The 57671-nt window shown below is 54.4% G+C and carries 47 protein-coding genes, 1 tRNA gene and 2 pseudogenes (1 of these 50 running past the window's edge); 28 read left to right on the top strand and 22 right to left on the bottom strand.

Translation table 11 applies throughout. The features are described from left to right. Window positions 1–892: the 5' portion of a tRNA preQ1(34) S-adenosylmethionine ribosyltransferase-isomerase QueA gene (queA, locus tag BK667_RS32570; RefSeq protein ID WP_123509354.1), read on the bottom strand. It extends 173 nt beyond the left edge of the window; 892 of the gene's 1065 nt are visible here — the first part of the coding sequence; its start codon is at window positions 890–892; its stop codon lies beyond the left edge, outside the window. Window positions 893–999: 107 nt separating this feature from the next. On the opposite strand from queA, the gene BK667_RS32565 reads away from it, so the two are divergent. Further along, a tRNA-Leu gene (locus BK667_RS32565) sits at window positions 1000–1084 on the top strand. Window positions 1085–1247: 163 nt separating this feature from the next. Continuing rightward, window positions 1248–2432 (top strand): tyrosine-type recombinase/integrase, encoded by a 1185-nt coding sequence (locus tag BK667_RS32560; protein ID WP_123600067.1) that lies wholly within the window; start codon window positions 1248–1250, stop codon window positions 2430–2432. A gap of 378 nt (window positions 2433–2810) precedes the next feature. On the opposite strand, the gene BK667_RS32555 is transcribed toward BK667_RS32560, so the two are convergent. Further along, window positions 2811–3080, bottom strand: coding sequence for a hypothetical protein (locus tag BK667_RS32555; RefSeq protein ID WP_123600066.1), 270 nt, complete (start codon window positions 3078–3080; stop codon window positions 2811–2813). A gap of 520 nt (window positions 3081–3600) precedes the next feature. Beyond that, window positions 3601–4728 carry a GGDEF domain-containing protein gene (locus tag BK667_RS32550; protein WP_123600065.1) on the bottom strand — a complete coding sequence of 376 codons (1128 nt, stop codon included), beginning with the start codon at window positions 4726–4728 and terminating at the stop codon, window positions 3601–3603. Between the two features lie 813 nt (window positions 4729–5541). Here BK667_RS32550 and BK667_RS32545 point away from each other — a divergent pair. The 3 genes and pseudogenes from BK667_RS32545 to BK667_RS32535 all read left to right on the top strand — a co-directional run bounded on the left by BK667_RS32545 (window position 5542) and on the right by BK667_RS32535 (window position 10925). Beyond that, window positions 5542–5988, top strand: a complete 447-nt coding sequence (locus tag BK667_RS32545) for a DUF4124 domain-containing protein (RefSeq protein WP_123600064.1) — start codon at window positions 5542–5544, stop codon at window positions 5986–5988. 424 nt (window positions 5989–6412) lie between these two features. Then, on the top strand, window positions 6413–9721 hold the full coding sequence (locus BK667_RS32540; protein WP_123600063.1) for a VPA1262 family protein: 3309 nt from the start codon (window positions 6413–6415) through the stop codon (window positions 9719–9721). Window positions 9722–9893: 172 nt separating this feature from the next. After that, window positions 9894–10925, top strand: a pseudogene (locus BK667_RS32535) (IS110 family RNA-guided transposase). Window positions 10926–12176: 1251 nt separating this feature from the next. Here BK667_RS32535 and BK667_RS33880 read toward each other — a convergent pair. The 3 genes and pseudogenes from BK667_RS33880 to drt4 all read right to left on the bottom strand — a co-directional run bounded on the left by BK667_RS33880 (window position 12177) and on the right by drt4 (window position 14809). Beyond that, window positions 12177–12388 (bottom strand): annotated as a pseudogene (locus tag BK667_RS33880) (hypothetical protein). A gap of 8 nt (window positions 12389–12396) precedes the next feature. Continuing rightward, window positions 12397–12828: a helix-turn-helix domain-containing protein gene (locus tag BK667_RS32515; protein WP_123600060.1), complete on the bottom strand. Its 432-nt coding sequence runs from the start codon at window positions 12826–12828 to the stop codon at window positions 12397–12399. 340 nt (window positions 12829–13168) lie between these two features. Continuing rightward, on the bottom strand, window positions 13169–14809 hold the full coding sequence (gene drt4, locus BK667_RS32510) for an antiviral reverse transcriptase Drt4 (protein WP_123600059.1): 1641 nt from the start codon (window positions 14807–14809) through the stop codon (window positions 13169–13171). A gap of 679 nt (window positions 14810–15488) precedes the next feature. Between drt4 and BK667_RS32505 the strand changes: the two genes are divergently transcribed. The 4 genes from BK667_RS32505 to BK667_RS32490 all read left to right on the top strand — a co-directional run bounded on the left by BK667_RS32505 (window position 15489) and on the right by BK667_RS32490 (window position 22114). Next, window positions 15489–17849 carry a type VI secretion system Vgr family protein gene (locus BK667_RS32505; RefSeq protein WP_123600058.1) on the top strand — a complete coding sequence of 787 codons (2361 nt, stop codon included), beginning with the start codon at window positions 15489–15491 and terminating at the stop codon, window positions 17847–17849. A 17-nt stretch (window positions 17850–17866) separates the two neighbouring features. Further along, window positions 17867–20056: a phospholipase D-like domain-containing protein gene (locus BK667_RS32500; RefSeq protein ID WP_123600057.1), complete on the top strand. Its 2190-nt coding sequence runs from the start codon at window positions 17867–17869 to the stop codon at window positions 20054–20056. Continuing rightward, complete coding sequence (locus BK667_RS32495; RefSeq protein WP_123600056.1) at window positions 20037–20948, top strand: tetratricopeptide repeat protein; 912 nt, start codon at window positions 20037–20039, stop codon at window positions 20946–20948. Before BK667_RS32500 ends, BK667_RS32495 begins: the two co-directional genes overlap by 20 nt. A gap of 551 nt (window positions 20949–21499) precedes the next feature. Then, window positions 21500–22114: a hypothetical protein gene (locus tag BK667_RS32490; RefSeq protein WP_123600055.1), complete on the top strand. Its 615-nt coding sequence runs from the start codon at window positions 21500–21502 to the stop codon at window positions 22112–22114. Window positions 22115–22497: 383 nt separating this feature from the next. Here BK667_RS32490 and BK667_RS32485 read toward each other — a convergent pair whose 3' ends face one another. The 9 genes from BK667_RS32485 to BK667_RS32440 all read right to left on the bottom strand — a co-directional run bounded on the left by BK667_RS32485 (window position 22498) and on the right by BK667_RS32440 (window position 31821). Then, window positions 22498–22989 carry a class I SAM-dependent methyltransferase gene (locus BK667_RS32485; protein WP_185058307.1) on the bottom strand — a complete coding sequence of 164 codons (492 nt, stop codon included), beginning with the start codon at window positions 22987–22989 and terminating at the stop codon, window positions 22498–22500. Window positions 22990–23117: 128 nt separating this feature from the next. Then, window positions 23118–24284, bottom strand: coding sequence for a His-Xaa-Ser system radical SAM maturase HxsC (hxsC, locus tag BK667_RS32480; RefSeq protein ID WP_123600053.1), 1167 nt, complete (start codon window positions 24282–24284; stop codon window positions 23118–23120). Next, on the bottom strand, window positions 24278–25735 hold the full coding sequence (hxsB, locus tag BK667_RS32475) for a His-Xaa-Ser system radical SAM maturase HxsB (RefSeq protein ID WP_123600052.1): 1458 nt from the start codon (window positions 25733–25735) through the stop codon (window positions 24278–24280). Before hxsB ends, hxsC begins: the two co-directional genes overlap by 7 nt. Beyond that, window positions 25728–26030: a His-Xaa-Ser system protein HxsD gene (gene hxsD, locus BK667_RS32470; protein ID WP_123600051.1), complete on the bottom strand. Its 303-nt coding sequence runs from the start codon at window positions 26028–26030 to the stop codon at window positions 25728–25730. Before hxsD ends, hxsB begins: the two co-directional genes overlap by 8 nt. Further along, window positions 26030–26314, bottom strand: coding sequence for a His-Xaa-Ser repeat protein HxsA2 (gene hxsA2 / locus BK667_RS32465; protein WP_123600050.1), 285 nt, complete (start codon window positions 26312–26314; stop codon window positions 26030–26032). Before hxsA2 ends, hxsD begins: the two co-directional genes overlap by 1 nt. 720 nt (window positions 26315–27034) lie before the next feature. Beyond that, a complete protein-coding gene (locus tag BK667_RS32460; protein ID WP_123600049.1) occupies window positions 27035–29242 on the bottom strand; it encodes a DUF5906 domain-containing protein in 2208 nt (735 codons plus the stop codon). Window positions 29243–29626: 384 nt separating this feature from the next. Then, window positions 29627–29839: a helix-turn-helix transcriptional regulator gene (locus tag BK667_RS32450; protein WP_123600047.1), complete on the bottom strand. Its 213-nt coding sequence runs from the start codon at window positions 29837–29839 to the stop codon at window positions 29627–29629. An 86-nt stretch (window positions 29840–29925) separates the two neighbouring features. Then, a complete protein-coding gene (locus tag BK667_RS32445; RefSeq protein WP_123600046.1) occupies window positions 29926–30567 on the bottom strand; it encodes a hypothetical protein in 642 nt (213 codons plus the stop codon). A 339-nt stretch (window positions 30568–30906) separates the two neighbouring features. After that, the gene (locus BK667_RS32440; RefSeq protein ID WP_123410220.1) at window positions 30907–31821 is read right to left on the bottom strand and encodes a LysR substrate-binding domain-containing protein; all 915 of its coding nucleotides are present in this window, start codon (window positions 31819–31821) and stop codon (window positions 30907–30909) included. Between the two features lie 121 nt (window positions 31822–31942). Here BK667_RS32440 and BK667_RS32435 point away from each other — a divergent pair, with 121 nt between their 5' ends. After that, window positions 31943–33160: a cation:dicarboxylate symporter family transporter gene (locus tag BK667_RS32435; protein ID WP_123600045.1), complete on the top strand. Its 1218-nt coding sequence runs from the start codon at window positions 31943–31945 to the stop codon at window positions 33158–33160. Window positions 33161–33191: 31 nt separating this feature from the next. Here BK667_RS32435 and BK667_RS32430 read toward each other — a convergent pair whose 3' ends face one another. Beyond that, on the bottom strand, window positions 33192–34802 hold the full coding sequence (locus BK667_RS32430; protein ID WP_123600044.1) for an argininosuccinate lyase: 1611 nt from the start codon (window positions 34800–34802) through the stop codon (window positions 33192–33194). A gap of 27 nt (window positions 34803–34829) precedes the next feature. Next, on the bottom strand, window positions 34830–36077 hold the full coding sequence (locus BK667_RS32425; protein ID WP_123600043.1) for an OprD family porin: 1248 nt from the start codon (window positions 36075–36077) through the stop codon (window positions 34830–34832). A gap of 416 nt (window positions 36078–36493) precedes the next feature. On the opposite strand from BK667_RS32425, the gene BK667_RS32420 reads away from it, so the two are divergent. The 5 genes from BK667_RS32420 (at window position 36494) to BK667_RS32400 (ending at window position 40894) form a co-directional block, all read left to right on the top strand. After that, window positions 36494–36823: a hypothetical protein gene (locus BK667_RS32420; RefSeq protein ID WP_123600042.1), complete on the top strand. Its 330-nt coding sequence runs from the start codon at window positions 36494–36496 to the stop codon at window positions 36821–36823. 146 nt (window positions 36824–36969) lie between these two features. Next, complete coding sequence (locus BK667_RS32415) at window positions 36970–37470, top strand: DUF3916 domain-containing protein (protein WP_123600041.1); 501 nt, start codon at window positions 36970–36972, stop codon at window positions 37468–37470. A 276-nt stretch (window positions 37471–37746) separates the two neighbouring features. Next, window positions 37747–39024, top strand: a complete 1278-nt coding sequence (locus BK667_RS32410; protein ID WP_123600040.1) for a hypothetical protein — start codon at window positions 37747–37749, stop codon at window positions 39022–39024. Window position 39025: 1 nt separating this feature from the next. After that, window positions 39026–40156 (top strand): hypothetical protein, encoded by a 1131-nt coding sequence (locus BK667_RS33190; protein WP_148060185.1) that lies wholly within the window; start codon window positions 39026–39028, stop codon window positions 40154–40156. Between the two features lie 426 nt (window positions 40157–40582). Continuing rightward, complete coding sequence (locus tag BK667_RS32400) at window positions 40583–40894, top strand: DUF3077 domain-containing protein (protein ID WP_123600039.1); 312 nt, start codon at window positions 40583–40585, stop codon at window positions 40892–40894. A 221-nt stretch (window positions 40895–41115) separates the two neighbouring features. Here the strand turns inward: BK667_RS32400 and BK667_RS32395 are convergent, their stop codons facing one another. Next, complete coding sequence (locus tag BK667_RS32395; RefSeq protein WP_123600038.1) at window positions 41116–41484, bottom strand: PH domain-containing protein; 369 nt, start codon at window positions 41482–41484, stop codon at window positions 41116–41118. Then, window positions 41481–41735: a hypothetical protein gene (locus BK667_RS32390; RefSeq protein ID WP_123600037.1), complete on the bottom strand. Its 255-nt coding sequence runs from the start codon at window positions 41733–41735 to the stop codon at window positions 41481–41483. The genes BK667_RS32395 and BK667_RS32390 overlap by 4 nt, the downstream gene beginning before the upstream one ends. Window positions 41736–42112: 377 nt before the next feature. On the opposite strand from BK667_RS32390, the gene BK667_RS32385 reads away from it, so the two are divergent. The 6 genes from BK667_RS32385 to BK667_RS32360 all read left to right on the top strand — a co-directional run bounded on the left by BK667_RS32385 (window position 42113) and on the right by BK667_RS32360 (window position 48505). Next, a complete protein-coding gene (locus BK667_RS32385; protein WP_123600036.1) occupies window positions 42113–42592 on the top strand; it encodes a formate dehydrogenase subunit gamma in 480 nt (159 codons plus the stop codon). Next, complete coding sequence (locus tag BK667_RS32380; RefSeq protein WP_123600035.1) at window positions 42589–44121, top strand: formate dehydrogenase beta subunit; 1533 nt, start codon at window positions 42589–42591, stop codon at window positions 44119–44121. Before BK667_RS32385 ends, BK667_RS32380 begins: the two co-directional genes overlap by 4 nt. Then, on the top strand, window positions 44118–47000 hold the full coding sequence (gene fdhF, locus BK667_RS32375) for a formate dehydrogenase subunit alpha (protein WP_123600034.1): 2883 nt from the start codon (window positions 44118–44120) through the stop codon (window positions 46998–47000). Before BK667_RS32380 ends, fdhF begins: the two co-directional genes overlap by 4 nt. Next, the gene (locus tag BK667_RS32370; protein WP_123509291.1) at window positions 46997–47218 is read left to right on the top strand and encodes a formate dehydrogenase subunit delta; all 222 of its coding nucleotides are present in this window, start codon (window positions 46997–46999) and stop codon (window positions 47216–47218) included. The genes fdhF and BK667_RS32370 overlap by 4 nt, the downstream gene beginning before the upstream one ends. 182 nt (window positions 47219–47400) lie before the next feature. Further along, on the top strand, window positions 47401–47751 hold the full coding sequence (locus BK667_RS32365; RefSeq protein ID WP_123600033.1) for a hypothetical protein: 351 nt from the start codon (window positions 47401–47403) through the stop codon (window positions 47749–47751). A 40-nt stretch (window positions 47752–47791) separates the two neighbouring features. Then, on the top strand, window positions 47792–48505 hold the full coding sequence (locus tag BK667_RS32360) for a hypothetical protein (RefSeq protein ID WP_123600032.1): 714 nt from the start codon (window positions 47792–47794) through the stop codon (window positions 48503–48505). 52 nt (window positions 48506–48557) lie between these two features. On the opposite strand, the gene BK667_RS32355 is transcribed toward BK667_RS32360, so the two are convergent. After that, window positions 48558–49916, bottom strand: a complete 1359-nt coding sequence (locus BK667_RS32355; protein ID WP_123600031.1) for an ATP-binding protein — start codon at window positions 49914–49916, stop codon at window positions 48558–48560. Next, complete coding sequence (locus BK667_RS32350; protein WP_123600030.1) at window positions 49913–50623, bottom strand: response regulator; 711 nt, start codon at window positions 50621–50623, stop codon at window positions 49913–49915. The genes BK667_RS32355 and BK667_RS32350 overlap by 4 nt, the downstream gene beginning before the upstream one ends. A gap of 166 nt (window positions 50624–50789) precedes the next feature. On the opposite strand from BK667_RS32350, the gene BK667_RS32345 reads away from it, so the two are divergent. The 7 genes from BK667_RS32345 to BK667_RS32315 all read left to right on the top strand — a co-directional run bounded on the left by BK667_RS32345 (window position 50790) and on the right by BK667_RS32315 (window position 56675). Further along, a complete protein-coding gene (locus BK667_RS32345) occupies window positions 50790–51581 on the top strand; it encodes an MlaA family lipoprotein (RefSeq protein WP_123600029.1) in 792 nt (263 codons plus the stop codon). Beyond that, complete coding sequence (locus BK667_RS32340; protein ID WP_123600028.1) at window positions 51571–51837, top strand: hypothetical protein; 267 nt, start codon at window positions 51571–51573, stop codon at window positions 51835–51837. Before BK667_RS32345 ends, BK667_RS32340 begins: the two co-directional genes overlap by 11 nt. A 209-nt stretch (window positions 51838–52046) precedes the next feature. Further along, window positions 52047–53948: an alkaline phosphatase D family protein gene (locus tag BK667_RS32335; protein ID WP_123600027.1), complete on the top strand. Its 1902-nt coding sequence runs from the start codon at window positions 52047–52049 to the stop codon at window positions 53946–53948. Between the two features lie 219 nt (window positions 53949–54167). Then, complete coding sequence (locus tag BK667_RS32330) at window positions 54168–54686, top strand: P-loop NTPase family protein (RefSeq protein WP_259698298.1); 519 nt, start codon at window positions 54168–54170, stop codon at window positions 54684–54686. Between the two features lie 13 nt (window positions 54687–54699). Next, window positions 54700–55131 (top strand): bleomycin resistance protein, encoded by a 432-nt coding sequence (locus BK667_RS32325; protein ID WP_123600026.1) that lies wholly within the window; start codon window positions 54700–54702, stop codon window positions 55129–55131. Then, window positions 55116–55700 (top strand): DedA family protein, encoded by a 585-nt coding sequence (locus tag BK667_RS32320; RefSeq protein ID WP_123509284.1) that lies wholly within the window; start codon window positions 55116–55118, stop codon window positions 55698–55700. Before BK667_RS32325 ends, BK667_RS32320 begins: the two co-directional genes overlap by 16 nt. Before the next feature lie 63 nt (window positions 55701–55763). Continuing rightward, the gene (locus BK667_RS32315) at window positions 55764–56675 is read left to right on the top strand and encodes a LysR substrate-binding domain-containing protein (protein WP_123600025.1); all 912 of its coding nucleotides are present in this window, start codon (window positions 55764–55766) and stop codon (window positions 56673–56675) included. A 54-nt stretch (window positions 56676–56729) separates the two neighbouring features. Here the strand turns inward: BK667_RS32315 and BK667_RS32310 are convergent, their stop codons facing one another. Beyond that, window positions 56730–57476, bottom strand: coding sequence for an SDR family oxidoreductase (locus tag BK667_RS32310; protein WP_123600024.1), 747 nt, complete (start codon window positions 57474–57476; stop codon window positions 56730–56732). Between the last annotated feature and the right edge of the window lie 195 nt (window positions 57477–57671).

The following is a 57671-nucleotide window of genomic DNA, read 5'->3' as shown; positions in this document are numbered from 1 at the left end:
ATTCGGGCAAATGGAAGTTAGTGACCAAGGCATCGACCACATGAAACGGCCGGCCCGGAAAGATAAAGATGTCGGTGTCGCCACTGAACGGCTTGAGCACGCCATCGCGGGCGGCGCTTTCCAGGGAACGCACGCTGGTGGTCCCCACCGCCACCACCCGACCGCCCCGCGCACGGCAAGCGGCGACTGCATCCACCACGTCCTGGCCGACTTCCAGCCATTCGCTGTGCATGTGGTGATCTTCAAGCTTCTCGACCCGCACCGGCTGGAACGTGCCCGCACCGACGTGCAAGGTCACGAACGCGGTCTCGACGCCCTTGGCCGCAATGGCCTCCATCAGCGGCTGATCGAAATGCAGCCCCGCCGTCGGCGCCGCCACCGCGCCCAGGCGCTCGGCGTACACGGTCTGATAACGCTCGCGGTCCGAACCTTCGTCCGGGCGATCTATATAGGGAGGCAACGGCATGTGCCCGACGCGATCCAGCAGCGGCAACACCTCTTCGGCGAAGCCCAGCTCGAACAACGTATCGTGCCGCGCCAGCATTTCTGCCTCGCCGCCGCCGTCGATCAGGATCTTCGAACCGGGCTTGGGCGACTTGCTGGAACGCACATGGGCCAGCACGCGATGACTGTCGAGCACCCGCTCCACCAGAATTTCCAGCTTGCCGCCGGAAGCCTTCTGGCCAAACAGCCGCGCCGGAATCACCCGAGTATTGTTGAACACCATCAAATCGCCCGGGCGCAAATGCTCGAGCAAATCAGTGAATTGACGGTGTGCCAGGGCGCCGCTGACCCCATCCAGGGTCAACAGGCGACTACCGCGACGCTCGGCCAAAGGGTGGCGAGCAATCAGCGAATCAGGGAGTTCGAAAGTAAAGTCAGCAACGCGCATGATGGGGTTCGTCTAGCAGGGGCCGGAAGTCTAGCCGAAATAGTGAAAATTCTCTATGTACCTGATTGACCGACGGTAATCTCATCTCTATACTTCGCCGCCATTGAGCCCTGATGGCGGAATTGGTAGACGCGGCGGATTCAAAATCCGTTTTCGAAAGGAGTGGGAGTTCGAGTCTCCCTCGGGGCACCATCTAGAAATCCAAGGCGATCCTACGTGACCTTTGGTACCAAGCAAAAGGCCCGCTGCTAGCGGGCCTTTTGCTTTTCCACGTCCGAACACGGCCATTGCAATCCTAAAGCTAGTGAGTACATTTGTAGGTGACCCCGAGTTAGGCCACCGAAGGTGTACTCAAATGCCGCTCACCGTACTGCAAATTCAGAACGCAAAGCCTCAGATCAAACCGTATGGACTACCTGATGGCGGTGGGCTATCGCTTTGGATTAAGCCAGACGGCGGCAAGTATTGGCACTTCCGGTATAGGATCAACGGAAAACAGCCTCGTATTTCATTCGGCGTCTATCCCGTTGTCTCTCTTCAACTCGCCCGTGAACGCGCCGCCGAAGCACGAACGATGGTTGCTAAAGGCATTGATCTCAGCGAGAAGCGGAAAACTGACAAGCGCGCAGATGCAACGTCGCGCAGCAATACGTTCGAGTCGATAGCCAACGAATGGCATGCCCACCGCGCGGGAAGATGGGCATCCGCATCTGCTCTGAAAGCGCGAGCCTATCTTGATAAAGATCTGATACCTACACTCCGCAACAAACCTATAGATGCAATCCAAAGAACTGAGCTCGTCGCCACAATCTCGAAAATCGAGAAACGGGGCGCGCTGAATGTCGCCAAAAAATGCCGTCAGTGGCTTAACCAGATTTTTCGATACGCGCTAGCGAAGGGGTTATTAAATTATAATCCCGCCACGGACCTGGACGTTGTGGCTGCGCATGCACCAGCAACCAAGCATCACCCCTTTATTCCCTTTACCGAACTACCCAACCTACTCAGAAAACTGGATGAGAGCACTGCTGCCAACCTCTTGACCAAGTCTGCAATCCATTTACTACTCCTTACTGCAGCCCGCCCGGGCGAGCTCAGAGCGGCACCTTGGGGAGAGTTTGACTTGGATAGAGGCGTATGGACGATCCCAGCCAAACGCATGAAAATGCGCCGCGCTCATGCCATCCCTCTCCCAACCCAAGCGGTTTCTATTCTGAGAGTTCTTCAAGGGCTTACTGGATGCAACGAGCTGGTTTTTGCTGGGCGCAATGACCCAGATCGTCCAATGAGCGAGAACACGGTTAACAAATGTCTCTCGGATCTTGGGTTCAAGGGCCAACAAACAGGCCACGGATTTCGGCACCTTGTCAGTACCGAACTGAATAATCGAGGCTTCAATAGAGACTGGATTGAGCGCCAACTAGCTCACGGAGATGCTAACGAGATACGAGATACCTATAACCATGCCACATACCTAGATCAGCGTAGAAGCATGATGCAGGAGTGGGCCGACCTCGCATATCCTGTTGCATACGACTAATTTCGAGTTACAAAAAGAATTACTAAGTTCAGCCGCCACCTCGGCAGGGGGAATACGGTATTCAACAAAACTGTTTTGCCTATAGCTCATAAGAAGCGATGAAAATTTTTCACCTCGAATTTTGACCCTCTAACAGCATCTTCATTGTGTCTCGAGCGAACGCCCCTAAAAAATTAGTTAACGATATAGAAATTTCAAATCTATTAACTTCATCCTGATCAGAACGAATCCATTGCCAGAAAAAGTATGGGCCATCAAACGACCCCTCTCCACGAGCAGCAGATTTATTTAATCTTACCTACCTATCGTAATCTGCTGTGCGCACCTTTACTGAAAAAGGCAAGATCGAAGACACTTTGAAATAGAGTGCATGATGGCTCAGCCAATATCGAACGGCGAAATGACGAAAAGTTGATGAATACTGATATCAACGGGAGTTATCCAAGGACTCTGCTTGTTTTCAGCTCGCATCGCTAAGTAAGCCCTGGTGCTTGCAATATGCAGTTTTTGTTTTTGCTTCAACATCTGCTCAATCATTTGTTTTGGAATGCCGTAGTACCCGCAAGCTGGACAATCTACTTCCACAAAGTGGCTAGGCGAAATTAACTGTAACTCTATCGCCATAGATCCACAGATGAGACACGCCATTGTCGAGCACTCCCTGTAAATGACCTTTCAACTGTAGCTGATCACTAGCAGAGTGAATGCATTCCGACAGAAAAAACACGAACTTTTGGTTCCGGTCCAGCGTGAACGCTGGGAATGCCAATTACCTAGGGGCTATAGCATCTCACGCTGATCATGTCTCGTACGCTGGCTTCTTACGCTTGGCAGCTACAAATAATTGCTCGCCCGCTGCCTGCCGTGCTGATGAAAACAACATCATCTGAGTCTTAGTTGCGTCAAACTCGTCAATAGGTAGTAAGGCTGGAAACCAAAATCGCTCTACCTACCGCACACACCCCAAAGCCGACTTTGCAGTTCGAGCTTGGAAGGACGGTGTTGTTTGTAAAAAAGGATTGATACAATTACTCCAGCAGACGGTAAATAAGATGCATTTCTGCTTTTAAGTGAACCCATTTGTCATTAGTTGACGCTTCGCATCTGACCATCTGCTTTGGCTCAAAAGCCGCCTGCTACGGATGAAGGTTTCGGCCAGAAGCCAAATCTACTGAGCAACAGCGACTTGATTACGCCCTAGCGCCTTAGCTCGATACAGTGCTTTATCAGCATTGTTCATCAAGCTGTGCAGATCTTTATTACCGGCATCCGTTGACGCTACGCCGAGGCTGGCTGTTATGCAGTGAACAGGCTCGATCATCAATCCAGCAATTGTCTGGATGAGCTGTTCTGCAATCTTAACGGCGACCTCAATGGAGGTGTCCGGGAGCAGAACTGCGAATTCTTCTCCACCTAACCGGCCGTGGATATCCATTGCACGAAAGGATGAACTGATGACCACACCCATTTGGCGCAAAACCTGATCCCCAACCTGATGGCCGTAGGTGTCGTTGATATGCTTGAAGTGATCCATGTCCAACATTACGGCGCACAACCCTAACCGGTTGGTTTTACATTCGTTGTAGAGCTGCTGAGCATGCTCGAAAAAAGCTCGTCGACTCTTCAGGCCGGTCAGTTCATCGGTTTGTGCTGCACGGGTTGAAATTCTGTTCGCCTGTTCCATTTCACGGGTTAGACGAAAGGCGGTTTCCATTGCCTCGGACATTTTTCGTGTCGCGCGGGCAACAAATGACGCGAACACCAAAACCGAGAGTGCCATGCCGACTTGAATCGTGGACGATTGAAACAGCAGCCAGGCGGTGCACGGCAACAGAACCAGGCCAACGGACACTAGTGTCATATAGCGGTAGGCCGAGTAGCAGGACACCGCGCTGACAGACATCCCGACAGTAAAGAGCATGACCAACGCCTGCGACAAAAGATCGTCTGCTGGCATGACAACGAATGCGCCTCCCCCCCAGATGCTGGCGGATAACACGAGCGTGCTCCAGTATTTTCGCTCCCAGCGTTGAGGCGTACATTCACTTTCGTTGCTGCGAAAATAGGCAACAAACATCGAGATGCGCAACAGCGTCGATCCGGTCAGTATGACCAACCACCAAAGAACAACGCTGTGTTCAAAACGATCCCAACACAGCCAACACAGCATGATGGCAGCGAGGTAACTACCAAAAACCGCAGAAACTGATTGGCGAAATAGTTGATGCAATCGGTCAGTTCGCACCTGCTCAGCTATGAAAAAATCTTGGTCATTCCGAGATCCTGGGCCATCCATGTGATCCACCTGATCATGACGCAACTAAAAAACCATTGTGGCACCCTGCCACCAAAGCAAACAACCAAATTACGCTCGTGACCGTCCGCAAAGCTCTTGGAGAATTGCCCCGACTCGTAGCCAAGCCCGAACGCCAACCAGTTCAATGAGCTGCGCTCCTGTCGACCCATGAAGAGCGACCATCATGGGGCGAACATGGCCTGTCGCCACAAAAGATGTAGATGACTTCACTTCTAGAGTAATGGGCTCCGAATACTCCATACCCTTGCGCACGAGCGTCTGGAACCTCCTCTACGCGGGGCAATCAACCTAGTATGAATCTGAAGAACTGGGACGTTGATCTATGACGACGAACGATGATCTGATTGATTGGAATGGCCGCTGGCGAATCTCTAACAGCGTGGTGTCTTGCAGAACCTGCCAAGCACTGCAGCAAGAGATTGATCGTAGTGCAGCGTTTGTGCATTCGCCCGGCTGTGGGTACGCAGGACAACTACGTAACCCGTGGGATGACTTGGACGCCATCTGCAAAAAATTTGGTCACACCACCTAGACCACCCGTCCAAAAAAACTTTCATTCCAGATCTGCAATGTCCCCTATGGGGAGATTGCAGCCCACTGACAAACAGCTTCCAGCCAAGGGGGCCTTCTTCGAAAGCCTTCTCTCCCTTTCCGATAAAAAGCACACGTCCGGCAGCAATGTTGACCATTACGGCTATCATCAATACCACTGTACTTTTTTACGATTAAGTTCAGAGAGGGGAAGCGTCACAGCGGTTTGCGGTGTCGTCCAGCCTTCTTGGGGGTTGCATTATGAAATGGACTTTGTACTTGGCACTCGCGGCCCTTTGCATCACCATTGTCCAAGCTGCGGATGTGTACAAATGCACCACCTCAGATGGTCGTGTGATTTTCTCGAACTCCGGGTGCGGGACCGCAAGCGGAAGCGCAGAACTACAAGAGCTGAAAATCAACAACATGGGCCAGCCCATAAAACCATCATCATTTGGACAACCGAAAACCCAAGGCGCGGATCGGGATTCGCCTCATAACTCGCCGACTGTAGTCCGGGACTCCGCCAATGAAAATACAGCGGATGCTCATATCAAGCGGCGCCTAAGGGCGCAGGAGGAGTACCTCGACAGCCTGAAACCGAAAATCCCAGGCGTGACGGTGATCAAAGACGAGGGAAGCGAAACCAATCACGAAAAATCGATGCGATTGAGAGATGAGGCTCAAGAGCTTTACTACCAACACTAATTGTTTTGAGTGACTAGTTTAATTGATAGTCCCGCGCGACCGAACTTTGCGCGCTTCTCTAGCGTTTATCTAGTGGACAATTAATACGGTCGTTTCGCTCCAAGGTACGAAGCCGCTCTTCGTCGCAGTCAGTAGTCGGCAGTCAGCAACCGGCCAGAAGCAAACAATCGAGAATGTTGGGTTTGACCCAAAGCCGACTCTCACTAGTGACTATCTCGGCCAACGAATCTTCGCAGTCCGTGCTTCCGATCTCTATTTGCCTTATTCACTATGCTGGTGGAAGGTACTCCCGCTTCCGCAATTTCGTATGCGCTCTAGCCTAGCGGTATCTACCCTCCACCTTATAAATCTGCTCAACGCTCAGTTCTTAGCTCCGATGAAGGCTGGCCGGTGGCTACCTTGCCTCTCACTAAAAGGAAGTAAGATGACTATCAACTTCGAGTCCTTAGCATCTGACTTTAGGCTACACGATCTCTTCGGAGACACCGACATTCTCAGCGCCACTCAACTGTGGGTACTGGAGGTCGAGCGCGAGAACACGACCGAGGTCAAATTTCTATACGGACGCTCTCTGCCAGGTACCTTCTGTACAGATAAATGGACGGGTACGACCAGCAGCAGGACCCCTCTTGGCGCGAATAGCACCGTAAAAACTCACGCACTGACGCTACATACGTCGGCCGACAAGCTAAAGGCTTTCGTCCGAAGCTTCCTCGATGGTGCTTCTCTTCGGGAAGCGAGTCTCCGGGCGGATATCGAGCTAGATGCGAAACTGGTTGGACACGTCCTAGACGTCAACTTTGGCGGCAAACCCACTGCTCGGCCAGTGATGCATTTTCCATCACATGACTTGTATTTTTACCACATCAAACGGTTGAGTCCGACGAGCCTTGCTAGTGCCAATACTGGCGCTGTCTCATCGCCGAGCAAACCATTGCTTTTTGCTGCCGCTGAAGAGTTTGAGACTAAGCTTGCCAGGGCCGCGTGTGACGCGCTGGACGCCGATACGGGCATGGAGTTCGGTACCTTGGACGCTTGGCGTCTTGGGGATTTCGAGTTCGTCTGTGTGCCCGGTCTGACCAAGAACGAACGTCTGAAATTCAAGCTGGAGCTCAAAGGGAAAAACTCTTCGCTGAAACTGTTCGAGCCGCTAACGCGGGATCCTGCGGAGCTTTTGGTGGTAGTGAACTCCTACAGCGACGGTGCCTCGCAAATGTCGTACATCACTCGCCTGCCTAGGGATGTTGAGTATCCCGTAGACCATATCTTTGCCATCGATACCTTCAAGAACCAAGTAGCTACCGCGTACAGCCTGGAAATTTACGCCGTCGGTGCTGACGGCGGGGAATCGAACCTAGTGCTACAGACTGGCTCCTATTTCATTCGCAGCGTGAACATGAATATGCACGTCGTCGAATCCATTCACTCAACCGGTCGTATGGATTGGCTCGCGAAGCAGGTACCACACAAGGAGAAAACCAAGCTTGAAGCAGCGGGCCGTATTGGCCGAGCTCACCGGCCCAACCGCTCCGAAATCGGCGGGCACGCCGATGATCCTTGGGTCACTCAGAATCGGCTGATCGAGGACAATGTAGGTTCGCTGTTGCCTAAGCCCTCCAACGGACGCTTTTTCCAGACACTGTCGGTGAGTGGCGGAACGAGCCGCCTGCAGTTGACCGATTGGCTGCGAAAGATCTTGGAGCAGCACCATGACGCTCAGGTTGCTTGGATCGATCCGTACATGGAAAACGCGGGCATCGACCTGCTCAACACGCTTGGCACTGCGACCAGCGAGTATCTCATCATCACGACCGAAAAACTGTCCACTGAAGACTCCAAGGCTGCTCCAGGTGAGCCAAACCGCATCCAGAAGTTGCTGGCGAGCTGTGCTGCTTGGGGTAAGGGCTACTACGGTAACGTCCAGCTGAGGGTACTTGCTGTACCGGAAAGTAAACTTCACGACCGGATGATCCTAATCCGAGCGGCTAATGGAAGACCTATTGCCGGCTACCACTTGTCCAACTCTATACAGCGAGCCAACATTGAACATCCGCTTCTGGCCACCCCAATCCCGCTTGACGTGTTACCGAACGTCTTCGTATTAGCGGACCGTATCATCCAAAGCACTCTGCACACGGACGGCAAGAAAGCGCCCACTGCAAAGCTCATTTTTGATTCCAGCACTGAAAGCCCGAAGGAAGAAAACGATCCAATACTGCTAAGTCACCGCTCGTCCTTCACGGATCACAAACGGTCAGGAGATGTCCTTGCATGGTGGTTGGACGATCCAGAGCTGGCCGGTCGCTCAGGATCAGAATTGCACGATCTGATGCAAGCCAAGGGGAACCTAGAAGAAGGCAAGCTCGCCCCAAAACGTTTCGAGGACATTCCAACGAAATTCTGGAGCGATGGTTTTTTGCTCCCAGACGTCCACTCAGCATGGGACGCCGCAGGCTTTGTATTGGCTCATTCACATGCCGGTCACCTTTACAACGATGGCCAGACGTCACTGCCGGATCCACTGACGAGCGACCTTCTCGCGCACCTGAGCTCAACGCGGCAAGACGCGTTGGCGCCAAAGGTCAAAAAAAGCTATTTGGACATTGATTACTATCAACGCAAAAACCTCAAAGAACTATTACTCTCCAACGACCATCCGGAACGAGTGTTTGGACATTCAACCACCGATATCGCTTGGAGCGATTACTACGCCATCAAGATCCTGTGGTGGAAGGCGCCCCAAGCACTTGTCAATTGGCTGGATCAGGAATGCTCCAGTCCAATGAATGAAAACCTTCGCAGGCGTGCGTTAGTCGACCAGGCTCTGCGGCTCATTTGCCTGTCGCTTGAATTCGATAAGGATCCGTCGCAAATCAGTGCACTCTTGAGATGTAAAGCAAATATCCCGGTCTGGGTAGGCGTCCATGCTTTCAAGGGTGCGCTCAACGCCAGCACCTTCACGGTCGATGCCCTTGGTATGCTCGACATGCTCCAATCCGGGGATCGGCAATCCACGTTATGCTGGCTGATCAATGAGGCCAACTATGTCGATTCCTCTGCCAAGCTTCATTTAGTTAACAGGCTGACTGCCTCGATCGAGAGTCCGCTCAGCGACGTACAGCTGAAAGACATCCTCCAACCTGTACGTGGTCGCCTCGGAAGGCTCCATCACTTCACGCCCTGGATCCTGGAGTCAATTCTGATCCCGATGCTTGGGCTAAAGGTCGTCGACGTTGCACAAGTGTCACGCGAGTGGCTGGGGGACCTCACCACCCAGTGGAAATCTGCGCTCAAAGGCGGTTCGCTTTACTTCAAGTTTGATGGGGATGGAGCCTTCACCGACGAGCTCGCTACGTTGAGCGCACACCTTGCGCCAGCAGATCGGCAGTACCTCGTAGGTGAGCTCTCCAAGATCTTTAATAATCTTGCTCGGACTATTCGCCAGCCGCTGAGCGCGCAGGTCGATTGGACATCGTTCATCCGTGCGCATGAGGTCAACCTCTGGCTCTATGCCCTCGCCCGCCGAATCGCGGCTCTTATCCACACCGATGAAAGTCAACCGCTGAAGAAGCTTCTGGAGGACAGTGAGTCGCTGATTGAGCGAATCTCGGTTTCGGAGTGGGAAACGCTACCAAGCCAGGAACTCCTGAAGTATCTAATGGACGATCCTGACCAGATCAAATCTCATCCGCTACTGGATACCATCGCTTCTGCTATAGACAGCAGTCTTTGACTTAAGGAAAAGTCTGAACTACAAAACACCCGCTGAAAGATTTAGCCAATCTGTCGCATCGACCGGTTGAATCCACAGCCAAAAGCAATGGGATGGACTCCTCCTCACTTCGGCATCTTGAGTGCCAGACTGAAAGTGCGAACCACAGTCAACGGTGAGAAGGAGTCCACACATGAAGCTTATGCGAATTGGGGTCGACCTGGCCAAGAACGTGTTTCAGATCCACGGCGTGGATTGTCATGAGCTACCCGTCTGGCGGCAGCGCCTACCGCGTGATCGCTGGCTGCAAACGGTGTTGGAAAAGATCGAACCTGGCTGTGAGATCGGGATGGAGAGTTGTGGCGGTGCGCATCACTGGGCTCGGCAGCTACAAGCCCACGGATTTCGAGTCAAGCTGGTCGCGCCGCAGTTCGTCAAACCGTACGTCAAGAGCAACAAGAACGACGCGAACGATGCCGAGGCGATCTGTGAAGCGATGAGCCGTCCCAGCATGCGCTTCGTCGCCATCAAGACCATCGAACAACAGGATATCCAGGCGACGCATCGCATCCGGGCCGGCTTAATCGAACAGCGGACGGCCAAAGCCAATCAGATCCGCGGGCTGGTCGCCGAGTACGGTCTCGTTGCACCGAAGGAATTGCTGATGCTGCGTCGTGCAATACCGTGCTGGCTAGGGGATGCGGATAACGGTTTGACGGCACGCTTTCGTCGTCTGCTGGATGGTTTGTGGGACGACCTTCGTGCGCTGGATGGGCGTGTTTGACAGCTCGACGGCGAGATCACTGCGATCGCGACAAACGAGCCGTCCGCCGTTCGCCTTCAGCAGCTGCGCGGTGTCGGCCCAATGATCGCCACAGCACTCGTCGTCGCTCTCGGTGATGCCCGTCAGTTTGCCAATGGCCGACAGTTTGCCGCCTCGCTGGGACTGACACCGAGGCAACACAGTTCTGGTGGTAAGGATCGACTACTCGGTATCAGCAAGCGCGGTGATACGTATCTGCGAACATTGATGGTGCATGGCGCACGCTCGGCGCTACGCACAGCCAAATCCAAAGAGGATCGGCTCAGCCAGTGGGCCGTTCGTTTAGCCGAACGATCGCATCCCAATGTGGCCGCTATTGCGCTGGCCAACAAAACTGCACGCATGGCTTGGGCGATGCTGCGTCACGGCACTGATTACCAACCGAATCAGGCAGCGGCCTGATCTATTTACCCGACGTGTTCTACAAGAGAAACAACTCTTAACCACGATTGCGAAGCAACCTGAACGATGGCAAACCGGTCGAACCGGCGTCGGCAAAACCCTCGAATGTCCAAGTGCGAAAAGCACGAAAAAGCGATCGGGAGCCGGCGCGCGAATAGCCCATCATGGCCCTGCATCGAAACGATGCCGTATTTAGAGGCCGAATATACGTGTGCAGTCGGCACGGGCGCCAGAGCAACGGGGCTTGCAATGAGGGGGAGTCCATATACGGACGTTCGATCCAAGTGCTGCTTCTAGCCAATAGCTGACGTTGGTGCAGGAGAGGAGGTTTTCCATACCGTCAGCGAAATGAGCCACAGCAAACGTCATGTCTTCCAGAGCAAAAATACGAACCACATCGGTAGCAGGAGCACCACGGGGAGCACGATCAGAAGAACGAGGCCCTGAACGACATACCTCCAGCGGTAGAGTCGGGTCCCTTCAGTAGCGTCCCTGGCGTCCTTCCACACATCCCAGAGTTCGAAAATTCTGAGCAATTCAAGAAGGTCTAGAATATTAATAAGCACTTCTGGTCCTTCTTCAAGAATGATGACAGTGGTAGCGTGCGGGGCAACTATCGGTTAATCGCAACTACTGGTGAACGACCGATTTCGCCCCAGAGCTGCCCTTCGCGGAAGGCAGCCCACGGCCAAGAGCGGCCCGTAGACACTATAATGGCGAAATAGTAGCCTATATCACTAGTGGGCAAGAGAAAATCATCAGCGGATCACTTTGGATGATGTCGAGAGATGGGACCCGAAACTGAAGACCTGATCTTCATTCTTGGGGGCATCATGCTGCTGTTCGATCGGCTTCATCTGGCGTTCACTTATCTGCACGTAGAACTGTCTGTCCCTCGCAACCAACGAAAAACTAAATCGCCAAGGAAGTCACATGCCAGTCACATGCCCAAGTTGTGGTTCTGATAAAACACAAAAAAGAAATATTGGGACGAAAGTCGCAGGAGGGGTTGGAGCAGTAGCAGGTGGGATAGGAGCAGTAGCAGGCGGGGGCGAAGGCGCCGCTGCTGGTGCCGCGATAGGAAGCGCACTGTTTCCTGGGGTTGGGACGCTCGTTGGCGGTGTAATCGGTTTTTTAGGTGGCTTGGCAGTAGGTGCTACTGCGGGAGCAGTGGCAGGGAAAGCCGTAGATGAATACATCTTAGACAATTACAAATGCAACGCATGCGAACATACATTTAGTACAAGCTGATTACAGCTCGACGGCAAAGCGGCCGACCGCAGAGAGACTCGCCCAGGTGCGCAGTGCCTCGCGGCGCGAGCGCACTGGCGGCCAGCGGCTACCGACGACACTCAGGCGGACGGACGAAGTCTACTTTCAGCCTCCTGGCTGGCCAGCACCTCGCGCACAGCGCCACCTTCGAGCATGGCGCGCAGCGTCTCCTCGTGAATTCCAGCCCGCATACCGCGCCCTAGATCAGGTGACGAAAAGTAGGTTCGATGTTGCGGCTATGCAGCAACTTCACAATGTCTTCCAGAGAAGCATCCTTAAGCATCAGCTCAGCCGCTACCTCCTGGCCAGCTTCCGCTTGCGGGTCCTCCCACTGGTTATTCGAGTCCAGAGGACCGCTTTCAAATAATCCGGAGCTGTAGATCGATTCGGTCTTGCTAATGAAGTCATCAATATCCGTAGGAATCTGAAAACCCAACGCACGATTTAGCGCTAGCCAAGTGCTGTCCGGGCGTGGACGGGCGAACTCACCACAATCGGGTTCTTCATAACGACGGGGCATGACCTCATGAACACCTGCGGCACGGGCTAACGCAGCGCGGCTCATGCCGCGCAGCTCGCGACGGGCTTTCAATGCGGCAGGGAAATCAGGGTCACGAGGATAAGGGAGCATAAAGTCACCAAAAGTTTGTTTAAGGAGCCTAAAAGCGGGCCCGCCACCACTATACGCAGCTTTTTAAAACTATCAACCCCATAAAAAACACTTATCCAACTTTTAATATTTCATAATCTGCGTTGTGCTTAGTCTCGTTTGCTTACCTTGACTCGGCTCCGCAGTGGGTCAGCACCGGCTAAGGGCCCGAATCAATGTGGCAGGTCTGTCGGATACGACCGGCCGCTATGGGTCGGTGGCTGCCCTTCGTGACAGACAGCAACCGGACAAAAGAAGACGATCAGCCATGGCCTGTAGCTGCCAATATCAATCTGTCACGGCTTCAAAAAATTCAATAATTTTAGGCAGGACGCCGTTGTACGAATTCTTCGAATGTATATGGCCCATGCTCTGGCTCAAACGCATCTGCAAATTCCAGATGGGTGCAATACGATTCAGCTAGGCTTTCATTTCCTTCTGGTGGCATGAAGTCAACCTCCATTTCTTTCATGATTTCGAATACGGGCGATTTGTAGGGGTTGGGTATGTACCCCTTGATAAAAGCTTGATAAAGAAACACCCACTGCCGATCTTTTTGATAAACATCAAGTTCGCTTAGGGTTTCGAATACTCGTTGTAGGTTCTCTGTCCAGCCGGTTATTTTCATCAATATACACATTGACAGGCAGTCTTGAGAATTGATAACCGCCGCTTCTGCTAATGTGTTGAGGGCCAGTCCATGCTTGCCGATGAAGTGTAGAGGCCAGCACATTCCATCCGAGCGCCCATTTTTGGAGTTCTCGATTATGATTTGGTTTAGCCTTTCCTCGTAGTCAGAGTGTTGAACTTCATGCTTTTCAAAAATTATCCCCAAGTAGGGCAGTAATAGCGGGTAATGCCAGCTCAAGTTTGTCACATAGTCAGTGACAACTCTGATCCAATCATCATTAAGCAAGTGGATTAGTTGCTGCATAGCGTATTTTAATACGCTGCCATCCGGTGTTTGATTGTTGAGTGAAATCGCATATTCTAAAAAGTGTATCGTATCATCCGTGTCATACTTCTTGCCTTCGCCAACTTTTTGAGGAAGTGCGGCATGAAGTTTTGCCACCCAGTCCGTTTGTATTGCAGCGGGCAATGGTTCGACTTTGGTTTTCGATAAGTTTAATGAGAACTTGAACTTTTTCAATTCGCTGGCAAGCTTTTGCAAAAAGCGTTCGGCCTCCGATGAATCTGCGCAATAACATACATAATCATCAACATATCGCACAAATTCATATTCTTCTTCACGTAGTCTCTCGTCCACTACGCCAAGTATAAGTTCTACGATGACTGTCGATGTCGCTGGTCCGATTGTAATGCCCTGAGTTTCAAGACGTCGTGTATTCCTTTGCCACTTATCCAATTCTTTAGACCAGTGCTTGTTGCTGTTGTCCTTTACCCCAAGCTGTCTCTTGGCTTCTTCCTCACCCATTCCCGCCCATTCAATAGCATGCGTATAAACAGAGTTAAAGCAACTTGCAACGTCCGTATTCACCAAGTAACGCTTGCCGAATGATGTCCGGCTTTTCTCCAGAACTTTCTCTCGAAAGCTGTCGTAGTTCATCACTACCAATCGTTTGTCAGCATGGAAGTATGGTTTGATTTTACTACTTTCGTTATCGCAGATTCCCCGCATGTGCTCCCAATTTTCAGAGATACATTTTGCAAGCCGCCCGTATGCCTGCGGATGGGGAATTCCTAGAAGTCTGGGCACGTTGTTATACCGAGTGGACGCATATTCAACAAAATCAAAGCCCTTCGAAGGCCTTCCTGCCTTATTGCTCTCTGGGTCCTTTGCACGTTCATCGCATGCGTCTGGCTCCTGGATGATTCGAAGAACTACTTCGGGTGTGAATCGTCTGGAATCGAAGATCGGTGGAATCTCGCCAACGCCCTGCTTTTGATTAGGGAAGTAGTTGAATCGGGTAAGCGCTTCAAACACAAATCGTTCGTCGTCCATTTTGTAACCTGTCCTATTAAATGAAGTAACTTGTCTGGATCCATGCTTGTTTGTGTGCTGAAGGCACCGTACCCAGGTCGATATCTGGGTTTACCTTTCAGGTGAGTAGGGTAGTCGAAGATGTTGTTACTGGCAGCGTTGCCGACATTGAACGCCCGGGGGTTTGGATACTGCTTGATCGTAAGCAAGCAGGTGATGTTCCCATCGTGACGAAACTCGCTAGGTTGAAGGTCTGCTTTTGGCCGTTTTCCGCCTGTCATGACCGGCTGAAAACGGCCGAGGCTGTGTAAAAACGTTTTAGAGCAGGTATGACGGTCAGAACCAGAACGAAAATCGCGTTCCTACGCAAATTTCAGGTCTGCCGACTTGCCAAGCGCTGACAGATTTTACGTAGCAACGCAGACTTCTAAACGGTGTCTGCGTTTTTACACACTCTGGGCCAGAAACGGACGTTCGACGGATGAGTGCGTGGTAGTTAACGAAACCAAGAAATATTTTGTTTCAATTCTTTGAATCTCCCACGTGCTGGTTCTCTCCGGGCAACTGCGCAACTTCTTGCGCAGTTCAAGCAGGTTATCATTGCGCGCCTCATAAACTGCCGCTCGCACTGAGTCCACATACCTCACAGGCAGCTTGGGTTTTTACGGAAGAACTACACCACATCAAGGAGCACCAAGAGATGTTCAGTCCTGCCAACCAAGCTCATTTCAGCCTGACCATCGATAATCTTGAGCACGATCTTCAAGTGCTTTCGTTTACCGGCACCGAAGGTATCAGCCAAACCTACGCATTCGATGTGGAGTTGGTCAGTGAAAATCCCGACCTGGACTTGGAGACCTTGCTGCACAAACAGGCGTTCCTGGCTCTTGACGCGGCCGGCAGCGGCATCCACGGCCAGATCTACCGCATCGCCCAAGGCGATGCCGGCAAACGCCTGACCCGCTACCGCCTGACGCTGGTGCCGCAACTGAGCTACTTGAAGCACCGCACCAACCAGCGCATCTACCAGCAGATGTCGGTGCCGAAGATCATCGCGCTGATCCTCGACGAGCACGGCATTAAGGGCAACGCCTACAACTTCCAGTTGAGCGTGCCGTGCCCGGATCGCGACTATTGCGTGCAGTACGACGAAACCGACCTGCATTTCGTCCAGCGGTTGTGCGAGGAAGAAGGCATTCACTACCACTTCCAGCACACGCCCAAGGGCCACTTGCTGGTGTTCGGCGACGACCAGACCGTGTTCCCGAAACTCGGCCAGCCGACCGCTTATGTGCAAGGCAGCGGCTTGGTCGCTGATGAGCCGGTGATCAAGGGCTTCAAGTTGCGACTGGAAACCCGCACCGGTCGTGTTACTCGGCGCGACTACGACTTTGAAAAACCACGCCTGCAACTGGAGTCCGCCTACAAACCTGACGGCGAAAGCACCGAGCCGGATCTGGAGGATTACGACTATCCGGGCCGCTTCATCGACCGTGCGCGGGGCAAGTTCCTTAGCCAACGCACCCTCGAACGTCACCGCGCGGATTATCAACAAGCCGAAGGCCACGGCGACCAGACCACGTTGGTTAGCGGCCACTTCCTGGAACTCTCCGACCACCCGCGCACCGAGTGGAACGACCTCTGGTTGCTCACGGAAATCTTCCACGAAGGCAAACAACCGCAAGTCCTCGAAGAGTCGGTGACCAGCGACACCACCGACAACAAAGACGACTTCCACCAAGGCTACCGCAACCGCTTCCTCGCCACCCCGTGGGCCGTGTTCTACCGCCCGGCGCTGCAACACCCGAAACCCCGGGTCCTCGGCAGCCAAACGGCGATGGTCACCGGCCCCAAAGGCGAAGAAATCCACTGCGACCAGTACGGCCGCATCAAGGTGCAATTCCACTGGGACCGGGAAGGCCAGGCCGACGACAAAACCAGCTGCTGGATGCGTGTCTCCAGTAGTTGGGCCGGCGACCGCTACGGCGCCATCGCCATCCCACGCATCGGCATGGAAGTCCTCGTCACCTTCCTCGAAGGCGACCCCGATCAGCCACTGGTGACCGGGTGCCTGTACCACAAGGAAAACCAGGTTCCCTACGAGCTCCCGGCCAACAAAACCCGCACCGTGTTCAAAACCCTGAGCTCACCGGGCGGCGGCGGGTACAACGAACTGCGGATTGAAGACAAGAAAGGTGCGGAACAAATCTACCTGCATGCCCAGCGGGATTGGGATGAAAATGTTGAGCATGATCAGAAGATTCGGGTGGGCAATGAGCGGCACGATACGGTGGAGAAGAACACTTACACCGAGCTCAAGGCTGAAGAACATCGCACCACGGTTGCGGACCGCAAAGTGGAGGTGAAAGCTGACGATCACTTGGTGGTCGGCCAAAACCAGCACATCAAACTGGGTACCGCGCAATTGATGGCGGCGGGCAAGGAAATCCATCTCAAGGCCGGGCAAAAGATGGTCATCGAAGCAGGTATGGAACTCACCGTGAAAGCCGGCGGGAGTTTCATCAAGCTGGATGCGGGAGGCATAACCGTGGTGGGGCCGGTCATCAAATTGAATGCCGGAGGGGCGCCGGGTGTCGGGACCGGAAACGCCGCGCTCTTGCCGCTGGTGCCCCTGCCCGCCGCTTCTGACAAGGCAGGCGAAGTCCCCGAGCGTGGCGAGTCACAACCGGCGCCGGAAGTCATTCACAAACTCAGCGCAACCATCAGTGCGGTGCCCGGTCATCCCGGGTACGAAGATGAACCCTATACGCTGTTCGCCGATGGCGCCGTGATTCAGGAAGGCCTGACCGGCGAAGACGGCGTGATCAAGTTTGATCACGTCCCAGGCACCCAGACTTATGCAGTTGAACTGGTGAACGGTCATCGCTTCGAGATCGAGCCTAAGGAAGTCAGCGGCGAAGCAGGTTCACAAAATCAGCAATTGGCGCGCCAGGGGTATCGCGACTACCACGCGCAAGCCGATCAACTTGAACCTTTGGGCTCAACGGATGATTATCGCGGCGCCGCCCTGAACCCGGCAAACAAGCCGACGAGCCTTTGAGTGCAGGAAGCAATCGAATGACGACTGATTACAGCAAAGAAGTGATCCAGCTGACGCCGAAAGAGCACAAGTCCACTGCCTTGACCATGGACTGGTTCGCGGCCAAAGCCATGTACCCACCGCGAGCCGGCATCAAGATCACCCCGTTGATCAACGGTGATAAGGCGTTTGGTGCTGTCTACGATGCCATTCAGGCCGCGACTAAGAGTGTCGAAATCATCAGCTGGGGATTCGACCCGGCGATGCGTTTCAAGCCCGGCAGCGATCGCATCGGTGAGCTACTGGATGTTCGAGGTCGCAATGGCGTAAAGACCCGTGTTCTGATCTGGAAGAACCCGCTGGCCAACTTTGTTGAAAACACCATCATTGGCGATGGTCTGGCGGGCTCGGGAGGCACTGCTGCGGGGTCGGGTATGGCTAGAGGGAGCGCAGCGTCTGATAGCTCTGTGCAGGCTCGCCAGCAACTGGAGTATCGCCGCACAATTCACCAACATGAATTGACCAAACTTCGCGCCGGGCAAATCCCTGAGTACGGCACCAGCGGCTATCGCTACGATAAGCGCGAAAAGGAGCTGCAGGACATTCTGACCGACATCGAAGCACAACTGAACGGGCAAGGAGGCTACAACAAACTCAAAGGATCGGGGGCGCCAAAATATTCCCCGCAGGAGGAGGAATATACGCGGGAGTGGTTCAGCCGCGTCCACGATGGGCGGATGCAGAACGTCGAGTTCCGCACCCGAGACTTTTCCACTGAAATACCCCTGAATGCCGCCATACGCGGACCGCAGATGCGCAATGAAAAAGGACGCCTAGCGACCCTTTATCGATTGATGAAAGGGGAAGCACCCGATACCAACTTTGCGCATATGTTGCTGTTGACCCTGTTTGCCAGCCACCACCAGAAGATGGTGTTAGTGGACTATGAAGACACTGCGAACGCGGTTGGCTTCGTCATGGGGCACAACATGCATCGCAATTATTGGGATACCAGCGCGCACCTGTATGACGACAAAGCCGCTCGGCGTAGCCCAGGCTTCGGTCCATGGCAGGATTTGTCCATGAAAGTACAGGGCCCTGCCCTGCATGACCTGAACCACAACTTCAGCACCGCCTGGGATCGGGAAACCTTTTGGGTCAAGAAATGGTTTGCCGATGGCCTGCGCGATCAACGCCAGGCCATCAAACCGGACAATTTCAAAGCCGCCGGTTCAACCATGGCGCAGATTTGCCGTACGCAACCGCAAGAAGGTGCAGAGACCTCGATTCTGGAGCTGTACCACAAGGCTTTAGGCAACGTGCGCAACTACGCCTATTTTGAAAACCAGTATTTTCGTTACCCTCCGTTTGCCAAACAGTTGCGCGAGCTGGCGGCTGCTTATATCGCAAAAGGCAGAGACAAAGATTTGTACTTGTTCGTGGTCACCAACAACCCGAACGACAAGGGCTTTTCCAGCACCACCTATGCCACCTTGCAGGAACTGGGGCAGGAGCAACTGATGCCTCAGGCTCAGCGCACGCTGGTGGAGGAAATGTTGCAAAAACGCAGCCGTTTAGCTTTTCTAAACGAGAACCTGAGTCCCAATCCCGGCGTGCAGAGGAATCAGCTCAAACAAATCGGATGGCTGAAAAACGATATTACCGAGCTAGAGAAAAAAGGGGTCACGCCTGAGTTAGAAGAGCGCCTGGGCGGCCTCAAACCAAAAGATATTCCTGAACTCAGCAAGCCGAAATCGGATGACAGTGACGATCCAAAACCTTACACCCTCAAGGATTTACCGGGTCTCAAGGTCGTCATCGCGACGCTAACGGCGTGTAGCCCCGAGCCGGGCAGCACGTTGTCCGAAGGGGAGCAGGCGTTTTTCCGTGGAATCTACGTACACTCAAAACTGTTGGTGGTGGACGATGTCTTTAGTCTGCTCAGTTCGGCGAATATCAACACGCGCAGTCTGCATACCGACTCTGAATTAGGACTGGCTGCACCGGATGCTGAGCTGGCCAAGCATTGGCGGGAGGAGTTGTGGAAGTTGCATGTCGGTAAGTCGTTTAACGATGACAAGGGGCGCTGTGATGCAACTAAAAACTTCAAAAAATGGAACGATGTGATGGATAAAAACTGGGAAAATAAAAACAAAAATGAGCCATTGATAGCCCATCTAACGCGTTTTTGGGACGTGGAGACGCCTTATGCCAAAGCCATTGACTAAAGCCATCTATTTTTGTGCCCTCATTTTTTCACTTTTGTTGAGCGGAGCTCCGGCCATGGCCTATCCAACCTTTACCTGCGCCTACGAAAAAGACCACAACCCGCCGCTGGATGCTGAAGCTGAACGCTGGTTTCAACAAGCCCGCGCCTTGGAGAAAGTACGAGGAGTCAAAGACTGGAAAACCATCGTCGGACTCTACGAAAAAGCCATCGCCAAAGATCATTGGAAGGCGATGCACAACCTAGCTGGACTCTATCGCACGGGCTGGCCAGGACAACCCGGCGTTGAGCAAGACACCAATAAAATGCTCGATCTCTACGAGCGTATGGTGAAGCTCAAAGTCCCGCTGGGTTATTACAACTGGGCCGTGGTTTCCGAAAATGGTCAAGGGGTTTTGAAGTCGGACCGGATGGCCAGTTCTTATATGTTCCAGGCAGCGCAATTAGGCAGTCCATTGGCCCAGGTTCAAATCGGCCAATACTTCGCTTTTGCTCTCCCCAGGGATAAGCAGGACGATGACATGGCTGAGCGCTATTACCGATGTGCTGGCGCTCAGGATAATCCCGACGCCATAGAAAAAACCGCAAGTTTTTATGATACAGCTAGAAAAAACAAACCACGTGCGCTGTTCTATTATCAGCGTGCCGCATCGTTAGGTAGTTCCACTGGGTTTAGCTATCTCAGCGGAGTATTTGAGTCTGAACCTGAACCCATAAATAACTTTGGATATCAGCCAGATCCTAAGCTTCATGAGCTGTATGCCGGCCTATGGAAGCAACTGGATGCTAACCCTAATTTACGCTTCCCCAATCTCATGAAAGACCACCCGCTTCCAGCCCATCCCAAACAAGGCTTTGACGCGGAGCATCCGGACCGCCGACCGGAAATATGAGTAATTCCAATCAGTAACAAGATTTCTGTGTGCACCACCAATAGATTATTTCCAGATCTATCGGTGGTGATATAAACGCATGTTGGGTTAAAAGGGGCTACGTTGATTTTTTACTCCATTGCTCCCTAAGATCGCTATCTTTGACCCGTGAAATTGTAAAGTCAGCCTAGGGAAATCCTGAAAAAAAACTCCCGTTTCTGATGGAATATAAATTGCAAGTTCTTGCGAGCGTGGCCGCATGGATCGCCCTGGTTCCGCAGATACTTCTCAAGTACAGCAATTGGCCCAGGCTGTGTAAAAATTCAGGCTCAGTTTTAATGTCTGCTAGTGATTTGCAGCTCAGCGGATCTGAAATTTGCGTAGGGACGCGATTTTCGTTTCGACTCTGAACGTCAAAATTTCTCTAACCCGTTCTTACACAAACTCGGCCGATAGCTTCCGGTAAATACGGGGCATAATAGTCGAACTTAATAGAGGACTTTTGTAGGTCGAGAGTCTTGCCCTGCTATCTAAAATAATAATACCCCGCCAATTTCAACAGTGAGACACAAATGTCAGATAGTTCACTCAGCAAAATCGAAAAAGTCCATCTCGGAGTTCAGATCCTCGCCCAAGCTACTACGGTCATCGCTGCGATCGTCGTCGCGGTGTGGGGCTATTACTCCACCGTGTATGTGAAAAAGGAAAAGGAGGTCACAGAATACACACTTAAGGAACTGGACCAGAAGACCACGCAGAAACCGCATATCCAAGCAAAGGTCGAATCGACGGTTCAGCCACTCGCGGATGGGCAGAACTTGCTTCAGGTCAAGGTGATTCTTTCCAACCTTGGCAACAAGGAAAGTAAGGTTACCCTGGACAATGATGCTTTGACGCTGGTACCCGTCACCTTCGCTGAGGGGAAGCCGATCTACCAGAAACCGATCAATCTCCTTTCGGGTCGCTATGCGGGAACCCTTAATCGCGCACCACTAAGATTCGTGAATGTTGGAGCAGGTGAGAGCTACGAGATCACGTTCGTACAGAACCTCGAAAATCCGGGTATTTACCTCATACACTTTCTCGCCCTTAACGGTATAGATCCGCCGGCGAAGGAATTTCTAATTACAGGTGGCGTGCCATACAAGTATTCCGTTGGCGTAGACCAATACCTGGTTGTGGAATAGCCAACCTCGTCCCTCAACGAGCGTCTGCTGTTGGCCGATTACTGTCTGTGGTGAGGGGGCTGCGCTAATTGACAACTGACCCACCCTGCCGATTGCAATTTGATCTAAGGTGGGTTGCTGAAAGAAAATTTTATGTGCCCCGTGTCCTCTTGTTCCAAAGCTGAATTAAAGCAGTTGAGCACTTGGGTCAGTTTTCGGTCAGTAGCTACATTTTTCACACAGCCCGGGCCAATTGGAGTCATTCGTAACAGACCACAATCTGCCCAGAGTGTGTAACAACGTCAAATTGGGTTTTCTACATCGACGCCAGGAGCCCGTGCTCACATTTCGCAACCTTCGGCGTTTTCACACAGCCTGAACCCGAAGCCGACGATCAGAAGCGCCTATAAAGCTGCGAGCGATTCAGGTTTTTTCTTTTGGGCAACCACTTTCACAGTGGCATTTTTTTTATCAGGGCCTACAGATCGCTCTAAGTAATACTTAATAATGAACTGCTTTTCCAAAAGCCTTTTTACTTCTCCGGAAAGACTCAGCTCTCGCCAGTTTTCGCCATTGCCAGCAATGCTTTCATAAACAAAAAAACCGCCCGGCTGGATTACATCAATCAAGTTGACAATTAAATCTTCATAATATAAATGCACGACTATGACAGCTGAGAATGTATTGTTTAAAAACGGGAGTAATTTCCCGCAATCAAGGATCACCGGGTGTATATTTTCACAATCTAAATACCATAAGTCGCTGAAACTTTTACAAGAAACATCAGCGGCTATTACATTCGCGAAGTGCCTTGATAATAGTGCGGAATTACGACCATAGCCGCACCCCAAATCAAGGGCAAGAGACCCTTCAGGTAAATTCAGCCCTGATATCACTCTCGCCAAAAAACTTGACGGATCATTGGATATTGGCTTTTTATGTCGACTGTATTTTTCTATAATTTAAACTGACTCCACTGCGCAACAATTCACAGAATAATCTTGATGCCGACCTTTAACGTAGATCAACAAAAAGGTATTAGACTCTTGCTGTAGCCATGCTTGATCCCTGACGAAAAAAATCCTCCGCAGTCCGACTTGCGAGTACATGCCTCGCACTCGACGGCATATTCATTCTTCCAGTCACTGATTGACTTGCGGTAGTAGGGATAAATATCTGAGTTCACCAGGCAGAGTTGATGGTTGTAGACCGAGATATTCATTCCGTATTTGGCGAGGATGCCAACGGATTTGCTGAGTATGTCTTTGTATTCGATTGGGTCGATCCACAGCCCATCAAGATTGGCCCTAGTAAAGCCCATCATCTCAAGGCCCATCAGCGCCACATGGTCAACAAACAGTAGGTTGCGTGCGATGAACTCACACAGCTCTGGCAAGCGTTGCACCGACAGCTTGTGAATGACCACTCGGATCTCAACCTTCTGACCCAAGCGCTTCAGATTGAGAATGCCCTGTATGGTTTCATCGAATGCGCCTCGGGCCTGGACGATGTAGTCATGTAGTGTCGGATCTTCTGAATAGACAGGGATTCCGATCATCGCGTCAGACAATTCAATCTGCGCATACCGTTCAGCGAACGCTGGGTCTTTGAAACTGCGCCCATTCGAGAGAATGTGGATTGCGGTTCTTGGCAGGTAACTTTTTGTGAGGCTGATGATCTTAAGGAAGCGCTCCCGATTGGTCGTAGGCTCGCCCCCAGTAAACACCAGCTCGCGGGTATCTTTTGGAATCAGCGGAATCAGGCTCTCGATTTCGTCGAGTATCCATGAGTCATCAGCTGCTTTCGGCGGTTGGGAACACATGAGGCAGTAATGATTACACTGCTCTGTGACCAGGATACTGTTGTGCGGCGACGATGCGCGAAACAACACTCGTATGCTCTCACGATCCGCTGAAAGCCGGATAACATCGCCATCACCAATATAGCTGTAGTCCTCCGGTAGAATTGAGAAGTCGGAATTGGAAGGGAGCGCATCAACCAGATGCCGATGTTTATCAGCAAGCAGATAGTGCGCGAATCCGTGGGGTATCTGGTCATCGGAAACCAGGTAAGCCATTTCTCGTCGCAAAACTCCAGGCAGATTCCGACTGGTCGATACTTTGGCCAGGGTGATAGCTTTTTCAACGTCAACAGCATGTATACGGATAATCTTTCCGCCGAGTTTCAGCATCGGTTGGCCCACCCCATAAAAATCCGTTTCGTTTGCTCATCGCCTCCCATCAATTCAATGAGGTGTTTGAAGATCGACATATTCCGCTTGCAGAAAGCCGACTCAGGTTTTCTTGCCACCACATCCTTGTGTATTGCGTGATGGTAGACAGGTTCGGCACCACAGTAGGGTTCGAATGCGCAGTCAGAACACATGGGGGCACTTAAAGTGAAGGAGTTTTCCAGTGCATCCAGAAGCTGATCCGAGAGGATGATCTCCTCATATGAATGCTCAAGAATGCTGCCCAGCCGGAACGTATGATCACCCATTTCGGCAAGCATACGGCTTTCATCTGAGGCGTATACCGATCCGTCGTAGTTGAACACGATGGCTGCGATACCAGCACCGGCAGGGTTCATTAAATCAACAAACCCGGGGTCCCCTGATGTCAGCATTTTTGTCAGCACGATCGCAGAATACTGCTCTACAAATCGTATGCCCGACTTGTTTAGCTCAATGATGTACTCAAGACCTTCCTTGTAAAATTCCAGCCAGCGCTCCGTGTCATACGACATGAATTTTTTGGTCTTGATTGCAAAACCGTAAGGGGAAAGCGTGCGCAGGAAGATGCCATCAAAGCCCAAGCGCAAGTACTCATCAATGATGTCACGTGCTCGTGGCAGGCTCTTATCTGTGGTTGTCATCAAGGCTGACACTTGGTCATAGCCGAGGGCCGCACGGGCTTTCTTCAAGCCCTCCTCAAAACGCTGGTGGCTATCTCGGCCTGGCCGTGGGCGATTTTCATTATGCAAATCCATTGGCCCATCGAGAGAAGATGAAAGCACAATGCTGTGCTGCTTACAGAAATCGAGCATGTCATTGGTCAGTAGCGATAGTGTGGTCGCAATGACGAACCGCAGATCACGCCCTTCCTTGAGGTTACGTTTTTTTGCCTCAAGAACGACGTGCTTCACCATCTCAAAGTTCAGCAGCGGCTCGCCACCCTGAAACTCAATTTTGATGGCTGGATTCGGAGACCTGAAAACGAAATCCAACGACTTGTCTGCCATTTCCGTGGTCATGTCGAATTCGCCTTTGCTCTCCGACTGCCTCGACACCTGACAATATGGGCAGCTATGATCGCAGCGAAGGGTCACCACAAAGATATGCAGATTGGTGAACTGGGCCAGCCTGGATAGCCGCGTGCGAATCTTGAGTGCCAGAAGCTGAAGTGGCGCCTCCTCGTTGGTGAAGCGAATGAACTGTTTGGACCGCAGCTTAGCGATCAGTTCTGATGAGAGCGCGAGCGTCTTGCTTATGATCGGCTCAAGCATCGGCGCCGGTATGACGTGAAACTCACCGGCCATGTTGGTGATGACGTACTCATCGTCATTCAGGCGGTCAAATTTGAAGGGCAGCAACTCATAGGTGTGTTGCTGCGCGTAGAACTCCAGCTTCTGGAATTTACTCACTAGTCAGCCCGGTTTTTGAAAAAGCCAGCCCAAGGATCAGGTTCTTGATCGGCTGCGTCTCTGCGTTCAGCCGGTGGCGTAGCTGGTAGTCAAGTACGTCCTTCTTGAACTCTTGGATAGCAAACAGAAAGGAAGGCTCGTCAACACCAATATTCGAGGATAAGGCGCAGATAAATTGCCCCCCTGTTGATGTGATATCAACCGTCAGTGAATTGATTGAACGATAAGCGGCTTTTTGCAGAACCTGCACGTCATAAAGCCGCTCGTCAAAGACGAGCGTATCTGAAAGCGCCATTAGGAGCCCGAGGTATGGGAGGCATGAGAAACGTGAGAGGCATGAGAACTGTGAGAACTGTGGTAAGCCATCATCTGACCTTGGTCCCCGCGTTTGAGAACAAAGGCGAATTGTTCATTGCCACTGCGTACCAAAAGGTCTTCGACTTGGGCATCGGCCTGGAACGTGTTCGTGGCGTCGGTACTGGGCTCGACAACCTCATGGGTAGCTATCGCTGAAGCTTGTTCTGTGGCTATGGCTGCGGCCAGAGTAGCCAGAGGAACCAGAAAAGAACGCTTTTTCATTACGAGATATCCTTATCATTTTGGGGGTTATTTTTGAGTTTCGGCGCGCGCCCCCCGTGATGTCAATGTGCAATCGGTCACTGCGGCCTTTTTCCGATATCCGGTACCCCAAAAGCTGTCGTCCGAAGCGCAGGGATCGACGTTAGACAGCCTCTGTCATTGTGAAAAAACCTTATGGGTGTCCGGTTTCATTAGACCACTACACAAGCCTTGATAGGCGTGTACATTGGAGGAACCCAGTAGCGATGGTAGCTCCCCTGCGAATCCCACTTTCGTTTCCTTGACCACCCTAGCTGGATCAGTACTGGACTGATGAACCGTCCTTGGCTCGCAGTAACCTGCTCCAGCTCCTTCATTGAAAAAGGCCTGATACGCAAAAACTCTGAAAGGCTTGAGTGCCAACAAAAAATCCGCTCTGCTAGGCTTACAGGCGCAACAACTGCTGGTTTCTGAAGCTCAACTTTCCGCTGTAGATCCCGGATATAAGCATCGGCCACAGGTTTCATCCTCAAATCGCTGGTGGTTAGGGGCGGTTGTCCAACCGGTATCTATCTGAGATTACTAGTTGGACACGCAAGAGCACTGAAATCATTAAGCTGGTCCAACCTGTCCAACCTGTCTAACTTATTAATCTTTCACCCTGTAATGACTTACCACACTTGGTGATCTGGTTAACATTCGTCAAAAAGGTCAGGCAGCATGGGCAAAGATAATTGAACGTTAATGCCCAGATAGATATTTATCAAACTGCTGGCGGCATTCATCCAAAACCGGAAACTGCCAGCACCATTCGCGACGACCGTTAATTGTCGGTCTCGCATCCAATAGCTTTTCGCGCAGGATTTTTTTGAGCGCAACCCCCAGCCTTGTCGATGTAGCATGTGCGTTGAAACGATCCCGGCCTACCTGACGACAAAAATCTGTAAAATCATTTACCAAATGTTGCTTAACTTGTTGGGAAACCCATTCCATATCGCAAGCACGCAAACGCCCCTCCCTCAGTCGCTCGAATAACCACTGTGCAGGCAAATCAAGAGAAACAAGCTTCTGATCATATAAACTTCGAGTTACGGGTGGTCGACGGATATCGAAGTCGGTCAGGTCATAACAAAGCAAATCGAATAGCATCGCCTCGTAACCACCAGTCTCGAGCTGTTGATTTAAGGCGGCGAAATAACTTATATCTTGGCGCCTAATATCTAGCACATCCAACAAGAAAAACCGACGTTCGTCGTGGGAAACAGGTACAGCCCAATCTGCATTCGACGCCATCAATACATGCAAACAATTTTTTGCCTGCACCGCGTCGCGACCTTTAGCCTCAACCATCAAACTAGGCTCAGTAATCAACCCCTTCAATACAGCCTCACCTTTACGGTCGCCGGCATAAAATGCTTCGTCGGCAAAAAGAAACACACAATTACGCAGGTGCTGATTGAAATGCCCAGTTAGATGTTGGCCATTGGTGATGTGCAATCCATGACGGCCAAATAGTCGAAGCAGGGCATTTCCAAAGGTTCCTTTGCCTGTCCCCTTCCCTCCTCGTAAAACAACCGAGACCCCGGCAGGTTCGCCCGGACGCTGCACCGCAAAGGCCAACCAACCCTCAAGGTAGCGCCCATATTCAGCGACGCCACCACAGATCACCTCTCGAATGTGATCTCGCAAGAGCGACCAACTTCCCTCAACGGGGCGGACCGCAAACCCCTTCCAAAGGTTATAAGTGTCCTTCGGCGCGGCACTGCCAGGGGCAAAGATAATGTCTCTGTACTCGCGCCGCTGAGGGTGATGCAGCCAAAGACGAGCAGCTTGACGTGGTTCCTTATCCTGACCTGACGTTACAAACTCATTCGCATGCAGCAAGATGAACTCCCGCTCGCTGAGCGCATCAAGGTGGTCACGCTGGAGAATGGAGTCGTAGCGTTCTCGAAAAACACTGACCCGCCCTCCGAACGCAGCCACAAAATACTCCGCATTGAAATCATCAACATATTTCTGATTTACAGGCTCTGACCAGCCATTTTGTTTTGCCAAATGGAAGAGCGACCCCAACGTCAGAGTCGGCCCCTCTGGGAGGCTAAAACTGCTCCATTTCTGATGCTGCACAGATAGATCGTATTTTTTACTTCTCTTGCTCCATTCATCCCACATGTCTTTAGCCGACAACCAGTGAGTGCTATGAAGTGACATTCCTACATGTAGCCAGTTTTCATAGGTATCGCAGGTAACCGCCTCAAGTGCAGAATACACGCGAGCAAGAGCCGATGGGCTATCGATCTCGTTTCTAGTTGGGATTGTTCTGACATCTGTAATCGCGGAGCTCAGCAAACTGGATGGAAGACTTATCCGATTATTATTCACAGGCACGTCGCCTTGCTTACCGCTAAACGATCTGTAGAACCAATCCAATCCCGCTTGATTCTCAGCAACGAAGAGTGGCGCTTGAGGAATTCGTCGCCCTGTCACTGCTACAAACCGCCCGTGCGAATAGGCCTCTGTACCGTTTTCTCGGCTTTTGTTCCAAGAAGACTGTACGGTACCTTTTACAAAAAAGTGAGCCCCTTTGCCACTTTGGGAAAACTCCCCCCACGTTCCTAATCGCCTCGCTATTTCAAGAGCAGTTAATTTTCGGTCTTCACTTTCATTTACGTTATCCAAATCGACAAAGGTCAGGTGGTCCTCAGGCATCAGCACAAATCCCAAGCCATCACAAAGCGCTCTATCAATATATAATGCATGTGCAACTTCAAATGTCAGTTGACTTGTAGGACTTTGCCATCTGGAGCCTTTACCGGTCCTAGGGTCGATTGGAATTTTGTCAGTCTTACCGCCCGGCCGATGAATCAGATTAAAGCCTATCCATCGAGGCAGCGACATCAAATACTCTGGCAATAAACTGTAGTCAAACAATGGCGTTGAGGCCCTCATGAGCTCCTTCCCCCAGTAAATGCGGGAGAGTCAAGGTTCAGTGCGAAATAAGCACGCTTTAGCCCATCCAATGAAGCTTCAACCGTAAACGATTGTAATGATTTACCCTGGAGTGCAAGTTTATAGAGGAAACTGATGAGGCGTCCCTCAGGTGTCTGATCATCGTATTCGAAAGCGAGTATTAATTTGCCGTCCGGTCTTAACTCAGCCCCCTGTGTTACTAGCCGAAGCCCATCGTATCCGACTGTAATTATCGCCTCCGCTATCTCAATCAACCGGTCACTGCCATATACGTCGTCGCAATTGAGTGCCGTTTGGATCTGCCCAACACGATTAAGTAAAAAAGTTTCCGAACTGCGTTCGCTCTTATTCATGACCCGGCCCTCAGCTGTCTTGCCGGCTATTGGCAACTTGAGAAGAAAGCCATTCATCAAGTTCGCTTTCAATCCATCCAACTGCTCGTGCCCCGAGGCAAATTGGTTTGGGAAAAGTCCCCTGGGAAATGCGGGCGTAGATTGTCGATCGTGAAAGACCGGTGCGAGCCTGGACCTGATTTCGACGAATAATAGTCAGCGGCGTTTGAGTAGGCTTGATCATGCTGCGCTCCTAGGAAAGCCCGGGGCCTCCCGGGGTGGCTCTTACTTTCCTGTAAGCACATCAAGGCTGCATCAGCGATAGCCCCCCTATTTTTTGGGTGGCTGCGACTGAATACGGGTGGTATTTGCTTCAGTGATAATGTCGCGCCAAGTGGTCTCGGCACGCACGAGGCGAATGTCAGCTCCAATTGCTTCGAGAATCGTTATAACGAGACTCGGGGCTCCCGGGAGTGAGTTCACGCGAGTAGCAGTCGAAACATCATAATTTTCAAGAATGTTGAGAACTCTCGCAGCCATCTCGACAAGTGCACTATGTTGCACCTGCGCATGACGAAGTCCTTTAGGAAATTCTTCAGGATTCACAGCGCTGATGAAACCAAGCATCTCCTCAATTTTTTCTGCACACCCTAACGGATCAGCCTCTGCATCCAGGAAATTTTCGACCATAGGGGAAAGGGTCCGGAGCTTACTAGACGCGTCCTTTAACACCTCGCTGACCTTCCGAAGCTCCGCATAAGCTTCAGATTTGGAAACGTCGAATTTATGCCAAAATATATCTTCGGGGCCAACTCTTGCCGCAGAAAGCAATTCGTCGGCAAATTGATCAGCTGCGCCGCCGAACTCCAGCCTGTGAAGCTTCGCCAATGTGCGCTTCAGTCTGCGAGAAAACTCCTGAGGGCTGCCTGGATGACTTCCATACCCGTTGAACTTTGCTTTTGCAGTAGGCATGCTGAGCTCCTGGAACGACCGGCTATCCGATAGGAGCCCACAGAGTACGCTACTGCCCTGCGCGAGATTTCGAATCCTTAGGTTCTTTCTCCGCTCGTTTCCCCCGAGGATTACCTTCCAGCAGACCTGAATTGAGTACCCTTTTGAGTACACACTAATCAAACGTAAAAATTAATAGCCCTTTAAATCAACAAGATAGCTGCTTAATTCGAAGCCCCCTCGGGGCACCATATACAAAGATCCAGTGGTCCTTACCAGCCACTGGAAAACAAATAAACCGGCACTTAGCCGGTTTTTTTGTGCCTGCGATTCCTGCGCACTCCCCCTTCCCAAACTCGTTCATGCCTTTCGATAAACCCCGGCCAGCTCCCGCGCCAAACCAATAAAATTCTGCAACGGCGCCGAGGGATTGAATGCGCGCTGCACCAGCGTGATGGGCGCCAGCAACCTCGGCTGCGCGTCGCGGATGCGGCAATACACCACGGATTCGCGGTGTACGTCGCGCATCGACGCGGGCACCACCGAGATGCCTTCACCGGCGGCAACCAGGCTGACGTTGGTCAGCATCCGCTCCACTTCAAAGGCAATATTCGGCTCGAAACCGGCGTTCTGGCAGGCCTTGATCAGGTTGGCGTACATGCCCGGTGCGCCGGGGCGGCGGACGAGGATGAAGCGTTCGTCCTTGAGGTCGATCATGCTGATCTTGGGTTCGGCCCCTTTGAGCAACGGGTGCCCGACCGGCAGGGCCAGGAGCATTTCCTCGTTGAGCAGGCGGTGGAAGGTCAGGCTTTCGGGGGCGCTGACCGGTGCGCGAAGGATGCCGATGTCGATGCGTTTTTCGGTGGTGTCTTCGGTGACTTCACGGGCGCTGCCTTCCTTGATCGATAGTTCTACGCCGGGATATTGCTCGCGGTAGGCGCGAATGATCCGAGGGATCAGCGGGTGCGCGGCGGCAGAACTGGTGAAGCCAATCACCAACGTACCTTCAATCCCTTGTGCTGCGCGGGAGGCCTTGAGGGAACCTTGCTCGACCCGCGCCAGAATCGCCCGCGCTTCATCGAGGAACACCAACCCGCCTGCGGTCAGGTCGACGCCCTTGGGATGACGTTTGAACAACTCGAAACCCAACTCTCGTTCCAATGCACGTATCTGTTGGCTGAGGGGCGGCTGCTGCATATTCAGGCGCTCGGCGGCGCGGGTGATATGTCGCTCTTCGGCCACTATGATGAAATAACGTAAATGGCGAAGTTCCATGGTGGTATATCCCGTAACAAGGCCTTATTATTTGCGGCCTGAGTGAGTCTTCAGGCTGACCAATATGCCGAACATGGCCAGTCACGACAATAACAAATAATAAAAATCGCCTGGAGTACGGATGCCGTTCATTCATGCCAAAAATGGAACCCTGCCTATATTGATTGCCATTGCGTGTGGCATGACGCTGGGTCTGGTTTATCCAGAAGTGGCAATGGATATGAAACTACTCAGTGACACCTTCATAAAAACCCTCGGTTTATTGATGCCGTTCCTGCTATTTGTCTTGGTATCCACCGGTATTGCCGGCCTCAATCGTGAACACAAATACCCCAACGTGATCTACCGCGTCGTGCTGTATTTTCAGCTGATGTCCATCGCCGCGCTGGTGTTTGGAATGGCCACGGGATTGCTGTTCAACCTTAATCACGCCGCCGTTTTTGCCTCTGCGCCCACACCGGAAAAACTGCTTCACGGGCTGTCGTGGATCGCCATTTCGTCCAGTATTTACGCCGTTCTGACCCAAAGCCTGTTATTGCAGGTGATGTTGCTTGCGGTGATTGGCGGGCTGTTGCTCAAACGCGGCGGGGCCTTCAGCGACCGATGCCTGGGTTGGCTTGAAACCGGCGTGCAGATGATGTTCCTGCTGCTGCGAATCATCTTGAAATTCGCGCCGTTGGCGGCATTTGGCGCCATGGCTTTTGTCGTCGGCAAATATGGCCTGAGTTCGGTCATGCCGCTGCTTAAATTTATTGTGGTTATTTATCTGGCGTGTGGATTATTTGTCATCGTGGTATTCGCCACCATCACTCGAATGGTGGGTGTGAAATTATCAAGACTGATTGTTTACTTAAAGGAAGAGTTACTGTTAGTAACGTTCACCGGCTCGTCGGTCGCCGCACTTCCAGGACTTATCGGCAAACTTGAGGCACTGGGTTGCGATAGCCAGTTAGTGCGCCTGATATTGACCACCGGTTACACCTTTAACTTGTCCGGCACCAATCTTTATCTGACCACCGCACTGATGTTTCTTGCCCAATTGGCCGGGGTAGATATCACCGCGCCGCAACTCCTGGAGGTGCTGTTGATTTGTTTGTTTACCTCCCTCGGCGCGACCAGTGTCGCCGGTTCTGCATTGTTTACCTTGATCGCGACCCTGAGCATTCTGCAACTGGTGCCGCTGGAAGGCGTGGGATTGCTGCTGGGCGTGGAGCGGTTGATGAAGTGCCGGTCGCTGACCAATGTGTTGGGTAATGGCGTGGCATGCCTGGCGATATGTGGGTGGCAAAACTCCATCGATCGTGAGGCCTTGAACCGTGAATTTGCCGGTCTGAAGTAGCGCCGGGGTTGCCGGCGCCACATTTGATCACCTAGTTTTTAGCATCCGCCAACTTGCTGAACGCCTTGTCCAGATTGTCTTCAGCACCTTTCAGTTTTGCCCGACGCTCCACCAACCACTGCTGATCGCCATCCAGGGTTTTGCGCGCCTCGACCAGCATCCGCTTGACCTCTTCCGGTTGCGGGCCGCCCGTGCCTTTGCGGGTCTTGACCATGTTGGTCGGCGACAACGCCGTCCGGAATTGCGCCTCATCCAGCGGCAAGGTGTTAGGCGTCCACTTGAACTTGTCCGCCGCCTGGCGATACAGCTTCTGCGCATCGGCATACGGGAACGTCTTCGGCGTGGTGCCGTTGCTGCGCGCCTCGGTGACGATCAGCGAAGCAAAGCTATGGCCAATACGGAACGGCACCTTGAATTGCCGCTCGAGAGTGTCGGCCAGTTCCATCGAGGTGCTCCACTCCGACTCCAGTTCTTCCAGGGCGCGCTGCGGGTTGATTTGCAGCGCGTCGAGCACCGCATCCAGACTCTCGAACATCTCGCCCGTGGCGTGGAACAGCCCCAGTGAATCGAAGGCGAACTTGTAGTCGGTCATGCCAGTGGTGACGTTATGCGCGCGCAAGGTAACGGTTTGCGACAGCCCGACGACATCCGAAGCCGATTCACGGGTGCGCATCAGCAAGCCCGGATTGCGTTTTTGCGGCATCGCGCTGCTGGTGTAAGTGGACTCTTCATCCAGCAGCAGCCACGGGCGAATCTGATGATATTGGGTGTGGATGTCGCCAATCATCGCGCCCACCCGAATCGCCGAAGACGCCGCCAGGTTCGCCGCTTCAATCGGAATGTCATAAGTCGAGACCTGGCTCGAATCCAGGGAGTTTTCCCGCACGCCATCAAACCCCAACAAATCGGCCAGACGCTCGCGGTTCAGCGGGTAAGCGGAGTTCGCCAGCACAGCGGTGCCCATCGGGCTCTGGTTGAGGCGCACGTAGAGTTCGCGGATGCGTTGGCCATCGCGATCAAACGCGGCTTCGAACGCCAGCAGATAGTGCGCATAACTGATCGGCATGGCCTGCACGCCGTTGGTGTAGGCCGGCACCAGAGTGTCGACGTTCTTTTCCGCCAGGCTCAGGATGCGTTGGCGGGTAGCGTTCAGCGCCTCGCTGTAGGCCAACACCTGTGAGCGCAATTTGGCCAGGCGAAACGTCGCCAGCATGTCTTGCCGACTGCGGCCGGAGTGGATCAGCGACGCCTCGGGACCGATCTTGTCGGTCATGATTTTTTCCAGTTGCAGCACATCGCTGGGACGCACGCCGCCGGGCTGCGCGCCCTGGTCAATGGCGTAACGCACGCCGCCAGCAATCTTGCGCCCCATGTCCGGCTTGACGATGCCTTCCTCAGTGAGCATCACAATCGACGCCTTGTTGATGCGGTTCAGCCAGGCGAACTGGGTTTGGGTCGGATCGCCCTTGGCTTTGTGCGACGCCTGCGAGGTGTCCACCGAGGCGCCGACTTTCGCCGCCTGGGCCGCGCACTGTTCGGTGGTCTTGCAGGGCAGTTCGCCGGTGTCCGCAGCGTAGGCGCCGTAACTGCTGAACAGGGCGAAGACCACGGCAAGGTGGATGAGTTTTTTCTGGGTGAACATGTCAGTGCTCCGCTTTTTAATAGGGGGTTACAACAGGGTCAGGGTGTAACTGACGATGAACCGGTTCTGGTCGATGTCATTGCCCTTGTCGTTGCTGCGGTACGTGCCGTTGCGCCACTTCACGCCGAGGTTTTTCAGCGCGCCGCTCTGGAACACGTAGCCGATGTCGGTGTTGCGCTCCCACTCGGTGCCCTCCACGCCTTTGGAGCGCTCGAAGTTGTCACCCTTGAGGTAGCGCGTCATGAACGTCAGCCCGGGCAGGCCGAGGGCGGCGAAGTCGTAGTCGTAGCGAACCTGCCAGGACTTCTCCTCGGGGTTGGCGAAGTCCGGCGAGATCATCACGTAGTTGACGAGATAGGAATCGGTGCCATCGAGGTGCGGAAAACCGGTCGTGCCTTTCATGCGCTGATAGGCCGTGCCGAACGAGTGCCCCTGAATGCTGTAGGTGAACCGCGCACCAAAGGCCTGGTTGTCGATGTTGGTGTTGCCATCCTTACTGGAGTCGGCGTAACGCAAATCGGTCTTGAACGACTGCGACTTGCCCAGCGGCAAGGTGTACACCAGGTTGAAGATGTTCTGCGTGTAGTTGTCCTCCAGATGCGCGTAGTGGTAGCCGGTGGCGAGGTCCTTGCTCCACTTGTAGTTGGCACTCGCGAAGTCGAATTTATCGCTGGGCACCGCACCCTTGATGCCTTTGCCATCGACCTCGATGTCATCGTGACCGCTGACGTTACGCAAGGTATTGCTGGTCAGACGCCCCGCGTCGAAAGTCAGACCGTCGATGTCCAGACTGCTCAACTGCGCACCGCGAAAGGTTTGCGGCAACAGGCGTCCGTCGTTGGGCAGCACCGTTGGCAGCGACGGAATCAACGTCCCGACTTTCAACACACTTTTGGAAATCCGCGCCTTGGCCGTCGCGCCCATGCGGCTGTAACTGTCCGGCGCCTTGTCGCTGCCCACGGGCAACAGACCGGTATTTTGCCGATCAGGGCTGGAATCCAGCTTCAAACCCAACAAACCAATGGCATCGACACCAAACCCCACCGGCCCTTCGGTAAAACCCGATTGATAGTTGAGAAGCAGCCCTTGGGCCCATTCATCCCGCTTGGACTGACTGGCACCGTCCTGGCGGTAATCACTGTTGAAGTAGAAATTGCGAAGTTCGAGGTCGGCCTTACTGTCTTTAAGAAAGTCAGCTTCAGCGAAAGGAGAAAAGGCGAGCGACAAACCCAAAGTGGCCGACGTCAGCCCCAGGGCGATAGGTTTCTTATTCATTGTTATTCCCGATGCCTACTGCTTATTTTTAGAATTGTTTGTCCGGACGGCGACAGGGAGACGCATCCGGCATACGCAGGCTAACGAGCTGGTTTGCAGATTGAAAATATATTGAAAGTCTTGATTGCAGAGGTTTTGAGTATGACGAATCGACGGTGTTATTCGACGAACAGGAGAAAGCAAATATCAGCGACACCGCCCCTCCCACCGCTTAATATGGCGCCCGCAAACCAAGGCTCGAGTCTTCCTCGGCACCGAATCAAATAAGGTCTTGCTGCGCAGGGCTTTTTTTTCGCCCACACAAAAGTGAGCCCGCCCCGCCACTCCATAGGTGCTGTGGAAGGCTGCGATCTTTTGATCTTGCCTTAAAGGCGCACAATCCAAACCGCTCAGCTAACGAATCAAGGATTCACACAATGGAATTGCCACTGGAAACCGTTGCCCTATTCGCCCTCAAGCTGGCTTATGAGCGAGAGGGGGAAAGCCCGATTCTGCGGGATGATCCGATCATGAGTGATTATGAGCGGGAGGTTTTTGGGTTGTTGGTGCGGCGGGGGGATGTTGAGGGGATTCAGTTTCGGGTGGGGCATTGTGTGGGGTTGGCGTTGGAGGCGTTAGGTGGTGTTGATACGCCGTTGGGGCGGGAGTTGGATCGGTTGGTTGTTGATTTTGGTGATGCGCGGACGATGGAGCAGCTTGAAGCGCCGGTCATTGCGCTTAGGGACTATTTGAAAGATATTCAGTAAATGATCGGGCTAGGGTAAGTTTGGCGCAGTTTGTACACGACTGGTACTAGGTAAGTATTTGGCTGATATGGAAATAATCTGCCCACGTTTCCATTGCGCCAGCAGACAAATACAAAAGACTTTTTCAGCATCACAAGGACGTATCAATGCGGAAAATCGCGATAAGCAACAAGCCACTCAGAGGCATTCCCCGTCGCCTACGTGCACTGGAACGCTGGGCATCTGGTTTTCGCGACGAGTTTCACCCGCGATCCGCCCACATGGAGCGCTATACACATTGGAAAATCCCGGTGCACGAGGCCCTGATTCAAGGTCCTCAAGCCAGGATCGAAGTTCAAGCCTTGTGCATTCAGCAACTGCTCGAAGCCGCTAATCACCTGTCCAACGCTGCTGACCGCTCACAGGGTTACTATCGCGTCGCTTGCCTACTGGTGTGGCCATGGGTTCATCAAAGTGAAGTCACCGTCTTCTATGACCGAGATTATTATCTGGGTTTTCTCGGTGAAGCTAACGCTCTCATGCCAGAGCGGATCAGTCGTACTCTTGCGTTGCAAACACCAGCGAATTTCATCGAGCACGGGCATGACGTAACTCAACCTGACGATGAGGTCGCAGTTCAGTGGTGGTGCATCGGGGAACCGGCCTGATGTATTTCGCGAGCAGGCTCGCTCCCATCGGGATTGTGGTGAGCTGGCAGACATCGCTTGTTCCAAGTGCGCTGGAGTGCGTGAATAATAAATCAGTCCCCTTTTCTCTTACCGCATACGCCGGGGCAAGAGTTAGGCAATCACTCGGGTCATTCCGCAGAAAAATGCCCAAATAAATCCTCGTTTATGTTCCTTCTGCTATAACTGTCCTGTAATCAATTGAGTAATCAGCCCCAGCAGAACCAATGCCAATATGGAAAGATCAATGAGGCACTTATGGAACAGAGGATTGCCGTTGCTCGATGTCATGAAATTCACCTATCAATCCGTGACAAAGAGGTTCCACGATTTGAATCCATACCTCTTATCGGAATGGCCGTACAGCTAGCACTGCACATTAGGGGACTTCCATTAGTTGAGTATGAAAGATTAAAACTTGTTGCCTCTACGGCTCTTGGAATCCCTCGAATAGCTGTAGATAGAATCATTGACCTATTGGCAAAAATCGAATTCATTAAAATCCAGAGCGAAGGAAAACGCATAAAAGCCATCTTGCCGGTTATCCCATACTACGACGAACTGTATGATGGAATTGGCGAATACATGAAAGATGAGAGCGAAGTAGACGAATTTGAAGCGCTCACACTAGAAATCATGGACAAGTTGGCCGGGGCCCCGCACAACATTGATGCACTTGCCGGAAAGCTAGGCGCAGATCGAAAAGCATTTGATGCCAGTATTGAGCTTGGTGAAAAAGGCCAGTTTTTGCTCGTAAGACGTCACCGATCAAAAACCATACTGTTAAATCCCACATACTTTTCTGAAAATGCCGACGTTTTTGCGGATCACGTAGCAAAGTGCGGCGCAGGAACAATCAAAAGAACGTTAGAGCTAATCCAGTCCGCCCAAGGATGGCCATTATCCCTAATCATAAAAACTGGAGAAATTTCCGGAAAGAAAATCAGCTCCGACGACATACAACTACTTAAACGATTAGCTCAAGATGGAATGATAAAGCCACCAACAATCACAACTACACATTCGGGCGAGTCTGCGTTCATATTCACACCTACCCCAGGCTTTATGAACATAAACCCTTTAAGAAGAGATCAATACGAAAGAGCGCTAGCAATAGTTTCAGCCGTTCGACAAGGCCAATTATTACCGAACAAATTTCAGATCAGAAACCCAGGCGCACTTCTGTACAGATTGAAAACAGATCTACAGCTAAAGCCCACATCAGATTACGCAGAGCAATATCAAAATCTTGTACACCTTCGAATTGCGCAACTTGTACCTACGCAGGGAGGTTACACACAGCTCAAAATCATTGACACTCCCGAAAACAGAGAGTCTCTGAACATTGCATACAATTTGGTTCAAGGTAGTCTTCCGCCAGACATTCGCGTAGACAAAGACGCTCATAGAGCAATGACGGGACCACAAGACTACCTTGAGTCTTTAGTAAGCTCAAAAAATATGCGCGAACGCGAAAAAATCATATTATCTGGTGAATCAGAGTTTGAAGTAAGCCAGTTATTATTAGGATTTTAAGATGCTTAAAGATCGAGCTCAAAAAGCTATGGCCTTACGGCTAAGTATATCGAAAAGATGGCTACCTCAAATTGAAGTTGAAATTGAGCCGTCACAGAGGATAGAAAAAACAAAATCCCCTTTGACAGATATCGATGTTCTTGCGGTTGCACCATCAGCTGTAGGCGGTCATACCCGACTTGTTTTTGATTGTAAAAGTGGTTTAAGAGAATCCGCAATAGGTAGGGCCTTTTGGCTTCACGGCGTGATGACTCGCGCTAGTGCCCAGCATGGTTTCGTTATTCTTAATGAAAAGGTTAATGTAATCAGAGATCACAGGGTTAGCGCTTCAGACTTAAACATAACGTTACTTCATCAGACCGAAATAGAGGATCTCGCCCAGGGAATAGGTGGCTCCACACTCCCAACGAATGCTCTTATTGCCAGCATGGATTGCTGGGAGCAATTTTTAGCTATTGGCTCCAAGTACAACAACCTATCCGAATATCTGATTTTTTCAAGATCTAGTTTCTGGATGATAAAAAATTCTGGAGAGCAATGTAGAAAGACGGTGCAAAAACTGCGAAGCGTGAGCAGTGAATTAGATCCATCAAAAAAAGAACACTTAGCCGTTTTTGCAGATGCGCTATGCCTTTTTCTCCTTGCACTATCGGAACTATCTAATAAGCTATTTTTAGTTTTATTAAGACCAGCATCGCAGGCTGACTTTTCCTCGTCGCTTCTAGCTTTTCTGTATGGTGGTTATGAAAGCTTAGAGACAGCGATTAAAATAAGAAAAGTAACATCTGTAGGTGATAGCGAAGAGGCTATGAGTTTATTTCCAGAAATAAAGCGACTTGAACACTTGGTTAGAGAAATATTGCAGGCACCTCAACAGGCCCTCTCTGCAGCAATTTTAGCCCGAGAAATGGGTTTTGAAGCATTGGAGGGTACGACGTCAAACTTCAAAGAGACTATCGCTCAAGAAAGCCCCTACACACCTAAATTTGTACTTTTGGGGGCTGAATACCTACAGAAAGCTGCTCGTTTACCACCTGAGTTTTCAGCAACCTTTACTGATCTTTCTTTGGATCTCTTAAGCAGTTTGACCAGCCGGGCAATAGAGGCGCAGTTTCCTGAGCGCTTAATTTAAATAATTTCACACGCGTGGCGTGGGGCGTGAGTGAGCGAAGCTCACTAAGGTTGCAGGAATTGGACCTGCACGCTACCCTCCCACCGTCGCTGCCAATTCAGCGACCGGGTGTGGAAACCCGTGTAATTCAAGGCGCAACAGCGCCCCCATCACGTCTGCCGGCGCTTTTTTTGTGTCTGCGGCGTGAGTTATGGCGGCTGTGCGTGGGACGTCTTCGGGCGTGCCGGTTTCCTTGATTCCCGGTTTTCCACCCCGCGCACAGCTGTCACCCATTCGTGTGGAAACGGACGTGGCAGCTCCCATATCAAGGAGTCTGATAATGCGCAGCATCATTTCGTACACAGTTTGGCTTTCCCCTCTACGCAATTCCCAATCGCGTAACGCTTCCCCCCTGCCCCACCACCTCTCCACCACCGGAGATGCCCAATGACCGATCAACCCGAACTCAAAACCATCGGCCTGACCCCGGCCATTTATTGCGCAGACCGTGCCCTGTTTCACGTCACTCGCGATGTGCCGCTTGGTGATGCGTTGTCCATGGCTTCTGATTTTCTGTTCCTGGCCAAGGCGCTGACCAAAGACGCTGCTTTCGACAGAGACACGGGCACTCACGCCTGGGCTGCGCATTATTTGACGTCGATGAGTAAGGCGGTGGTGGATGATGCGGTGAAGGTGTTGATGCGGGGGCGGGTTTCTGCTGGGTCGCCTAAGCGGGCGGCGGGGACGGCTGAGGAGTAGCGGCTGGGGGGTGGGGTTTTTTGCGATGGGGGTGGGTCAGTTGGTTTGGGTGTTGGCTGATCTGGCGCTTTCGCGAGCAAGCTTTGCTCCTACGGGGGTGGGGGCGGGTCAGCGGTTTGGTGTTGGTTGGGCTGGCGCTTTCGCGAGCAGGCTCGCTCCCACTTTTGGGTTGTGGTTAGTTAGTTCGAGCCCCGAGTTTTCGGGGCTTTTTCGTGTCTGGGTCAGAGGACGTGTTGGGAGATCAGTTTTGAGATTTCGACCATTGATGTTCTGCCGGTGAATTCGAATTTCACTTTGCCCAGTGATGAGAAGTAGATCTCCAGTTCGGAGTCCAGGTCGAAGGTGCCGGAGGTTTCCACTGAGTAGGCGACGATGTTTTTGTAGGGCAGCGAGGTGAAGTCTTTTTTGCTGCCGGTGATGCCCTGGACGTTGACGGCGATGATGCGTTTGTTGGTGAACACGACGCCGTCGCGCATGGATTTGTAGGCGTCGATGACGTGTTCGCCATTGAGCAAAAGGTCGGTAACGCGTTGGGCGTATTCTTCGTTTTGCTTGAGTTTGAAGAATCCCTTGTTGTTGAAATCAATCATTTGTCGCTCCTGCTTTTAGTGTCCTTCGACGCTTCGCGTTGCTTGGCCCCGGCATCGCTGTCCGTGGCGGGGTTGGTGAAGCCGGCCTTGGCGTTTTCTGCCTTGGATTTGTGGATGTCGCAGCCTTGGGTTTCGCTGATTTGGGTGCAGCCGGATTGTTCCAGTTGTTTGCGGTATTTGTCGTTGATGGCGTAGGCCGGGGCTTGGGCGGCGATCAGGAGGATCAGCGCCGGCAGGATGGCTTTCTTCATGTTGACTCCTTGGCGATCAGTTCGCGCTGAGCGGCATCGTACGTTCACTGTAGTGGGCGGGTGTGCCGTGCTTGTGCCACAAAACATTTCAGACAGTGCGCGCCTTCTTCAGTGCTCTTCTAGACTTAACGGGTGGTCGTGGAAAGAACCGAGCACGTCGCTTTTGTGCAGTTGAACCGATGCCAGCGTGGCAAGCTGCAATTTATGCCCTGAAGAGGTGCGACAAAGATCGCACCGGGCCCAACAAGATGCCCGCTCAGGGTGCCTGGCCAACGGCCAAAAATGCCACGATACCGTGACGTGGTGTGAACGCCGCAGCCGACACTTTCGGACAACCGACGACCTTCTGGTTTGTCCGTGACCGTGAGGAATGCTGTATGCCTGATGAGATGTTGTTGCACCTGCCGATGGTCAACAGCTTGCTGGAGCGCCACAAAGGCTCTGCGGGTGCACTGTTGCCGATCCTCCATGAGATTCAGGAGGGTATCGGTTATATCCCCGATGTCGCCATTCCCGAGATTGCCCACGCCCTGAACCAGAGTCAGGCCGAGATTCGTGGGGTGATCAGTTTCTACCATGACTTCCGCACCGCGCCGCCGGCCCGGCATATCTTGCGTCTGTGCCGCGCCGAGTCGTGCAAGAGTCGCGGCGCCGAGCAGTTAGCGGCGCAGTTGCGTGAACGTCTGCAACTGGATGACCACGGCAGCAGTGCCGACGGCAATATCAGTTTGCGTCCGGTTTATTGCCTTGGTGCTTGTGCCTGTTCGCCGGCGCTGGAGCTGGATGGTCAGGTGCATGCGCGGCTGAGTGCCGAGCGTCTGGATGCGCTGCTTGATGCTTGCCGGGAGGACGCATGAGCCTCTATCTGCCCTGTGATTCTCTGGCCCGCGCCGTGGGTGCCGATGAGGTGGCGTTGGCCCTTGCCGGTCAGGACCTGCAACGCACCAGTTCTCGTGGCCTCTATTGGCTGGAACCGCTGCTGGAAGTGGATACCCCGAAAGGTCGGATCGGATTCGGCCCGCTGACTGCGGCTGATGTGCCGTCCGTGCTCGACGCCTTAAAAGGCGAGCCATCCGCGCATCCACTGGCCTTGGGCCTGGTGGAAGAGTTGCCTTATCTGAAGTCGCAACAACGCCTGCTGTTCGCCCGCGCCGGCATTACCCGGCCATTGTCGCTGGACGATTACCGAGCACATGGCGGTTTCGAGGGTTTGAACAGGGCCGTCACTATTGGCGGCGATGAAACCGCGACGGAAGTGTTCGATTCAGGCCTGCGTGGCCGTGGCGGCGCAGCCTTCCCCGCCGGGATCAAATGGCGCACGGTGCGCGTGACCCAGGCTGTGCAGAAATACATTGTGTGCAACGCCGACGAAGGCGACTCCGGCACGTTCGCCGATCGCATGCTGATGGAAGGCGACCCCTTCCTGCTGATCGAAGGCATGGCGATTGCCGGCATCACCGTCGGCGCCAGTTACGGCTACATCTATGTGCGCTCGGAATATCCACAGGCAGTCGCGACGTTGCGCGCAGCGCTGGACATCGCCCGGGCCAACGGTTACCTCGGCGCCAATGTCGGTGGCAGTGGCTTGGCGTTCGATATGGAAGTGCGGGTCGGTGCCGGCGCGTACATCTGCGGTGAAGAAACCGCGCTGCTGGATTCCCTCGAAGGCAAGCGCGGGGTGGTTCGCGCCAAGCCGCCGATTCCCGCATTGAAAGGTTTGTTCGGCCTGCCGACGCTGGTGCACAACGTGCTGACCCTGGCCTCGGTGCCACTGATTCTGGCTAAAGGCGCGCAGTTCTATCGCGATTACGGCATGGGCCGTTCCCTCGGCACGATGCCGTTCCAACTGGCGGGCAATATTCGTCACGGCGGCTTGGTGGAACGGGCCTTTGGCCTGACCCTGCGCGAATTGGTGGAAGACTACGGCGGCGGCACCGCCAGTGGTCGACCTTTGAAAGCAGCACAAGTCGGCGGCCCGCTCGGCGCGTGGGTACCTCCCGCGGATTTCGATACACCGCTGGATTACGAAGCTTTCGCCGGCATCGGCGCGATGCTCGGTCACGGTGGTGTGGTGGTGGCGGACGACAGTCTGGACATGGCGCACATGGCGCGCTTCGCCTTGCAGTTCTGCGCCGAGGAATCCTGCGGCAAATGCACGCCGTGCCGCATCGGTTCGACTCGCGGCGTTGAGGTCATCGACCGCATGCTGGCCGCGCCGGATCAAAGCGGTCGCGATGAGCAGGCGATCATCCTCAAGGACCTGTGCGACACGATGCAATACGGTTCGCTCTGCGCGTTGGGCGGCATGGCGCCGTTTCCGGTCGTCAGCGCCCTCAAGCACTTCCCCGCCGACTTCGGTCTGCAATCTTCGGAGGCCGACCAATGATCACTCTCTTCGACCCGAACACCGATATCGATCTGGGCACACCTGCCCGCGAAAGCCAGGTGCAAGTCACGCTGAACATCGATGGTCGCAGCATCAGCGTGCCCGAAGGTACGTCGGTGATGCGCGCCGCCGCGCTGCTGGGCACCACCATTCCGAAACTGTGCGCCACCGACAGCCTCGAAGCCTTCGGCTCGTGCCGCATGTGTCTGGTGGAAATCGACGGCATGCGCGGCTACCCGGCGTCCTGCACCACGCCGGTCACTGAAGGCATGAGCGTGCACACCCAGACGCCGAAGCTCGCGACCCTGCGCCGGAATGTCATGGAGTTGTACATCTCCGATCACCCGCTGGATTGCCTGACCTGCTCGGCCAACGGCAATTGCGAGCTGCAAACCGTGGCCGGTCAGGTCGGCCTGCGGGAAGTGCGTTACGGCTATGAAGGCGAGAATCATCTGGCGGATGTGAAAGACACGTCCAACCCGTATTTCGACTACGACCCGAGCAAGTGCATCGTCTGCAACCGCTGCGTGCGTGCCTGCGAAGAAACCCAGGGCACGTTTGCCCTGACCATCACCGGGCGCGGGTTTGAGTCCCGTGTGTCGGCCGCTGGAGGCGATAACTTCCTCGATTCGGAATGCGTGTCCTGTGGTGCCTGTGTGCAGGCCTGCCCGACTGCGACCTTGATGGAAAAATCCGTGGTCGAACTCGGCCAGCCCGAACGCAGCGTCATCACGACATGCGCCTATTGCGGCGTGGGTTGCTCGTTCCGCGCCGAGATGAAAGGCGACAAACTGGTGCGTATGGTTCCCGACAAAAACGGTCAGGCCAACCACGGCCATTCCTGCGTCAAAGGACGTTTTGCCTGGGGCTACGCCACTCACCCGGATCGCATCACCAAACCGATGATCCGCAACCACATCAACGATCCGTGGCAGGAAGTCAGTTGGGATGAAGCGGTGACCTACGCCGCCAGTGAATTCCGTCGCTTGCAGCAAAAATATGGCCGCGACTCCATTGGTGGCATCACTTCCAGCCGCTGCACCAACGAAGAAACCTATCTGGTGCAAAAACTGGTGCGCGCCGCGTTCGGCAACAACAACGTCGACACTTGTGCGCGGGTCTGCCATTCGCCGACCGGTTATGGCTTGAAACAAACCTTGGGCGAGTCCGCCGGGACCCAGAGTTTCGATTCGGTGATGCAGGCCGACGTGATCCTGGTGATGGGCGCCAACCCCAGCGACGCGCACCCGGTGTTCGCCTCCCAACTCAAACGTCGCCTGCGCGAAGGCGCGCGGCTGATCGTGATCGATCCACGGCGCATTGATCTGGTGGACTCGGTGCATGCCCGCGCCGAATTCCACCTGGCCCTGCGCCCAGGCACCAACGTCGCCATGCTCAATGCGCTGGCCCACACCATCGTCACCGAAGGCCTGCTCAACCAGGCCTTTATCGACGAGCGTTGCGAGGGCAGCGATTTCGCGCGTTGGAGCGAGTTCGTCAGCCGTCCGGAAAACTCGCCGGAAGTGCTTGGCGCCATTTGCGGTGTGGACGCCGCCGACATCCGTGCCGCCGCCCGTTTGTACGCGGGTGCCGGTAATGCGGCGATCTACTACGGCCTCGGCATCACCGAACACAGCCAGGGCAGTACCGCCGTCATGGGCATCGCCAACCTGGCCATGGCCACTGGCAACATCGGCCGCGAAGGCGTGGGCGTGAACCCGTTGCGTGGGCAGAACAACGTCCAGGGCTCCTGCGACATGGGGTCTTTCCCCCACGAGTTGCCCGGCTACCGGCACATCTCCAACGAAGTGGTACGGGCGCAGTTCGAACAGGCGTGGAACGTGACCCTGCAACCGGATCCGGGCCTGCGCATTCCCAACATGTTCGAAGCGGCCCTGGCCGGCAGTTTCAAGGGTTTGTACTGCCAGGGCGAAGACATCGCCCAGAGCGACCCGAATACCCAGCACGTCACCGCGGCGCTGTCGGCCATGGAATGCGTGGTGGTGCAGGATATTTTCCTCAACGAAACCGCCAGGTTCGCCCATGTGTTCCTGCCGGGCAGTTCGTTCCTGGAAAAGGACGGCACCTTCACCAACGCCGAGCGCCGGATCTCGCGGGTGCGCAAGGTCATGGAGCCTCTTGGCGGCAAGGCCGATTGGGAAGGCACGGTGGCATTGGCCAACGCGCTGGGCTACCCGATGAACTACACGCACCCGTCGCAAATCATGGATGAAATCGCCAGCCTGACGCCGACCTTCACCAACGTCAGCTACGCCGCACTGGACAGCCACGGCAGCCTGCAATGGCCGTGCAACGCTGCGGCGCCGGACGGCACGCCGACCATGCACATCGAGCAATTCGTGCGCGGCAAGGGGCGCTTCATGCTCACTGGCTACGTGCCCACCGAGGAGAAGGTCAACAATCGCTATCCGCTGCTGCTGACCACCGGCCGCATCCTCAGCCAGTACAACGTCGGCGCGCAGACTCGGCGCACCGAGAACGTGGCCTGGCACGACGAGGATCGCCTGGAAATCCACCCGACCGACGCCGAGAGCCGTGGCATTAACGAAGGCGATTGGGTCGGCATCGGCAGCCGTGCCGGCCAGACTGTATTGCGTGCGCGGGTCACCGAACGGGTCGCCCCGGGCGTGGTGTACACCACGTTCCACTTCCCGGAATCCGGGGCCAACGTAATCACAACCGACAACTCCGACTGGGCCACCAACTGTCCGGAGTACAAGGTCACCGCCGTGGAAGTCAGCCGCGTCTACCACCCTTCGGAATGGCAAAAACGCTATCAGGCCTTCAGCGACGAACAGGACCGCCTGCTGAAAGACCGCCGTCATGCACGTGGTGCCAACGCCGAGGTGCGCCGATGAGCACGGACAACCTGATCAAAATGGTCAACCAGATCGCCCTGTACTTCGCCACCGAACCGGACCAGCAACAGGCCGTACTCGGTGTGCGTAATCATCTGCAGATGTACTGGACGCCCGGCATGCGCAAGGAATTGCTGGCCTGGCAGACGGAGCATCAAGGGGCGGACATGCACCCACTGGCGCAGGCCGCGGTCAGTGGGGCGGGTTGGGAGGCTTAGGTTCGCTCAGTCGTTAAAATCAGCCCCGAGTTATTCGGGGCTTTTTTATATCGGCCATTCACTGTTTTTCAAATAAACCCGGACCGGGTCCTTTGCGGAAATGAGAGCAGTGGCGCGTGGCTACTATTTTGGTATCTTGCCACCCACTGGCTACAGGAATATGCCGGAAGGGACAGGATTGAATGGAAAAGATAGTGTTCGTCAGCGCAAGTTTCCTGATGTGGACATGGGTGGAGCACCAAAATAGAAACTGGTCTAAAACTTTCGTCTTCATGGCGTGCGCCATCAGCGGCTTTATTGTCGGCACCGTGGCGCTGACACTGTTCCAGGCTGCATCATCGTTGCCGTTCCTGCACCCGGACATCATGCCGTGGACCCTGTTGGTCATGGCGTCCATGGGTATCGGCTTTGGTATATGGAATTGGATTGCGGCGGGCCGCAAACAATTTTCCACTCAATTGTTGGGTGGATTGTGTGGCGGGTTCGCCGCGTGGACGACGGGTTCATTTCTCGCCACGTATTTACAGCTTTAGAGCGAATGTTCGAGCAGCTGCAAACTAAGGAATGGATGGCATGGAGTTTTTGCGGTTTTTGGTGTTCGCGATAGTTTGGGGATTCATGTGGCACTGGGTGGTCAAGAATCGCGGCAGTTGGGGTCTGCTGTTCGGCAATATCGCCGGAGCGGTTTCGGGGTTTATGGTCGGGGCGGTGATGCTATCCATCACGCTGTCGATTTTTCCGTCGAAGCCCAAGCCTGAACAGGCCGTGCCTGCGGCGGCTGAAGTATCGACGCCTGCAAAACAAGTTGCGGCTGACAACCTGCCGGAGTTTGTTTTTATCCCAACCGAAGCCAAAAGTGAGGACTCGCCTCCCGAGTCGGCCTTGTTGCCCTACAACAAAAGCATGCTGCCCAACACGCTTTCCGAGAAAATGATCCGCGACTTACTGCCCGAAAACGGACGCAGCATGTTAGATGCGATGCAGCAAAAAATCGGTGACAAGCCCGATGCTGACAAGACAGTACTGGCACTCACCCTGTGCCAAGTCTTTATCAGCGGCAAACTGCGTTTTCCGCAGTCGGGACATTTGGCCAATTCGCCGGGTGCCACCTCCCAACGCTACAAGGATCAGACTTACACCATCCATGGCCAGTTGACTGCGGATAACAACGTGGGCCAGTCCGTCCCCTACAAATTCGAATGCTCATTGCAATATCTGGCTACCGAGGACGGTGACTACGCGCGATGGCATCTGCTTGATTTGAAAGTTGCCGAAACCGACCGTTAGGAAGTTTCAGGTATTACGTTGGGGCCGGCAGTTATCGGGGGATAAGTGCCGCCTACCCCACCTGCACCGGCAACACCACCAACGCCGCCAACCCACCTTTCGTTCTATTGCGCAGCTTCAACTCCCCGCCATGTTCCAACACAATCGCCCGCGCCGCCGATAACCCCAAACCCACTCCACCGGTGCTCTTGTTCCGCGACCCTTCCATGCGAAAGAACGGTACAAACACCTGCTCAAGGCTGGCTTGCGGAATTCCCGGCCCACGATCCAGCACTTTGATCTCCACCTGTCCTTCGCCCGGGATCAACTCAATCGCCGGCTCACTTCCGTACTTGATCGCGTTATCCAGCAAGTTGGTCATCACCCGTTTAAGCCCCAACGGCCGACCGAAATACACCAGGCGCGGCGGTCCACTAAACGCAATATCGATCTGCTGATCACGGTAATCATCGAGCAAGGTTTGCAGCAGTTCCGCCAGATCAAACTGAGTCGCCGGTTCAAGCCGTGCATCGTCACGGAAGAACTCCAGCGCCGAGTTGATCATCGCCTGCATTTCATCCACGTCTCGAAACAGTCGCTGTTGTTGCTCGGTGTCTTCAATGAATTCGCCGCGCAAGCGCATGCGCGTCAGGGGCGCGCGCAGGTCGTGGGAAATGGCGGCGAGCATTTGTGTGCGGTCGCGGATGAAGTGTTGCAACTGCGCCTGCATCGCATTGAACGCGAGGATCGCCTGGCGGATTTCCTGTGGGCCCAACGGTTCGATCGGCGGTGCGCGGAAGTCCGTGCCGAAGCGTCGGGCGCCTTCGGCAAAACGCTGCAACGGCGTGGCGAGGCGTCGGGTGGCGATCAGCGCGACCAGAGCGGTGGAGATCAGCACCAGCAGGATGACGATTGAATAGCGCGGCGCTTCGTCGAGGCCCCAACTGCGCGAAGGCGCCGAGAACATCAGCCATGACGCGTCCGGCAGCTCGACCAGTAGCGCGTAATGCGCGTCCTGCGGATTTTCCGTCCAGTCTGACGGTTCATAGGCTTCGATTCGCCGGTCTGCGGACTTAAACAGCGGCTGCAGGATCGCCATGCTGTCGTGGGAAATGGGGTCATCCACTGTCGGCAGATTCAGTTCACGCCGATCCAGATGCCAACTGGCAGTGAAGCCTTTGTCGCTGACGGCTTGGGCCAATTGGCTGCGCAGTGGCGCCGGAGCGGCTTCGATAACGCGGGAGATGGCCGCTATTTTTTCCAGCAACCCGGTTTCGGTCAGCGGCGGCCGCGCCCACACGCCGGCCAGTTGGATAAACAAGCCGTTGAGGGCCAGGGAAATCAGCATGGCCAGGATGATCGTCAAGGCAATCCAGCGCGCCACCGTATCTTGCGGCCAGTCTCGGGCGCGAATCCGCTTCAGCCAACTCATCGCCGCGTCACGCTGGGGGTGAACAGGTAACCGCCATTGCGCACGGTGCGGATCATCGCCGGGCGCTTGGTGTCGGATTCGAGTTTGCGCCGCAAGCGACTGACCTGGACGTCGATGCTGCGATCGAACGCTTCATGGCTATGCCCGCGCGCCAGGTCGAGCAATTGCTCGCGGGTCAGAATGCGTTGCGGGTGTTCGACGAAGACCAGCAGCAAGTCAAACTCGCCGGCCGACAGCGGAATCATCACGTTGTCCGGCGAGCGCAATTCACGGCGCGTCACGTCCAAGTGCCAGTCGGCGAAGTCGATGAGTGGCCGTGGCCGTTCCTGCAAGACCGGGAGGCGTTCGTCCACACGGCGTAACACCGCGCGTACTCTGGCCAACAGTTCGCGGGCGTCGAAGGGTTTGGTCAGGTAATCATCGGCGCCCAGTTCGAGCCCGACCACCCGATCACTGAGCTCGCCCATGGCGGTCAGCATGATGATGGGAAAGGCGTGGCGAATCCGCAGTTGCTGACACAAGATCAACCCACTATCGCCCGGCAACATCACGTCCAGGATGATCAGGTCTGGCGCCTGTCGCTCGATGGCCGCCCACAGCGACGCACCGTCGGTGGCGACCGCGACGCTGTAGCCGTGCTGCACGAAGAATTTTTTCAGCAGATCGAGGACCTCAAGGTCGTCGTCCACAATTAACAGGCTGTTCACCGCAGGTCACTTAAGGGCCGAATGGAACCGCCATCTAAAACCATTCACGCCGGCCCGTCATATATTTCAATCGTGCAATAAAACGTCATCGGCGCAATAAACCGGACATCTTTGCGCAAGGCTTGGGGCCCAGCATGTCGGCGAATTCCTCCCGAGACTTGCGTCCATGTTGCCTTTCAAATGTGCTCCCTGGCTGGCCCGCAACACCTCGATTGCTGTGCTGGCCGCCGGGTTGGCGGGTTGCAGCAGTCAGCCGCCGTCCGACACCCGCGTGACCTGCGCCGAAATCAACTACACGGTGTACGACCCGGCGGAACCGCTCAATCGCGGCGTGTTCGCCTTCAACCGGGTGCTCGACGACTACGCTCTGGCGCCGGTTGCTCGCGGCTATCGTTACCTGCCGGACTTTTTCCAGACCGGTGTGCATAACTTTGTCGCGAACTTTGGCGAGCCCAAGGTCTTTATCAACGACTTGCTGCAAGGCAACCCGATGCGCTCGGTCAACACCCTGGGGCGTTTCGCGCTCAACACCACCGTCGGCGTGGTGGGGTTGATCGACGTCTCCGGCAAGGTCGGCATCCCGCGCCACAACGCAGACTTCGGCCAGACCTTCGGCGTGTGGGGCATCGGCAATGGCCCAATCGTCGAACTGCCGCTGCTCGGCACCTCCAACAGTCGCGACGCCGCCGGCCGTGTGCTCGGTTTTGTAGTCGACCCGTTCGGCAACAACAGCGACACCGTGGACACGCTCTCGACGATCAACACGGTTGGCGGCATCGTCGACGGTCGCGCAGAAGCCTTGCCGCTGACCGACAGCCTGAAAAAACTGCCGGATTATTACAGCGCGTTGCGCAACGTGGTGGCCGAGCATCGTGCGACTTACGTGGCGGATGGCAAACAAGGCTCGCCGCAGTCAACCAAAGCTCAATGCACAGGAGCGCCGGCCGATGGGTTCTGAAAGCAAAAGTTTGATACTGCAACAACGGGTGACCCAGAACGGCCCGGCCAATCTGCACTGCCGGGAGATAACCCTGCGCTTGTCGGCGGATTGTCGCGAATTGGTGCTGAGCCGTTACACCGAACACTATGGGCCGGCGCTGGTGCGCTGGATGGAGAGGAGCCATACGGTGTCGGTGAGTGATTTGTTTCGGTGGTTGGTGGCGAATGGTGAGGTCGTAGTAAGGAAAGCCGACAAGCCGAATTCGCCGTATTGACTCCGTCGGAGTCATCCCAGAAAATCGTCGCAATCGCGCCCGAACCTCTGGTGTTGGCTTAGTCCGGCATTATGTTTGGGCCTTCTTATTTCTGGGGCCTGGGCAGTTGCAGCAAGACAAGCCCAAGCACACCATATAAGTCGGCAACGATTCATTTACACCAGCTGCGCTATCATCCGGCGTCTCTACAGCTTCAGTCTTGAACCCGGATGTCCATGCCATTGCCACCGCCCGACGATCACCAATCCCTGCCACCCGTCCTCGTCGGGCCGTTGTTGCGGCGCCTTGAACCTACGCGGTTGGTGCTGTGGCTTGTAGGATCCCGGCCGTTGTCGCTGACGTTGCGTCTGCAAAATATGAGCGACATCTGCCTCGATGCCACGACGTGCACGATCATCCCGGCGGGCACCCATGCCTTTGTTCACTTGATCGATGTGCCGCTGGACACCGCCCTGCCCTGGGACACGTTGATCGAGTACGACTTGCTGATTGACGACGCCGGCATCGCCGACTGGGCGCCGCACTTGCTTTACGGCGGCGGCTGCCGCCCAAACTTCGTCCTGCGCTCAAAAATCGATCAGTTGCTGCACGGCTCTTGCCGCAAACCGCATCACCCGGCGGCGGACGGTTTGCTGTGTGTCGATCGTTTGTTGGCGACGGAGCATGAAGCGGCCGACCGCCCGGCCCTGTTGATGATGAGCGGTGATCAGGTCTATGCCGACGATGTCGCCGGGCCGATGCTGCGGGCGATCCATGCCTTGATCCAGCGGCTGGGGCTGTTCGACGAGCACCTCGAAGGCGCCGTGGTCAATGACAGCGCCAAGCTCTACGAACACCCGGCCAGTTACTACCATCGTGCGGATTTGTTACCGGCGCTTGAGAGCAATGAAACCCTGCGTGAGCGATTTTTCGGCGGTGCCCGTAAGCCGATTTTCACCAGCAGCAGCGCCGACAATCACCTGGTGACCTTCGCCGAAGTCATGGCGATGTACCTGCTGGTCTGGTCGCCTACCGCCTGGACGCTGATCGATCCGCAGCCACCGGCGCTGACACCTGAAAGACTCAAGCGCTATACCCTTGAACAGACCCGCATCGATGCCTTCAAGGCCGGCCTCGGTGGCGTTGGCCGGGCGATGGCGCATCTGCCGTGCCTGATGATTTTCGACGACCACGATGTTACCGATGACTGGAACCTTTCCGCGCAATGGGAGGAAACGGCCTACGGGCATCCGTTCTCCAAGCGCATCATCGGCAATGCGTTGCTCGCTTATATGCTGTGTCAGGGGTGGGGTAACAACCCGGATGCGTTCGGCGCGGTGCTGGAGAAAAGCGTTTCGTTAAGCACCACCGAGCGCTATCTCGACAGCACGGCTCAAGACAACCTGATCGACGAATTGTTGAGTTTCCAGAACTGGCATTACGTCTTGCCAACCACTCCCGCCCTGGTGGTGCTCGACACCCGCACCCGACGCTGGCGCAGCGAGATGAACCTCAAGCAACCCTCCGGCCTGCTGGACTGGGAAGCCCTCAGCGAGTTGCAACAGGAACTGCTGGATCACCCGTCAGCGATCATCGTTTCGCCGGCGCCGATCTTCGGCGTCAAGCTGATCGAGACCGTGCAGCGAGTCTTCAGTTGGTGCGGCTTTCCGCTGCTGGTGGACGCCGAAAACTGGATGGCCCATCGCGGCGCCGCCCAAGTCATCCTGAACATTTTCCGACACTCACGTACGCCGGGTAATTACGTGGTGCTGTCAGGTGATGTGCATTATTCCTTCGTCTACGAAGTATTGATCCGACACCGCAAGGCCGGCCCGCGAATCTGGCAGATCACCAGCAGCGGGATCAAAAACGAATTCCCCCGGGCCTTGCTCGAATGGTTTGATCGTTTGAACCGCTGGCTCTACTCGCCCCGCTCGCCGCTGAACTGGCTGACCAAACGCCGACGCATGCGCATCGTCCCGCACATTCCCGAACATGCTGAAGCGGGCGAACGGCTATGGAACTCGGCGGGGATCGGGCAGGTGCTGTTTAATGACAAGGGCCAGCCGCGGGAGATCTATCAGCACAACGCCGATGGCTCGCCGCGCACTCGAATGGTTGCGCCGGAGTAGCCATTGAACCTGGGGGGTGTCAGTCGATAAAAATATTGAATGTGCCGGCCTCTTCGCGGGCAAGCCTCGCTCCTACAGTGGGCGGCGCAGTTCCACTGTGGGAGCGGGCTTGCTCGCGAAAGCGGTATAACCTTCAACACATGGGCTGGATGTGAAGCAGCCTTCGCGAGCAAGCCCGCTCCCATACGTGCTCTTCGCTGAATTGAATAGCCAATGATCATGACTCAATCACTCGGCATGAACCTCGCCCGAACCCTGATCATCGGCAACTCCGGCGCGGGCAAGAGTTGGCTGGCCAAGCGCCTGGCCGAACGGCAGCATGTGCCGTGGATCGATCTCGACCGGATTCACTGGATCTCCGATGAACACAGCATCGCCCGGCCTCGAAATGAAGCCCTGGCCATTGCACAGGTAGCCGCCGGTGAAGACTATTGGATCATCGAAGGCGTCTACGGCTGGATCATCAGCGAACTCCTGCCCCAAGCGACAACGTTGATCTGGCTGAGTCTGGACGACGAGGATTGCGTCGCCCAAATCCGTCAGCGAGAAGCCCAGCGCGATACCCACGATGAGTTGCTCAAAGCGTTACTGGAATGGGCCGGCAGCTACCGAAGTCGTGAAGGGTCCAGTGGATTCCAGGCTCATCAGCGTTTATTCAAAGGGTTCCGCGGTTCGAAACTGCAACTGAAGAACCGGTCTGACATCACAACGTTCATCAACGCGTTACCACCCCGCTAACCTAGGATGCGTCATGTTTGCACGGAGCAAGTTAGTCCCTGAATTAATGGTCGCCGACATTCAAAAAAGCCTGCACTTCTGGACGTCGCTGATCGGTTTCAACATCGCCTATGAACGTCCCGAAGTTGGTTTTGCCTATCTCGACCAAAATGGCGTTCAACTGATGCTTGAGCAATACGATCCAGACGAAGGCCAATGGCTGACCGGGCCGTTGGAAGCACCGCTGGGTCGCGGCATCAACTTTCAGATCACCGTCAATTCAGTTGAACCCCTGCTGCTGCGACTGGCCGAAGTTCAGTGGCCGTTGTTTCGCCCCTGCGCCGATGTCTGGTATCGCGCGGATGCGGTAGAAGTCGGCCAACGAGAATTTCTGGTACAGGATCCGGACGGCTATCTGGTCCGGCTGGTGGAAAGTCTGGGGGAGCGGCCGTGTTTGAACACATAGATCTCCACTACCTGCTCGGCACTTACGGCTATTGGGCGGTGTTCTTCGGCTGTTTGCTGGAGGGCGAAACCATTCTGATTCTGGGCGGGATGGCGGCGCATCAGCACCTGTTGCACCTATGGCCGGTGATAGGTTGGGCCAGCCTGGGTGGGATGTTGGGCGATCAGTTGCTGTTCTGGAGTGGACGTTATTTCGGCGGACGACTGTTGCCGCGCCTGCATCGACAACAAGCGGCGATCGATCGCGTGACGGGACTGATCGCGCGTTATCCGTCGACCTCGGTGTTTGCCGTGCGTTTTCTGTATGGCATGCGTCTGGTGGGGCCGATGGTGATTGGGGCCAGTGGTTTGTCAGCGTTGCGGTTCTCGCTGTTGAATGCTCTGGGCGCGGTGGTGTGGGCCACCGTGTTCGCCGGTGCCGGGTATTGGGCTGGCGAAGCGCTGGAAACGATGTTGGGCAATTTGAAACCTTATCGACTGCCGATTGCGCTGGGGGTTTTGGTGCTGGCCGTGGTGATTGCATTGGTTCGGCATTGGCGAGCGAAAAACAAAGCGCGTCATCCCAAGTGATCACACCTGCGTAATGTTTGGGGGCACTATATTGCTCACTTTTCACGTCTGCGAACTTGAACCATGAGAGCGCCCAACCACCTCAATGCCCTGCGGGCCTTCGAATCAGCGGCCCGGCACTTGAGTTATGTACGAGCCGCCGAAGAGCTCAACGTCAGCCCCGCCGCCATCGGCCAATTGGTGCGTGGCCTGGAAGAAACCCACAACGTGGTGCTGTTCCATCGCTCGCGCAGCGGCCCGGCGCGACTGGAGCTGACCGATGAAGCGCGCGCCGTGTTGTCGGACTTGCAGACAGGCTTCGACTACCTCGCGTCGGCCGTGGAAAAGCTCAAAACCGGAGGTGCCGCCACGTCCATTAGCGTGACCGTGCCACCGGCGTTCGCGGACAAGTGGTTGCTGGCGCGGGTCGAAGGCTTTCAGGCGTTGTATCCACAGTACGAATTGCGCCTGGACACCAACGGTAAACTGGTGGATTTCACCACCGAGCGTATCGATCTGGGCATTCGTTTCGGCCAGGGTCATTGGCCCGGTTTGCTGAGCACACTCCTGATAGGCGATGAATTCTTCCCGGTGTGCAGCCCTTCCCTACTGACCGGCGAACATCCGCTGACCAGCATCGAAGCACTCAAACATCATCGGTTGCTGCACGATGTTTCAATGCGTGGCACCCCGGCGTTTCCAACGTGGGACATTTGGCTCAAGCAGGCCGGGCATGAGGCCATCGAGGCCGCGCGTGGTTTACAGATCAACGATTCGGCGGCGGTGCTGCAAACGGCCATTTCTGGCAATGGCGTGGCGCTGGGCAGAAGCAGCCTGGTGGCGGTGGACCTGGCGGCCGGGCGACTGATCCGACCGTTCGGAGAGGCTCAGCCCTGCGAGTTGGCGTATTACATCGTACAGCGCGAAGGCGTCGAGCCTACGGCTGCCAGCGATGCTTTCAAGTACTGGCTGCTGGCCCAGGCCCACGCAAAATGACCCGTCGGGCGCTAGCCGTTCGGGTCATTCGCAATAGTCGGCGGAACACTCGAATCAGAAGTGCGAGATGCCACCGTCGACAATGATTTCCGAACCGGTCATGAAGGAAGAATCATCACTGGCGAGGAACACCACGGTGCGGGCAATTTCACTGGCTTCGCCGAAACGACCCAACGGCACTTGCGCCTCGATACCCGCCGCGACGGCGGTGAGGTCCGCATCCGACAACCCCAGCTTGCTGTGAAACGGCGTGCTGATCGGGCCGGGGCTGATGGCGTTGACGCGAATCCCGCGCGATGCCAACTCGGCGCCCAAGGTCAGCGCCAGGGAACGTACGGCGGCCTTGCTGGCGGACAGGATCGACAAGCCCGGTGCACCAACACGATTCAGAAACGATGTGGTCAGAATCACGCTGCTGCCACTGACCAACAGCGGCGACGCTTTCTGAACGGTGAAGAAAACACCTTTGAAGTTGAGGGAAAACTGCTCGTCGATCTGCTCGTCAGTGACCGCTTCCAAAGGCGCGGCAGTCCCGGCACCGGCGTTGGCGAACAGCACGTCGATGTGGTCGTAGCGAGTGCGGATGGCAGCAATCACCTTGTCCAGATCGGCGGTATTGCGCAGATCTGCGGATATCACCAAAGCGTCCGGGCCCAATTCATTCGTTGCTGCTTCGAGACGTTCCGGATTGACGCCGGTAACAATCACATGAGCGCCCTCATCGCGGAATTGTTTGGCGGTTTCCAGGCCGATTCCGGAGGTGCCACCGGTGATCAACGCAACTTTGTTTTGCAGTTTCATAGTCGTTCTCCCAAGGGTTATCGATTGAGTGAGGCTGCCGAGGCAGATGCCCGGGCCGTGTGTTCACTATTGCGATTGTCTGTTGGGGTCACAACGCACAAGATCTGTGGGGGTGGGATAGAAAAACTTGGGTGCAGCGTACATCCCTGTGGGAGCGGGCTTGCTCGCGAAGGCGGTGGGTCTCTCAATATTGAT

It is taken from the genome of Pseudomonas frederiksbergensis (genome assembly GCF_003732705.1).
Lineage (GTDB): Bacteria > Pseudomonadota > Gammaproteobacteria > Pseudomonadales > Pseudomonadaceae > Aquipseudomonas > Aquipseudomonas frederiksbergensis_F.
The sequence above is the reverse complement of the archived record's forward strand: the minus strand, read 5'-3'. Positions and strand labels throughout refer to the sequence as shown.

What these genes read in the sequence shown, in the direction of transcription:
- BK667_RS32560 (WP_123600067.1), top strand. Translation starts at nt 1,248, where the DNA reads ATGCCGCTCACCGTACTGCAAATTCAGAACGCAAAGCCTCAGATCAAA.
- BK667_RS32555 (WP_123600066.1), bottom strand. Translation starts at nt 3,080, where the DNA reads ATGGCGTGTCTCATCTGTGGATCTATGGCGATAGAGTTACAGTTAATT.
- BK667_RS32550 (WP_123600065.1), bottom strand. Translation starts at nt 4,728, where the DNA reads ATGGATGGCCCAGGATCTCGGAATGACCAAGATTTTTTCATAGCTGAG.
- BK667_RS32545 (WP_123600064.1), top strand. Translation starts at nt 5,542, where the DNA reads ATGAAATGGACTTTGTACTTGGCACTCGCGGCCCTTTGCATCACCATT.
- BK667_RS32540 (WP_123600063.1), top strand. Translation starts at nt 6,413, where the DNA reads ATGACTATCAACTTCGAGTCCTTAGCATCTGACTTTAGGCTACACGAT.
- BK667_RS32515 (WP_123600060.1), bottom strand. Translation starts at nt 12,828, where the DNA reads ATGCTCCCTTATCCTCGTGACCCTGATTTCCCTGCCGCATTGAAAGCC.
- drt4 (WP_123600059.1), bottom strand. Translation starts at nt 14,809, where the DNA reads ATGGACGACGAACGATTTGTGTTTGAAGCGCTTACCCGATTCAACTAC.
- BK667_RS32505 (WP_123600058.1), top strand. Translation starts at nt 15,489, where the DNA reads ATGTTCAGTCCTGCCAACCAAGCTCATTTCAGCCTGACCATCGATAAT.
- BK667_RS32500 (WP_123600057.1), top strand. Translation starts at nt 17,867, where the DNA reads ATGACGACTGATTACAGCAAAGAAGTGATCCAGCTGACGCCGAAAGAG.
- BK667_RS32495 (WP_123600056.1), top strand. Translation starts at nt 20,037, where the DNA reads ATGCCAAAGCCATTGACTAAAGCCATCTATTTTTGTGCCCTCATTTTT.
- BK667_RS32490 (WP_123600055.1), top strand. Translation starts at nt 21,500, where the DNA reads ATGTCAGATAGTTCACTCAGCAAAATCGAAAAAGTCCATCTCGGAGTT.
- hxsC (WP_123600053.1), bottom strand. Translation starts at nt 24,284, where the DNA reads ATGCTGAAACTCGGCGGAAAGATTATCCGTATACATGCTGTTGACGTT.
- hxsD (WP_123600051.1), bottom strand. Translation starts at nt 26,030, where the DNA reads ATGGCGCTTTCAGATACGCTCGTCTTTGACGAGCGGCTTTATGACGTG.
- hxsA2 (WP_123600050.1), bottom strand. Translation starts at nt 26,314, where the DNA reads ATGAAAAAGCGTTCTTTTCTGGTTCCTCTGGCTACTCTGGCCGCAGCC.
- BK667_RS32460 (WP_123600049.1), bottom strand. Translation starts at nt 29,242, where the DNA reads ATGAGGGCCTCAACGCCATTGTTTGACTACAGTTTATTGCCAGAGTAT.
- BK667_RS32450 (WP_123600047.1), bottom strand. Translation starts at nt 29,839, where the DNA reads ATGATCAAGCCTACTCAAACGCCGCTGACTATTATTCGTCGAAATCAG.
- BK667_RS32445 (WP_123600046.1), bottom strand. Translation starts at nt 30,567, where the DNA reads ATGCCTACTGCAAAAGCAAAGTTCAACGGGTATGGAAGTCATCCAGGC.
- BK667_RS32440 (WP_123410220.1), bottom strand. Translation starts at nt 31,821, where the DNA reads ATGGAACTTCGCCATTTACGTTATTTCATCATAGTGGCCGAAGAGCGA.
- BK667_RS32435 (WP_123600045.1), top strand. Translation starts at nt 31,943, where the DNA reads ATGCCGTTCATTCATGCCAAAAATGGAACCCTGCCTATATTGATTGCC.
- BK667_RS32430 (WP_123600044.1), bottom strand. Translation starts at nt 34,802, where the DNA reads ATGTTCACCCAGAAAAAACTCATCCACCTTGCCGTGGTCTTCGCCCTG.
- BK667_RS32425 (WP_123600043.1), bottom strand. Translation starts at nt 36,077, where the DNA reads ATGAATAAGAAACCTATCGCCCTGGGGCTGACGTCGGCCACTTTGGGT.
- BK667_RS32420 (WP_123600042.1), top strand. Translation starts at nt 36,494, where the DNA reads ATGGAATTGCCACTGGAAACCGTTGCCCTATTCGCCCTCAAGCTGGCT.
- BK667_RS32415 (WP_123600041.1), top strand. Translation starts at nt 36,970, where the DNA reads ATGCGGAAAATCGCGATAAGCAACAAGCCACTCAGAGGCATTCCCCGT.
- BK667_RS32410 (WP_123600040.1), top strand. Translation starts at nt 37,747, where the DNA reads ATGGAACAGAGGATTGCCGTTGCTCGATGTCATGAAATTCACCTATCA.
- BK667_RS33190 (WP_148060185.1), top strand. Translation starts at nt 39,026, where the DNA reads ATGCTTAAAGATCGAGCTCAAAAAGCTATGGCCTTACGGCTAAGTATA.
- BK667_RS32400 (WP_123600039.1), top strand. Translation starts at nt 40,583, where the DNA reads ATGACCGATCAACCCGAACTCAAAACCATCGGCCTGACCCCGGCCATT.
- BK667_RS32395 (WP_123600038.1), bottom strand. Translation starts at nt 41,484, where the DNA reads ATGATTGATTTCAACAACAAGGGATTCTTCAAACTCAAGCAAAACGAA.
- BK667_RS32390 (WP_123600037.1), bottom strand. Translation starts at nt 41,735, where the DNA reads ATGAAGAAAGCCATCCTGCCGGCGCTGATCCTCCTGATCGCCGCCCAA.
- BK667_RS32385 (WP_123600036.1), top strand. Translation starts at nt 42,113, where the DNA reads ATGCCTGATGAGATGTTGTTGCACCTGCCGATGGTCAACAGCTTGCTG.
- BK667_RS32380 (WP_123600035.1), top strand. Translation starts at nt 42,589, where the DNA reads ATGAGCCTCTATCTGCCCTGTGATTCTCTGGCCCGCGCCGTGGGTGCC.
- fdhF (WP_123600034.1), top strand. Translation starts at nt 44,118, where the DNA reads ATGATCACTCTCTTCGACCCGAACACCGATATCGATCTGGGCACACCT.
- BK667_RS32370 (WP_123509291.1), top strand. Translation starts at nt 46,997, where the DNA reads ATGAGCACGGACAACCTGATCAAAATGGTCAACCAGATCGCCCTGTAC.
- BK667_RS32365 (WP_123600033.1), top strand. Translation starts at nt 47,401, where the DNA reads ATGGAAAAGATAGTGTTCGTCAGCGCAAGTTTCCTGATGTGGACATGG.
- BK667_RS32360 (WP_123600032.1), top strand. Translation starts at nt 47,792, where the DNA reads ATGGAGTTTTTGCGGTTTTTGGTGTTCGCGATAGTTTGGGGATTCATG.
- BK667_RS32355 (WP_123600031.1), bottom strand. Translation starts at nt 49,916, where the DNA reads ATGAGTTGGCTGAAGCGGATTCGCGCCCGAGACTGGCCGCAAGATACG.
- BK667_RS32345 (WP_123600029.1), top strand. Translation starts at nt 50,790, where the DNA reads ATGTTGCCTTTCAAATGTGCTCCCTGGCTGGCCCGCAACACCTCGATT.
- BK667_RS32340 (WP_123600028.1), top strand. Translation starts at nt 51,571, where the DNA reads ATGGGTTCTGAAAGCAAAAGTTTGATACTGCAACAACGGGTGACCCAG.
- BK667_RS32335 (WP_123600027.1), top strand. Translation starts at nt 52,047, where the DNA reads ATGTCCATGCCATTGCCACCGCCCGACGATCACCAATCCCTGCCACCC.
- BK667_RS32330 (WP_259698298.1), top strand. Translation starts at nt 54,168, where the DNA reads ATGACTCAATCACTCGGCATGAACCTCGCCCGAACCCTGATCATCGGC.
- BK667_RS32325 (WP_123600026.1), top strand. Translation starts at nt 54,700, where the DNA reads ATGTTTGCACGGAGCAAGTTAGTCCCTGAATTAATGGTCGCCGACATT.
- BK667_RS32315 (WP_123600025.1), top strand. Translation starts at nt 55,764, where the DNA reads ATGAGAGCGCCCAACCACCTCAATGCCCTGCGGGCCTTCGAATCAGCG.
- BK667_RS32310 (WP_123600024.1), bottom strand. Translation starts at nt 57,476, where the DNA reads ATGAAACTGCAAAACAAAGTTGCGTTGATCACCGGTGGCACCTCCGGA.